The organism is Janthinobacterium sp. GW822-FHT07H10, from assembly GCF_058798675.1.
In genome coordinates, this window is the sequence record NZ_JBXAKS010000001.1 from 665792 (window position 1) to 723462 (window position 57671).

51 protein-coding genes and 1 pseudogene (2 of these 52 running past the window's edge) are annotated in these 57671 nt (G+C 58.7%); 19 read left to right on the plus strand and 33 right to left on the minus strand.

The genetic code is table 11. The features are described from left to right. On the plus strand, positions 1-250 hold the 3' end of the coding sequence (locus AC1RDJ_RS03035) for a methyl-accepting chemotaxis protein (protein ID WP_493026447.1). The gene continues 1436 nt to the left of window position 1, outside the view; only the last 250 of its 1686 coding nucleotides appear in the window; its start codon lies beyond the left edge, outside the window; the stop codon is at positions 248-250. On the opposite strand, the gene AC1RDJ_RS03040 is transcribed toward AC1RDJ_RS03035, so the two are convergent. Continuing rightward, positions 247-495, minus strand: coding sequence for an oxidoreductase-like domain-containing protein (locus tag AC1RDJ_RS03040; RefSeq protein ID WP_493026448.1), 249 nt, complete (start codon positions 493-495; stop codon positions 247-249). The two genes, AC1RDJ_RS03035 and AC1RDJ_RS03040, sit on opposite strands and share 4 nt — an antisense overlap. A 339-nt stretch (positions 496-834) precedes the next feature. On the opposite strand from AC1RDJ_RS03040, the gene AC1RDJ_RS03045 reads away from it, so the two are divergent. From AC1RDJ_RS03045 to pseI, 9 genes are all read left to right on the plus strand, one after another. Beyond that, positions 835-2388 carry a DEAD/DEAH box helicase gene (locus tag AC1RDJ_RS03045; RefSeq protein ID WP_071322152.1) on the plus strand — a complete coding sequence of 518 codons (1554 nt, stop codon included), beginning with the start codon at positions 835-837 and terminating at the stop codon, positions 2386-2388. Between the two features lie 1228 nt (positions 2389-3616). Further along, positions 3617-4627 (plus strand): UDP-N-acetylglucosamine 4,6-dehydratase (inverting), encoded by a 1011-nt coding sequence (gene pseB / locus AC1RDJ_RS03050; protein ID WP_071322153.1) that lies wholly within the window; start codon positions 3617-3619, stop codon positions 4625-4627. 9 nt (positions 4628-4636) lie between these two features. After that, positions 4637-5794: a UDP-4-amino-4,6-dideoxy-N-acetyl-beta-L-altrosamine transaminase gene (pseC, locus tag AC1RDJ_RS03055; protein ID WP_493026563.1), complete on the plus strand. Its 1158-nt coding sequence runs from the start codon at positions 4637-4639 to the stop codon at positions 5792-5794. Next, a complete protein-coding gene (locus AC1RDJ_RS03060; RefSeq protein ID WP_493026449.1) occupies positions 5791-6693 on the plus strand; it encodes an aldo/keto reductase in 903 nt (300 codons plus the stop codon). Before pseC ends, AC1RDJ_RS03060 begins: the two co-directional genes overlap by 4 nt. Then, positions 6690-7460 carry a cytidylyltransferase domain-containing protein gene (locus AC1RDJ_RS03065; RefSeq protein WP_071322156.1) on the plus strand — a complete coding sequence of 257 codons (771 nt, stop codon included), beginning with the start codon at positions 6690-6692 and terminating at the stop codon, positions 7458-7460. Before AC1RDJ_RS03060 ends, AC1RDJ_RS03065 begins: the two co-directional genes overlap by 4 nt. A gap of 9 nt (positions 7461-7469) precedes the next feature. Then, complete coding sequence (locus AC1RDJ_RS03070) at positions 7470-8759, plus strand: aminotransferase class III-fold pyridoxal phosphate-dependent enzyme (protein ID WP_071322157.1); 1290 nt, start codon at positions 7470-7472, stop codon at positions 8757-8759. Further along, positions 8756-9853, plus strand: coding sequence for a UDP-2,4-diacetamido-2,4,6-trideoxy-beta-L-altropyranose hydrolase (pseG, locus tag AC1RDJ_RS03075; RefSeq protein WP_493026450.1), 1098 nt, complete (start codon positions 8756-8758; stop codon positions 9851-9853). Before AC1RDJ_RS03070 ends, pseG begins: the two co-directional genes overlap by 4 nt. 5 nt (positions 9854-9858) lie before the next feature. Beyond that, positions 9859-10407, plus strand: coding sequence for a UDP-4-amino-4,6-dideoxy-N-acetyl-beta-L-altrosamine N-acetyltransferase (gene pseH, locus AC1RDJ_RS03080; protein WP_493026451.1), 549 nt, complete (start codon positions 9859-9861; stop codon positions 10405-10407). 5 nt (positions 10408-10412) lie between these two features. Continuing rightward, complete coding sequence (gene pseI / locus AC1RDJ_RS03085) at positions 10413-11456, plus strand: pseudaminic acid synthase (RefSeq protein ID WP_083411621.1); 1044 nt, start codon at positions 10413-10415, stop codon at positions 11454-11456. Between the two features lie 870 nt (positions 11457-12326). On the opposite strand, the gene AC1RDJ_RS03090 is transcribed toward pseI, so the two are convergent. The 17 genes from AC1RDJ_RS03090 to AC1RDJ_RS03170 form a co-directional block, all read right to left on the minus strand. Further along, a complete protein-coding gene (locus AC1RDJ_RS03090; protein WP_493026452.1) occupies positions 12327-13562 on the minus strand; it encodes a lipopolysaccharide biosynthesis protein in 1236 nt (411 codons plus the stop codon). 101 nt (positions 13563-13663) lie between these two features. Further along, the gene (locus AC1RDJ_RS03095) at positions 13664-15571 is read right to left on the minus strand and encodes a polysaccharide biosynthesis protein (protein WP_071322162.1); all 1908 of its coding nucleotides are present in this window, start codon (positions 15569-15571) and stop codon (positions 13664-13666) included. Between the two features lie 101 nt (positions 15572-15672). Then, positions 15673-16233 carry a sugar transferase gene (locus AC1RDJ_RS03100; protein ID WP_071322163.1) on the minus strand — a complete coding sequence of 187 codons (561 nt, stop codon included), beginning with the start codon at positions 16231-16233 and terminating at the stop codon, positions 15673-15675. A gap of 10 nt (positions 16234-16243) precedes the next feature. After that, positions 16244-17182, minus strand: a complete 939-nt coding sequence (locus tag AC1RDJ_RS03105) for a UDP-glucose 4-epimerase family protein (protein ID WP_071322164.1) — start codon at positions 17180-17182, stop codon at positions 16244-16246. Between the two features lie 377 nt (positions 17183-17559). Then, a complete protein-coding gene (locus AC1RDJ_RS03110) occupies positions 17560-19224 on the minus strand; it encodes a heparinase II/III family protein (RefSeq protein WP_493026453.1) in 1665 nt (554 codons plus the stop codon). Between the two features lie 52 nt (positions 19225-19276). After that, positions 19277-21400: a bi-domain-containing oxidoreductase gene (locus AC1RDJ_RS03115; protein ID WP_071322166.1), complete on the minus strand. Its 2124-nt coding sequence runs from the start codon at positions 21398-21400 to the stop codon at positions 19277-19279. Between the two features lie 25 nt (positions 21401-21425). After that, positions 21426-22220 carry an AglZ/HisF2 family acetamidino modification protein gene (locus tag AC1RDJ_RS03120; RefSeq protein WP_493026454.1) on the minus strand — a complete coding sequence of 265 codons (795 nt, stop codon included), beginning with the start codon at positions 22218-22220 and terminating at the stop codon, positions 21426-21428. Position 22221: 1 nt separating this feature from the next. Next, the gene (gene hisH, locus AC1RDJ_RS03125; protein ID WP_493026455.1) at positions 22222-22836 is read right to left on the minus strand and encodes an imidazole glycerol phosphate synthase subunit HisH; all 615 of its coding nucleotides are present in this window, start codon (positions 22834-22836) and stop codon (positions 22222-22224) included. After that, positions 22833-23981 carry an N-acetyl sugar amidotransferase gene (locus tag AC1RDJ_RS03130; RefSeq protein ID WP_083411622.1) on the minus strand — a complete coding sequence of 383 codons (1149 nt, stop codon included), beginning with the start codon at positions 23979-23981 and terminating at the stop codon, positions 22833-22835. Before AC1RDJ_RS03130 ends, hisH begins: the two co-directional genes overlap by 4 nt. Positions 23982-24024: 43 nt before the next feature. Beyond that, positions 24025-25059, minus strand: a complete 1035-nt coding sequence (locus AC1RDJ_RS03135) for an acyltransferase family protein (protein ID WP_083411623.1) — start codon at positions 25057-25059, stop codon at positions 24025-24027. Beyond that, positions 25056-26246: a hypothetical protein gene (locus AC1RDJ_RS03140; protein WP_493026456.1), complete on the minus strand. Its 1191-nt coding sequence runs from the start codon at positions 26244-26246 to the stop codon at positions 25056-25058. Before AC1RDJ_RS03140 ends, AC1RDJ_RS03135 begins: the two co-directional genes overlap by 4 nt. Further along, entirely contained in the window at positions 26197-27441 is a 1245-nt protein-coding gene (locus tag AC1RDJ_RS03145) for a hypothetical protein (protein ID WP_493026457.1), read from the minus strand. Before AC1RDJ_RS03145 ends, AC1RDJ_RS03140 begins: the two co-directional genes overlap by 50 nt. Positions 27442-27466: 25 nt before the next feature. Then, a complete protein-coding gene (locus AC1RDJ_RS03150) occupies positions 27467-28858 on the minus strand; it encodes a lipopolysaccharide biosynthesis protein (protein ID WP_493026458.1) in 1392 nt (463 codons plus the stop codon). Beyond that, a complete protein-coding gene (locus tag AC1RDJ_RS03155) occupies positions 28851-28976 on the minus strand; it encodes a hypothetical protein (protein ID WP_493026459.1) in 126 nt (41 codons plus the stop codon). Before AC1RDJ_RS03155 ends, AC1RDJ_RS03150 begins: the two co-directional genes overlap by 8 nt. Then, a complete protein-coding gene (locus AC1RDJ_RS03160) occupies positions 28973-29284 on the minus strand; it encodes a hypothetical protein (protein ID WP_493026460.1) in 312 nt (103 codons plus the stop codon). Before AC1RDJ_RS03160 ends, AC1RDJ_RS03155 begins: the two co-directional genes overlap by 4 nt. Beyond that, a complete protein-coding gene (locus tag AC1RDJ_RS03165) occupies positions 29271-29603 on the minus strand; it encodes a hypothetical protein (RefSeq protein WP_156894676.1) in 333 nt (110 codons plus the stop codon). The genes AC1RDJ_RS03160 and AC1RDJ_RS03165 overlap by 14 nt, the downstream gene beginning before the upstream one ends. Positions 29604-29877: 274 nt before the next feature. Further along, positions 29878-30051, minus strand: a complete 174-nt coding sequence (locus tag AC1RDJ_RS03170; protein ID WP_493026461.1) for a hypothetical protein — start codon at positions 30049-30051, stop codon at positions 29878-29880. Positions 30052-31376: 1325 nt separating this feature from the next. Here AC1RDJ_RS03170 and wecB point away from each other — a divergent pair. The 3 genes from wecB to AC1RDJ_RS03185 are packed head-to-tail and all read left to right on the plus strand — an operon-like array spanning position 31377 to position 35074. Next, positions 31377-32540 carry a non-hydrolyzing UDP-N-acetylglucosamine 2-epimerase gene (gene wecB, locus AC1RDJ_RS03175; RefSeq protein ID WP_493026462.1) on the plus strand — a complete coding sequence of 388 codons (1164 nt, stop codon included), beginning with the start codon at positions 31377-31379 and terminating at the stop codon, positions 32538-32540. A gap of 19 nt (positions 32541-32559) precedes the next feature. Next, entirely contained in the window at positions 32560-33831 is a 1272-nt protein-coding gene (gene wecC / locus AC1RDJ_RS03180; protein ID WP_493026463.1) for a UDP-N-acetyl-D-mannosamine dehydrogenase, read from the plus strand. A 58-nt stretch (positions 33832-33889) separates the two neighbouring features. Further along, positions 33890-35074: a glycosyltransferase family 4 protein gene (locus AC1RDJ_RS03185; RefSeq protein ID WP_071322176.1), complete on the plus strand. Its 1185-nt coding sequence runs from the start codon at positions 33890-33892 to the stop codon at positions 35072-35074. Positions 35075-35136: 62 nt separating this feature from the next. Here the strand turns inward: AC1RDJ_RS03185 and AC1RDJ_RS03190 are convergent, their stop codons facing one another. Next, complete coding sequence (locus AC1RDJ_RS03190; RefSeq protein WP_493026464.1) at positions 35137-36033, minus strand: sulfurtransferase; 897 nt, start codon at positions 36031-36033, stop codon at positions 35137-35139. 201 nt (positions 36034-36234) lie between these two features. Between AC1RDJ_RS03190 and dnaE the strand changes: the two genes are divergently transcribed. Beyond that, positions 36235-39783: a DNA polymerase III subunit alpha gene (gene dnaE / locus AC1RDJ_RS03195; protein WP_493026465.1), complete on the plus strand. Its 3549-nt coding sequence runs from the start codon at positions 36235-36237 to the stop codon at positions 39781-39783. Positions 39784-39849: 66 nt separating this feature from the next. Here the strand turns inward: dnaE and AC1RDJ_RS03200 are convergent, their stop codons facing one another. The 3 genes from AC1RDJ_RS03200 to AC1RDJ_RS03210 all read right to left on the minus strand — a co-directional run bounded on the left by AC1RDJ_RS03200 (position 39850) and on the right by AC1RDJ_RS03210 (position 42298). Beyond that, complete coding sequence (locus AC1RDJ_RS03200) at positions 39850-40080, minus strand: DUF6139 family protein (protein WP_071322179.1); 231 nt, start codon at positions 40078-40080, stop codon at positions 39850-39852. 182 nt (positions 40081-40262) lie between these two features. Further along, positions 40263-41252, minus strand: a complete 990-nt coding sequence (locus tag AC1RDJ_RS03205; protein WP_493026466.1) for a VirK/YbjX family protein — start codon at positions 41250-41252, stop codon at positions 40263-40265. 224 nt (positions 41253-41476) lie between these two features. Continuing rightward, on the minus strand, positions 41477-42298 hold the full coding sequence (locus tag AC1RDJ_RS03210; RefSeq protein ID WP_493026467.1) for a MipA/OmpV family protein: 822 nt from the start codon (positions 42296-42298) through the stop codon (positions 41477-41479). A 157-nt stretch (positions 42299-42455) separates the two neighbouring features. On the opposite strand from AC1RDJ_RS03210, the gene AC1RDJ_RS03215 reads away from it, so the two are divergent. Together AC1RDJ_RS03215 and AC1RDJ_RS03220 are read left to right on the plus strand one after the other, a co-directional pair. After that, entirely contained in the window at positions 42456-43142 is a 687-nt protein-coding gene (locus AC1RDJ_RS03215; protein ID WP_071322182.1) for a response regulator, read from the plus strand. Then, positions 43139-44530 carry a sensor histidine kinase gene (locus AC1RDJ_RS03220; RefSeq protein WP_083411628.1) on the plus strand — a complete coding sequence of 464 codons (1392 nt, stop codon included), beginning with the start codon at positions 43139-43141 and terminating at the stop codon, positions 44528-44530. The genes AC1RDJ_RS03215 and AC1RDJ_RS03220 overlap by 4 nt, the downstream gene beginning before the upstream one ends. A gap of 135 nt (positions 44531-44665) precedes the next feature. Here the strand turns inward: AC1RDJ_RS03220 and AC1RDJ_RS03225 are convergent, their stop codons facing one another. The 4 genes and pseudogenes from AC1RDJ_RS03225 to AC1RDJ_RS03240 form a co-directional block, all read right to left on the minus strand. Next, positions 44666-45766 (minus strand): glycosyltransferase family 9 protein, encoded by a 1101-nt coding sequence (locus tag AC1RDJ_RS03225; RefSeq protein WP_071322183.1) that lies wholly within the window; start codon positions 45764-45766, stop codon positions 44666-44668. A 35-nt stretch (positions 45767-45801) separates the two neighbouring features. Further along, entirely contained in the window at positions 45802-47535 is a 1734-nt protein-coding gene (gene msbA / locus AC1RDJ_RS03230; RefSeq protein WP_071322184.1) for a lipid A export permease/ATP-binding protein MsbA, read from the minus strand. Positions 47536-47585: 50 nt separating this feature from the next. Further along, on the minus strand, positions 47586-48797 hold the full coding sequence (locus AC1RDJ_RS03235; protein ID WP_071322185.1) for an O-antigen ligase family protein: 1212 nt from the start codon (positions 48795-48797) through the stop codon (positions 47586-47588). A 253-nt stretch (positions 48798-49050) separates the two neighbouring features. Beyond that, positions 49051-50289: pseudogene (locus AC1RDJ_RS03240) on the minus strand (malic enzyme-like NAD(P)-binding protein); the annotation flags it as partial. Positions 50290-50496: 207 nt separating this feature from the next. Between AC1RDJ_RS03240 and AC1RDJ_RS03245 the strand changes: the two are divergent. The 3 genes from AC1RDJ_RS03245 to AC1RDJ_RS03255 all read left to right on the plus strand — a co-directional run bounded on the left by AC1RDJ_RS03245 (position 50497) and on the right by AC1RDJ_RS03255 (position 52736). Then, positions 50497-51522, plus strand: coding sequence for a LacI family DNA-binding transcriptional regulator (locus tag AC1RDJ_RS03245; RefSeq protein WP_071322187.1), 1026 nt, complete (start codon positions 50497-50499; stop codon positions 51520-51522). A gap of 126 nt (positions 51523-51648) precedes the next feature. Then, complete coding sequence (locus tag AC1RDJ_RS03250) at positions 51649-52119, plus strand: hypothetical protein (protein ID WP_071322188.1); 471 nt, start codon at positions 51649-51651, stop codon at positions 52117-52119. A 77-nt stretch (positions 52120-52196) separates the two neighbouring features. Next, a complete protein-coding gene (locus AC1RDJ_RS03255; protein ID WP_289885076.1) occupies positions 52197-52736 on the plus strand; it encodes a hypothetical protein in 540 nt (179 codons plus the stop codon). A 4-nt stretch (positions 52737-52740) separates the two neighbouring features. On the opposite strand, the gene AC1RDJ_RS03260 is transcribed toward AC1RDJ_RS03255, so the two are convergent. The 7 genes from AC1RDJ_RS03260 to nadD all read right to left on the minus strand — a co-directional run. Then, positions 52741-53370, minus strand: a complete 630-nt coding sequence (locus tag AC1RDJ_RS03260) for a LysE family translocator (RefSeq protein WP_493026468.1) — start codon at positions 53368-53370, stop codon at positions 52741-52743. 79 nt (positions 53371-53449) lie between these two features. After that, entirely contained in the window at positions 53450-54232 is a 783-nt protein-coding gene (locus tag AC1RDJ_RS03265) for an AraC family transcriptional regulator (protein WP_493026469.1), read from the minus strand. Positions 54233-54234: 2 nt separating this feature from the next. Next, positions 54235-55698 (minus strand): ribonuclease G, encoded by a 1464-nt coding sequence (rng, locus tag AC1RDJ_RS03270; protein WP_071322192.1) that lies wholly within the window; start codon positions 55696-55698, stop codon positions 54235-54237. A 43-nt stretch (positions 55699-55741) separates the two neighbouring features. After that, positions 55742-56362, minus strand: coding sequence for a Maf family protein (locus AC1RDJ_RS03275; protein WP_071322193.1), 621 nt, complete (start codon positions 56360-56362; stop codon positions 55742-55744). Between the two features lie 7 nt (positions 56363-56369). Then, positions 56370-56840: a 23S rRNA (pseudouridine(1915)-N(3))-methyltransferase RlmH gene (gene rlmH, locus AC1RDJ_RS03280; protein ID WP_034747108.1), complete on the minus strand. Its 471-nt coding sequence runs from the start codon at positions 56838-56840 to the stop codon at positions 56370-56372. Between the two features lie 6 nt (positions 56841-56846). Next, a complete protein-coding gene (gene rsfS / locus AC1RDJ_RS03285; protein ID WP_493026470.1) occupies positions 56847-57536 on the minus strand; it encodes a ribosome silencing factor in 690 nt (229 codons plus the stop codon). After that, positions 57537-57671 carry the end of a nicotinate (nicotinamide) nucleotide adenylyltransferase gene (nadD, locus tag AC1RDJ_RS03290; RefSeq protein WP_071322195.1) on the minus strand. Its footprint extends 561 nt past the window's final position, so only the last 135 of its 696 coding nucleotides appear in the window; the start codon falls outside the window, past its right edge — the gene reads right to left on this strand; the stop codon is at positions 57537-57539. It abuts the gene before it with no gap.

A 57671-nucleotide genomic window follows, 5' to 3' on the forward strand; every position in this document is an offset into this window, starting at 1 on the left:
GGTCACGCAGCAAAATGCGGCGCTGGTGGAAGAGGCGGCCGCGGCGGCCGAGTCGATGCAGGAGCAGGCCGCCAGCTTGAGCGAGGTGGTCAGCATCTTCAAGCTCGATGCCGCCAGCGCCGTCGTACACGCGCCACGGCCAGCCTCGAAGCCGGCCGCCGTGGCAGTGCCGGCGCGGACGACAGCGGCGCCACGTCAACTGGCTACCGCGACGCGCAGCGCGCCGGCCGATGAGTGGGAAACCTTTTAAGGCAGGGCCGGCTTGCGGCGCTTGCTGACGGCTTTGGCGGGCGCTGCGGCAGCGGCGTTGGCCTGGCGCTGTTGCCATGCGCGCAGCGCGTCTTCGTAGGCGGCCAGGTCTTCCTGGTACATCTCCAGCACGCAAAAGGTGCAGCCGCTATGGCAGCACTCGTCATTGCCTGGCTTGATGGGCGGCTGCGGCTGGGGATCGTGGAGAGGGGAAGCGCTGGACATGGTGGCGGAAGTGGGCTGCAAGGGGCGTCAGGGCCGCATGATACGGTATTCAGGCGGGTGGTTGCTGGAACGTTTTTTGCTCAAAAATCACGGTTTCCGTGTACAGTTGCGCTGAATTAGGGTATCGTTTACAGCACTGATATTGTATCTTCTGCGCGCGATGTTCCGCCGGCGCAACCTCCGCCGCCATCGCAGCACACTTCCCCGACGCTCCCGCACTCGCCCTACAGCATGTCCCGGAGCATGGAGGTGCCGCAAGTACAATGATCCATGGCTTGCAAGACGGAGCTGCCCGTGCCCCGAAATGTTGTTTATTGAGAAAGCATGGCTTCCGCAGTGCGGAGGCACACCAGAAAATTTATGTCTGAAACCGAATCGACTCCTACGCCCAGCCCGGCGATCGCCAATGACGCGGCGCCTGCCGCCACAACGGCACCTGTAGCACCTCCTGCCCCCATTGCTGCCCCTACCGTGAGTTTTGCCGATTTTGGCCTGGCCCCGGAGATCCTGCGCGCGCTGACCGAGCAGGGCTACACCCATCCGACACCGATCCAGGAACAGGCGATCCCCGTGGTCCTGCAGGGCCGCGACGTGATGGGCGCCGCGCAGACGGGTACGGGCAAGACGGCCGGCTTTTCGCTGCCGATCATCCAGCTGCTGCTGGCCCATGCCAGCAGCAGCATGTCGCCCGCGCGTCATCCGGTGCGCGCGCTGATCCTGACGCCGACCCGCGAACTGGCGGTGCAGGTGGCGGAAAACGTCAAGGCTTACGCCAAGCACACGCCGCTGCGCTCGACCGTCGTCTTCGGCGGCATGGACATGAAGCCGCAAACCGTCATCCTGCGCGGTGGCGTGGAAATCGTCATCGCCACGCCGGGCCGCCTGCTTGACCATATCGAGCAAAAGAACATCAGCCTGAGCCAGGTGCAGATGCTGGTCATGGATGAGGCAGACCGCATGCTGGACATGGGTTTCTTGCCTGACTTGCAACGCATCATCAACTTGCTGCCAAAACAACGCCAGAACCTGATGTTTTCGGCCACGTTCTCGCCGGAAATCAAGAAGCTGGCCGCGACCTTCCTCAACGATCCCCTGACGATCGAAGTGGCGCGCAGCAACCAGACGGCCGACAAGGTCACGCAAGTGGTCTACAAGGTGCCGGAAGACCAGAAGCATGCGCTGGTAGCCCATCTGTTGCGCCAGCGCGACTTGAAGCAGGTCATCGTGTTTTCGAACACCAAGATCGGCGCCTCCCGTCTGGCCCGCGTGCTGGAGCAGGAAGGCATGAGCGCCACGGCGATTCATGGCGACAAGAGCCAGCAGGAGCGCATGGCGGCGCTGGAAGCGTTCAAGAAGGGCGAAATCGACGTGCTGGTCGCCACCGATGTGGCCGCGCGCGGCCTCGATATTTCCGATCTGCCTTGTGTCATCAACTTCGATTTGCCCTACAACGCCGAAGATTATGTGCACCGCATCGGCCGTACGGGACGTGCTGGCGCCTCGGGCGACGCCATTTCGATCTATTCGGACAAGGATGAGCGCCTGCTGACGGATATCGAAAAACTGATCAAGCAAAGCATCAAGCGCGGCGAGCTGGCCGGTTTCTCGCCCGCCCCTGCGCGCGGCAGCGATGGCGAACGCCGTCCGCCGCGCCGCAGCGAAGGCGGCGAGGGACGCCTTGCGCGTCCGGCCGATAGCCGTCATGGCAGTGAGAGCCGCGACAGCCGGCCGGCCGAACGTAGTGCCCGTCCTGCCTTTGGCCCCGGCGCCCGCCGCGAAAAGACCGATCCGTGGTTCCTCAAGCCGTATGAGCCTGCCAAGGCTGCTGCGCCGGCTGCCAGCAGCATGGCGCCGGTGGCGGCCAAGCCAAAGCAGAAGGTGGCGGCTTTGCTGGGTGGGTTGCTGAAGCAGTAACGTTTGCCAGCATCTGATGCCTGGGGCGGTGCCGTGCCGGGGAGCCGCCGCCGGCTTTTCCCCCGCAGCGTCTTGCTGGCTGAACGGGGCGCAATCGTATGTTATTGGCGTGGCGGGGCGTAGCCGTGATGATTGCGTTGCCGGGCAATGACGGGATCGCAGGCCGGCGAGCGCGGGCGTGTCGACATTGTTGTGTGGTAACGCACGGAAATTATTAATTTCATAATCGGCCTCCGCATAACCGGGCGTATGCAGGGGGCTGCTGGAGTCGCGTAGGGGAATTCTCTTCTGAAGCGCAGCGCATTGCGGCCCTGCTTGTCTGCCTGGCTGTCGGTGCGGCGGTTTGGACGGCCAGGCTTGTCGACGGCAATATGCGACAAATTGGCAGCCAGGGCCAGTATTATAGATACTGATATCGTCCACACTTATGCGCAATTGTGACAAGGTGTAAAACCATAAAATATGCTTCGGTAAGAGGCGCTGCACATATATCATGCAGGCATTAGAAGTCGCTGCTTGACGTGTCGGAGTATTTTGTGTTGTCGAGGATGTGCAGCCTTGCGGCACGGTTTGATGCACTAGCCTGGCTGCTATGCCGCCTGTGGTGCGGGCATGCAGGGCCCGGGTAATGGGCATGTTGCGTTTGCTTAATGTGCAACATCGTGGCGTGCATCGCGGGAGTGTCCGCACATCGCAGGGAATGCTGGGATGATTTTTGGATGTGTTGCTTGCAAAGAAATGCGGCCATGCTTGGCGCGTGAGGTGGGTGTTTTTTTGAAGAGTATTTCGTATTTTTAGCAAGCTAATAATGTTAAAATAGGGTGACTTTTTAAAAAGCAAACAAAAATATTTTTCATTGACATCATTCTGCGCATTTCAACTCCCCCTTGATTTTTCGCCATCATTGATCGCGCAATAATATGCTGGCTAGTTGATTGTCAGAAGTGACTGGCTGTTCTGATGGGGTTCTGAATTACCTTGAACTTGTACGGTTAACATCTTTGAGGCATGCCACCTAGGCATGTTAAATTGTTGCCCTAACCAGGCTAGGGTGGTTGCATGTCCGGCTGAGTCTCGGCCCATCTTTACCCTCTCTTCCTCTTGGTGAGCACAATGTGCTATCGGGTCGCTCTGGTGGATATGGTGCCGGCTTATTAAAGTATTGGCGCCTGTCGAAGCATGTTGCGTTTACTTAACTCGTTATTTTCATTTAATTAACAATATAAAAATGCTCTCAGATAAGTCTATTCTCATTACCGGCGGAACGGGTTCGTTCGGCAAGGCCTTTGTAAAAACCGTATTGGAGCGCTATCCGACCATCAAGCGCCTCGTGGTATTTTCCCGCGATGAATTGAAGCAGTTCGAAATGGCGCATGAGTTTTCGGATGAGAAGTACGCTGGCATCCGCTATTTCATTGGCGACATCCGCGACGAAGCCCGTTTGCGCCGTGCACTCGAAGGCATTGATATCGTGATTCATGCCGCTGCGCTGAAGCAAGTTCCAGCCGCAGAATACAATCCCTTCGAATGCATCAAGACAAATGTGCTGGGTGCGCAAAATCTGATCGAGGCTTGCCTGGATACCAAGGTGCAGCGTGTGGTGGCCCTGTCTACCGACAAAGCTGCAGCGCCGATCAATCTGTACGGTGCCACCAAGCTGTGCTCGGACAAATTGTTCGTGGCCGCCAACAATATCGTTGGCCATCGCGACCTGCGTTTCAGCGTGGTCCGTTACGGTAACGTGATGGGCAGCCGCGGCTCCGTGATCCCCTTCTTCCTTGAGCGTCGCGCGACGGGCGTCTTGCCGATTACCGATACGGCCATGACCCGTTTCAACATCAGCTTGCAAGAGGGCGTGGACATGGTTCTGTGGTCGCTGGAAAATGCATGGGGGGGCGAAGTGCTGGTGCCTAAGATCCCTTCCTACCGCATCACCGATGTTGCCGAAGCAATCGGTCCGGAATGCAGCTTCCCTGTCGTTGGCGTACGTCCAGGCGAAAAGATTCACGAAGAAATGATTACCTCCAGCGATAGTTTCAATACCGTTGACATGGGTCGCTACTACGCTATCTTGCCGATGGGCGCCAAGTATTCGACGCAAGAGTATTGCGATAAGATGGGGGCCAAACTGGTGCCGCCGGGTTTCTGTTACGACAGCGGCAGCAACACCGATTTCCTGACCAAAGAACAATTGCGCGAGTTAATCCAAGCTCACGTCGATCCTACTCACACTGCGTAAAACATGACAATGATTCCTTACGGCCGACAAGATATCTCCGAGGCCGACATTCAGGCTGTAGTCGATGTCTTGCGCTCCGACTTCCTGACGCAGGGGCCGGCAGTGCCGGCGTTTGAACAAGCGGTAGCGGCGTATTGCGATGTGTCCTACGCGGTGGCGGTCAACAGTGCGACCAGTGCCTTGCATATCGCGTGCATGGCACTGGGTGTCGGCCCGGGGGATCTGGTATGGACTAGTCCGAACACCTTCGTTGCCAGTGCCAATTGCGCCTTGTATTGTGGCGCCGATATCGACTTTGTCGACATCGATGCGCGTACCTACAATATGAGTGTCGAAGCGCTGGCGCACAAGTTGGCGCAGGCGAAGCTGGCTGGGCGCTTGCCGAAGGTGGTCATCCCCGTGCATTTGACGGGACAGCCTTGCGATATGGTGGCCATCCACGCCTTGGGCCAGGAATATGGCTTCAAGATTATCGAAGATGCGTCGCATGCCATCGGCGGCAAGTACCGCGGTGAGCCTATCGGCAATTGCCGCTACAGCGATATTGCTGTCTTCAGCTTCCACCCTGTAAAAATCATCACCAGCGCCGAAGGCGGCATGGCCACGACTCAAAGCGCGCAACTGGCGACCAGTATGCAGCAGCTGCGCAGCCATGGCATTACGCGCGATCCTGAGCAGATGACGCATGCGCCTGATGGTGCCTGGTATTACCAGCAGGTCACGCTCGGCTACAACTATCGCATGACGGATATGCAGGCGGCACTTGGCTTGAGCCAGATGGTGCGCCTCGATGATTTCGTGGCATATCGCCATGTCATGGCACGTCGCTATGATGCCTTGCTGGCTGAGTTGCCTGTCATTACGCCTTGGCAGCATCCGGATGGCTATTCTGGCTTGCACTTGTATGTCATTCGCCTGCGGACGGAGTGCTTGACGCAGACACACCGCGCCATCTTTGACGCCCTGCGCGCACAATCGATCGGGGTCAATCTGCATTACATTCCCGTGCATACCCAGCCTTACTATCAGGCAAAAGGCTTCAAGCCTGGGGATTTCCCGGAATCGGAGCTTTATTATGCGCAAGCCATCAGCCTGCCCATGTATGCCACCCTCACGGAAGAGCAGCAAGACCTCGTTATCGAGGCCTTGCGGAAAGCTCTGAAATGAAAATAGGATTGGGCGCGGTACAGTTTGGGCTCGATTATGGTATCGCTAATACGGCGGGCAAGGTAAGCGAAGCGCAAGTGGCGGCCATTCTGGCTGCTGCGACCCAGCTGCAATTGAGGCTGATCGACACAGCGGCATTGTATGGCGACAGCGAGGCCGTACTCGGACGCACGATGTTGCCTGCGGCGCCTTTCGATATCGTCACCAAGACGCCGCAGTTTGCCGGTGCGGAAATGGGGGCGGCGCAGGCGCAGCAACTGGAAGACAGCTTGCACGCCTCGTTGTGCAAGCTGCAAGTCCCCGCCGTATATGGCCTGCTGATCCATCGTGTCGACGACTTATTGTTGCCGGGTGGCGAAATACTGATGGCGCGCATGGCGCTGTTGAAGCAGCGCGGTCTTGTCAGCAAGATTGGCGTTTCCGTGTACACCGGACAGCAAATCGATGCCGTCCTGGAGCGTTTCCCGATCGATCTCATTCAACTGCCCGTCAATGTGCTGGACCAGCGCCTGCTGCACAGTGGCCATTTGCGCAAATTGAAACAGGCTGGTGTCGAAATACATGCCCGTTCCGTTTTCTTGCAAGGCTTGCTGTTGATGGCTCCCAAGGACTTGCCGGCCCATTTTGATGGCGTGCGAGAACACCTGGCCAGCTATCACCGCTTTATTGCCGGACAAGGTTTGACGCCGCTGCAAGCTGCGCTGGGCTTTGTGACGGGCCTGGAAGAAATCGACCGAGTGGTTTGTGGCGTTAATTCCAGCGCGCAATTGCAAGAAATATGCGCGGCAGCCGGACATGTGGCCGCAGGTGCGGCGCTTGCGGGCTATGACGTTTTTGCAATCAACGATGAAATGATCGTCAATCCTGCCTTGTGGCAGCAGGCAAAGGGGAAATCATGATATTGGCAATATTGCAAGCTCGTGTTTCCTCGTCACGGTTGCCAGGCAAGGTACTGAAGCCATTGCTGGGTGAGCCGATGCTGCTGCGTCAGATCGAACGCTTGCGTGATGTACGCCAGATCGATCAACTGCTGGTCGCAACCAGCCGTGAAACCTCGGATGATGCCATTGAGGCGTTGTGCCTGGCCAACGGCATTCCCTGCTTCAGGGGAGAGTTGAATGATGTGCTCGAGCGTTTTCATCAAGCGGCGCAAATGTTTGCTCCTGAGCATATCGTGCGCCTGACGGCCGATTGTCCGCTGACCGACCCGGCGCTGATCGATGATGTTATCGCGTTTTATCTGGCCGGTGATTACGACTACGTCAGCAATAGCGTCGTGGCCACGTATCCGGATGGACTCGATGTGGAAATTTTCCGTGCTGCTTGCCTGGAGGAGGCGTGGCGCGAGGCACGTCTGCCATCGCAGCGCGAGCATGTCACGCCATTTATTCACCAGCAAACTGAGCGTTACAAGGTAGGCGTGTACCGGAACGCCACGGATTTGTCGCACTTGCGCTGGACGGTGGATGAACCAAAAGATTTTGAACTGGTCTCCATGATTTATGAGGCACTGTACAGGGAAAATCAACGCTTTTCCATGCAGGACGTCCTGTCGCTTCTGGAGCAGCGCCCTGAACTAGCAAATTGGAACACCATGCATGTCCGTAACGAGGGATACCAGAAATCTCTCGATGCCGATATCGTACCGACTTCCCCCACACCATAGAGAACTAATATGTCTACACGCTATCAACGCTCTGAAGAGTTATTGGAACGCGCCCTTAAAACGATACCGCTGGGCTCGCAGACTTTCAGCAAGAGCAAAACCCAGTTTCCACTGGGTGTTTCGCCGTATTTCATTCAGCGTGGCAAGGGGAGCCATGTATGGGATGTGGATGGCAATGAATATATTGACTTCATCAGTAGCTTGGCGTCGATCACGCTCGGTTACAACGACGAAGACGTAACCAACGCGGTAAAGGCGCAACTGGATGAGGGCGTGATCTTCAGCCTGCCACATCAGATTGAAATGCAGGTTGCGGAAAAAATCTGCGAAATCGTTCCTTGCGCCGAGATGGTCCGTTTCGGCAAGAATGGTTCCGATGCCACTGCCGGTGCGATCCGCCTGGCGCGTGCGTATACCAACCGCGAACATGTCGCCGTATGCGGCTACCACGGCTGGCAGGACTGGTACATTGGTTCGACCGCGCGTAACCGCGGCGTTCCAGTAGCGACGCGCGAACTGACGCACTCTTTTGTCTATAACGACCTGGCGTCGCTGGAAAAGTTGTTTGCCGACTTCCCTGAGCAGATTTCGGCCGTGATCCTCGAGCCGATGAACGTGTATGAGCCGAAGGAAGGCTTCCTGGCTTCCGTCAAGGAGCTGGCCCACAAACATGGTGCCTTGCTCATTTTCGATGAAACCATCACCGGCTTCCGTTATGCCAATGGTGGCGCGCAAGAGCTGTTTGGCGTCACTCCCGATCTGGCAACGTTCGGCAAGGGCTTGGCGAACGGCTACCCAGTATCGGCCGTTGCAGGCCGTGCAGACGTGATGAAGCTGATGGAAGAAGTCTTCTTCTCATTCACCTTCGGCGGCGAAACGCTGTCCCTGGCGGCCGCCCTGGCCACACTGGAAAAACTGCAGCGTGAACCAGTCGTGGCGACGATCCAGAAGCAGGGGCAGAAGATTATTGATCGCCTCAATGCCATCATCATTGCCAATGAAGCGCAGCATATCATGAGCGTTGCAGGGCATCCGACCTGGAGTTTCGTGCTGATCAAGGATGCTGCCCCTTATACGCAATGGCACATCAAGACCTTGTTCATGCAAGAAATGTTGGCGCGTGGAATATTGACATTTGGTTCACACAATGTCAACTATAGCCACAGCGACAGCGATCTGCAGCAACTTTTCACTGCATATGAAGAGGTCGTTCCTATGCTGGTTCGCGCAGTAAAGGATGGCACGCTGGAAGGAATGTTGCGTTGCAAGCCACTTGAGCCGCTGTTCAAGGTACGATGAACAAATCTATCGTCATTCGCACAGATGCTTCTGTGCAAATGGGGAGTGGGCATGTCATGCGGTGCGCCACGCTTGCTGATGAACTCAGGGCTAATGGCGCCACCGTAACTTTTATTTGCCGAGATCTCCCTGGTAATTATATTGACTGGTTGTTGTCAAAAAAACATGATGTAATTCGATTGGCCTCCCCCGTCGTTAGCAATGGCGAAGGTGGCGATTATCCCCATCATTTACATTGGCTGGGTGTGTCATTGGAGCAGGAGATTGCCGAGGTCAACGGCGTGTTGTCGCAATACCCTGTATTCGACTGCATCATTGTTGATCATTACGCTCTTGAGTCGCAATGGGAGCGGCAGATTTCCAGATTTGCCAGAAAAATGATGGTGGTGGATGATCTTGCTGACCGCCAGCATGAGTGTGATATATTGCTGGACCAAAATTATTATCGCGATATGCAATCACGCTATGATGATCTGGTACCCGAATCATCTATGAAACTGCTGGGTCCTGGCTATGCTTTATTGCGTCCTGAATTTATACGGGCGCGCAATCATTTCAGGCTGCGTGATGGCACTGTACGGCGAATTCTTGTTTTTTTGGGCGGGGCAGATCCTGCCAATGAAACAAGCAAGGTCATTCACGCCCTGCGTATGCTGAAACGTACGGACCTCAAGGTGGATGTGGTCGTTGGTGCCAGTAATCCACATCGTTCCGGAATTCAGGCACTGTGTGAAGAAGATGAAAACTATCAATATCACTGCCAGATAGATAATATTGCAGAATTGATGCTTGCTGCTGATCTGGCGATCGGTGCGGGCGGTTCCACTTTGTGGGAGCGCGGTTACCTGGCTTTGCCGAGCCTGATTATTATTCTGGCAAAAAACCAAGAAATTGCCGCTCGAGATCTGGAAAACATCGGTGCGTTGAAAATAATTGGAGAATCTGGAAAAATATCCAGCCATCAAATTCATGAAGCCTTGAACGAATGCATTGATGAAAAAGATATGCTCTTGAGTATGTCGGAAATCAGCAATTCCTTGGTCGGTCACGGCGCCAAAAGAATTCAGGAAACCATCTTTACCACTTTTTGTTAAAAAATATGCCATCTTTTTCCGACTATAATTTAAGAAAAATCAGGGCCGCTGATTGTGAATTATTGCGCACATGGCGCAATAAGGATAATATCCGGGAAAATATGTATACGGACCATATTATTGGTGAGCTGGAACACAATAGATGGTTTGAAAAGGCATTGCTTGATACTGTTAATCATTACTTTGTTTTTGAGTATAAAGCAAGGCCAGTTGGTTTTGTTTCTTTTACCAAGGTGAATATTTCCGATCGTCGATCTGATTGGGCATTTTATCTTGGCGAGACAGATGTTCCCAAGGGTTCTGGTTCTGCAATGGAATATTTTGCATTAGTGCAAGCTTTTGACGTTTTAAAGTTCAGGAAGCTGTGTTGCGAGGTATTTTCCTTCAATGAATCGGTAATCAATTTACATAAAAAATTTAGCTTCCAGCAAGAAGGTTTTTTCAAGCAGCATACGAAAAAATCTGAATCATTTCAGGATGTCGTGGCGCTTGCCCTGTTCGATACGGAATGGGCTGCTAGTAAAGACGCTCTCTTCAACCGCTGTTTTCGGTGATAACTATGAAAATTAAAGATAGAAATATTGGCTTAGGTCACCCTCCATTCGTTATTGCCGAAATGTCGGGTAACCATAATCAGTCGCTGGAACGTGCACTCGAAATCGTCGAAGCTGCTGCCAGAACCGGTGCCCATGGTTTGAAGATACAGACTTATACGCCCGATACCATGACCTTGGATATCAACGAGCGGGAATTCCACATCAGCGATCCGAATAGTTTGTGGGCCGGCACGTCGTTGTACAAGCTGTATGGCGAAGCGTACACGCCCTGGGAATGGCACGCGCCTATCTTCAAGCGCGCGCGGGAACTGGGCATGATTCCGTTCAGCACACCGTTTGATGATACCGCGGTCGATTTCCTGGAAAGCCTGGAAATGGATTGCTACAAGATTGCATCGTTTGAAAACACTGATTTGCCGTTGATACGCCGCGTGGCGGCCACTGGCAAGCCGGTGATTATTTCCACCGGCATGGCGACGGTCGCTGAGCTCGACGAAACTGTGCGCGCGGCGCGCGAGGCCGGCTGCCGCGACTTGATCCTGCTCAAGTGTACCAGTACTTATCCGGCCACTGCCGCCAATACAAATATCCTGACGATTCCCCACCTGCGTGAACTGTTTGGCTGTGAAGTGGGTCTCTCCGATCACACCATGGGTGTGGGTGTCTCGGTAGCTAGCGTGGCGCTGGGCGCCAGCGTAGTGGAAAAACACTTTACGCTGAGCCGTGCTGATGGCGGCGTCGACAGCACGTTCTCGATGGAACCTGCTGAAATGGCGCAGCTGGTGGTGGAAACCGAGCGTGCCTGGCAAGCGTTGGGAAATGTCGCTTATGGTCCGACCGCGGCAGAGATGAAGTCCCTGCAGTATCGCCGCTCCCTGTATGTTTCGCAGGATGTTAAGGCAGGTGAGGTGTTGACGCGAGAAAACTTGCGCGCAATCCGTCCCGGCCTTGGCCTGCCGACCAAATTCATGGACGTTTTCTTGGGCAAGTGTGTGACCAGCGATGTGCCACGCGGCACGCCATTGTCCTGGGATCTGATAGGCTAGGTGGTCAACTTCATTTGATCATAAACCCGCTTTCCAGGTAACACGACGTCCACGGTTTCCATCGCCTGATTGCTTGAGCCTGCGTTTTCACATCATTATCCATCCGTGGAAATGCTGCTTGTACGGCGTCAGGTAGCTGTATTGCGTGGGCGCCAGCCCGGCGCTGCTGGCGAAGCGGGTTTGCCGGATCAATTCACCGACGCATCCCTTGAACCGTTGACCATACCGTTGGGTGATGGACGGTGTGGCGGCGACAAGCTGTGCTCGATGGCCGTGTTAACGCCACCTATCTCGCGAGGATGCTGCCGCTCGGTTTCTAGTCCTCGACCGTTAGTGTGCATGTTTGAGCGGCCGCCAGCAGGCAGGCCGGAATCGTCCTGCGGCGTTTTATCGCTGGGCCCTGCGTCCGTGCCTTCAATCCGCATGCGCGGCGCGGCCGACCTACAGCACATCAATATGTATCGCTGTCGCCTGCGCCGCTCGCCACACCGCTTTCATGGCGTGGCCGCACGCTAGCTGCCCAATTGCCGGGATGGCGCTGGGTACTCGACGCCGGGCGCATGCGCCCGCCAGAACCGTCTTGAGTGCAACGCTGGGAGGGTTCCCACCCTGGCGGTGGCATAGCCCTAAATTTACTATGGATTTCCCTGGTGACTGCACCGACTTGCGCGCCATCGCACCGGCCATGCTGATGCCGATGCGATGCTGCGTTTTTAGATTTTTTGCGTACCAAGGCTGCTGAATGGCGGAGGGGGAAATGGGCAGGCAGAACGCCGTCAGAGGATCATTGACGGCGTTTGTTGACCAGTCCGGCATTCCGGACTGGGCGGTTTCTCAGTCAATGAATACAATCCCGCTGAAGACGTATTCCTAGTCCGAAAATCGCGCGCGATTCACCGACCACCATTGCAGCGACAGCGCAATCAGGCAGGCGAGGAAGAAGCCAAGCAAGGCACTTGCCACCACTGCTGTAGACAGGCGGGTGGTACGGTTTTCCGGCAAGCTCGGGCCGGCGATGAAGCGGCTTTTTTCCAGGTACAGATTGATCGAGTTCTGATTGTCGACGGTAATCTTGTTGTACACCTCTTTGACGAGTTCGTCATTCAGGTCCTTGCTCTTGAATGCGCGTTCCTTGCTGGCTTCCAGTGCGCGTAGCACAGCTTCGCCGGATTTGTTGGCATCGAGTTGTGCCTTGGCGAGGTCGTAATAGTCACGCAATAGCAGATATTGTTGCTGTTCCCGTTTCGCCTGGTAAATGGCTTCTTCCGTTGTACTGGCTTCGATTTCGGTGGTCATCAATTGCGTCACGGGCGACAGATAACGTGAGTTTTCATCCGTCACCGTGACAACTTGAGATGCCGCCTGCGCATCGGCTTTCGGGTAGCGGGCGACTATGTGTCTGAGGTCGTTGATGCGCCGGCCGTATTCGGCCAGTTTCTGTTTACTGGCGATGATGTCATTGTCCAGTTTGGTGATTTTTGCGGTAATTTCCAAATGCTTGAAGCGCAGCGCATCGGTATAAATCAGGTAAACAATCGTATCCACGGTGTAGCGGCCCAGTAGGGCGACCGTACGTTGCGCTTCTTCCGGCGTACTGGCGTCGTAGTCGATGCGCAATCCGATCACATTGTTGCTATTCTCTTTCGGCTGCTCCATCAATTCTTTTGCATCGAGCTTTGTGAAAGGGAAAATTGGCTCGATGATGGAGTTCAATCCTTTTTCGCTGGTGATGGTGCCGCGCAACTTGCTGATGCCCGGGCTGTCGTTGAGCTTGGCTGCGTTCACAAAATCATCGAAGCGACCACGGCTGCCAAATGCTGCCGAGTAGCGCTTGTAGTCGCTCAGAACGATGCCGGGAGGGCCTTCCTTGCCGTCTTTGGCCCTTTTCTCTGTTTGCAAGGGGATAGGGCCACCAAATTGCAGAACTCCCTCACTCTTGTATTTGGCTAAATACAGTGTGCTACCCACACCCAGCGCAATGCTGGCCACAGTCACGCCGATAATAAGGCGGCGGGCACGCCATAGCGTGCTCAGCAGGTCGGTCAGGGAAATCAGATTTTCATCGCGTTCTGCATTTTGTTGGGTGAACTCTTCCTGCTTTTTCATGTGGTTTCTCAAATTATGTATAGATGGATGTATGTTCAAAGGAAGGCATGCCGGCTCTTACCCTGGGGCGGCGGGATGCCCTTCCATGGCTTTCGGCGCAATTAGGGCAATGCCGGCGCCTTGTTCTTTTCGGACCAGATCAAATCTTCAATTCCGCACTGCGGCGTGTATTCCTTCACCGCCTTCAGCAGCACCGTCCGCACCTCTTCATAGGCGAAGCGCTTGCAGGCATTATCGAGTTCGTGCAACAGTAGTTGCAATTCCGCGTGCGGTATTTCGGATTCCTGCGCGCGCATGATCAGCGGATGCTCGGTCCCTTCGACATTGTCGCCGATGAGCAGTTCTTCGTATAGTTTCTCGCCTGGGCGCAGACCGACATGTTCAATTTCGATGCCGTCCGGGGCCGACTTGCTCTTTACTTCCAGCCCGCTCAGATGCACCATGCGTTCGGCCAGATCCATGATTTTTACGGGGGCGCCCATATCGAGCACAAAGACGTCGCCGCCTTCGCCCATGGCGCCGGCCTGCAGCACCAGTTGCGCCGCCTCGGGAATCGTCATGAAATAGCGCGTGATTTCCGGGTGGGTCAGGGTGATGGGGCCTCCCGCCATGATTTGCTTGCGGAACAGCGGTACGACCGAGCCGGAAGAGCCCAGCACATTGCCAAAGCGCACCATGCAAAAGCGCGTCTTGCCGCGTTCTTGTGCAAAAGCCTGCAAAATCAGTTCAGCCAGGCGTTTCGTCGAGCCCATTACATTTGTCGGACGCACTGCCTTGTCGGTAGAAATCAGGACAAAGCATTTGACCCCCGTATCCATCGCCGCCTGCGCGATGCTCATCGTACCAAAAACGTTGTTGCGCACGCCTTCAATCGGGTTATATTCCACCAGTGGCACGTGCTTGTAGGCAGCGGCGTGGTAAACCGTTTCCACCGTAAAGGTGCGCATGATCATCGTGCATTTTTCCGTGTCCAGCACGGAGCCAAGGAAGGGCAGCAGTTCGAGATCCAGGCCATGCGTATGCTTGAGTCCCTTCAGTTCCTGCTTGATCGAATACAGCGCAAATTCAGACATTTCCAGCAGAATGAGCCTGGAGGGTTGCAGGCGGATGATCTGGCGGCACAGTTCGGAACCGATCGAGCCCCCAGCACCAGTCACCATCACCGACTTGCCGGTAATGCAGCTGGCAACCAGGTGCAGGTCCGGCGCCACCTGATCGCGGCCCAGCAAGTCCTCGATTTCAATGTCGCGGACATCCTGCAGGCGCTGCTCGCCACTGACAAGGCTTTCGACTGGCGGGGTTACCTTGATCTTCACCTTGAATACTTCGAGTTTGTCGAGAATGCGTTTTTTCTGGCTTTGCGTCAGGGACGGCATGGCGAGCAGGACTTCACTGATATTGCGCTTGGCGATCAGTTCGGCCAAGTCGGACGGCGCGTATACCTTGATCCCCGCCATGGTCGTGCCCCTGAGCTCTTTCATATCGTCGATAAAGGCCAACGGCTGATACTCATGTCCGGCGCGTAAGGCAGTTGCCAGCTGTGTGCCTGCCTTGCCTGCGCCATAGATGGCAACCCGGACGGCCTTGTGCTCTGCATTGGCCTGCAGCAGGAAGCCGCGTGCCAGGAACCTGCTTGCGACTACATAGGTGATGGCACTCACCCAGTAAATGCCGAAAACACCGCGGGAAAGGCCTTGCATATGCGTCAGGAATGCTCCCATGGCGACCAACAGCGCCACTGAAATCGTCACGCCCAATAAGATGACGTAAACGATTTTTTGATCAATGAAGCGTATGACGGCGCGATACAAACCAAGGCGGATAAAAATGGGGATCGAAATCAGCGGTGTCGCCAAGATAAGCCATAAATATTGGCGAAATAGATTGTAATCGACGACGTCATAGCGCAAAAGAATGGCAAGGGAGAATGTCAGCGGCAAAAGAAATAAATCCGCTGTTGCCGCTATCATTTGCTTGTGGAAACGCGATATATCAAGAAAGGATTTCATTTCACTATTGTATCGTGATGGTGTTGTTAAGCAGGGGTATTGTCATGCTGCCCCGCTCAGTAATATGGCAGCAAGGCGCACATCCAGGTGAGGCAAGTACCTTAGTGCGTTACGCCGTCTCTGCGCACGACCTTCAGGAAGGTCAGGAGAATAATCTTTATGTCGAAGAAAAGAGACTGCCGCTGCATATATTCGGCGTCAAGCTTTACTTTGTCCGGTATTGCCAATTCATCACGTCCACTGACCTGGGCCAAGCCTGTCAAGCCTGGCAGGATGGTGCTGACGCCATGCTGTGTGCGTAGTTCAATGAGGTCTTGCTGGTTAAACAGGGCTGGGCGGGGCCCCACGAAACTCATGTCGCCGCAGAGAATGCTCCACAATTGAGGCAATTCGTCGAGACTCGATTTGCGCAGGAATGGACCTGCCGGGGTCAGGAACTGTTTTGGGTCGGCTAGCAAATGCGTCGCCACGGCCGGGGTACCTGTGCGCATTGTACGGAATTTGGGCATACGGAAGATGCGATTATGCCGTCCGACCCGGTCGGACCAGTACAGCACCGGCCCCGGTGACGTCACTTTGACCAGTACCGCGACGAGGATAATCGGTGGCAGCAGTACGATGAGCGCGATCAGGGACAGAGTGAAATCGAAGAACTTTTTCATGTTGGAGCCGTTAATGGAGGGATAGAAAAGCGGAGGCAGTCTTGTGCACCGCTTCAGGCAGACTCACCGCCGGCAACCAGCCCAGGGTTTGCTTGGTGTGTGAAATGTCCACCTGCAGTGATTCCAGCAAGCGGCGTGCCTGCATCGATTGGCCCAGCAATGTGGCGGCGAATGTCAGGCATGACACCGGCACAGGAAGCAGCCAGGAGCGCTTGCCCATCGCCGTCGATAGCATCTTGAGCAATTGTCCGATGCTGACATCGCAGTCATCCGAAACCAGGAAGGTCTCACCCGCCGCCCTGGGGTGGGAACTGCAGAGTATGAGCAGGTCAACGAGATTGTCCAGGGCCACCATGCTGCGGCGGTTATGTACGGCTCCCAATGGCAGCGGCAAACCGGTCTTGGCCAGCCGCATCAAGCGATGAAAATTGGCGCGTACGCCAGGCCCGTACACCAGCGGCGGCCTGACGATGACGACTTCCATGCCACTTTGTCGGGAAAATTCTCTCAGCGCACATTCGGCTTCATGCTTGGACTGGCCATAAGGGTCTTGCGGCGCGGCGGTGTCTGACGCAGTGAAGGGCTTTGCCCCGGTTGACTCACCGTTCACTTTTACGCTGCTGACGAAGACAAATCGCTTGACGCCCTGTTGCGCGGCCTGTCGCGCGAGGTTCATTGTTGCTGCAACATTGATTTCCCGGTAAGCAGCTAATGCATCCGTGGCGCTTTCCTGCATGACGTGCACCCGGGCTGCCAAATGAATGACAACGGAACAAGATTCCAGTGCTTCCGCCCATTTCGTTGTCGCGCTCAAATCACCGATTGGGAATGTGGATGGTGTCAGTTTTGTCCGCGCGGCCGCGGAAAACGGGAGTTGGCGCCGCGCCAGTTCTGCGCACAGCGCGGCACCGACAAAACCATTGGCGCCAGTAATCAGTATTTTTTGCATTGTTATAATATAAAATTCTTGCGGTATTCTATGACGGCAATATGATTTATTCTGTTAAACCAACGTAAGTTTTGTATCTATTTGCAATAGCATCTCATCAGTACTGGCCATGCCGGGAGATCTATTGCATGCCGATGCGGCGGCAGAGCGGTACTTATGATGCGCATCGTGCATGTCTGTTTGACCGCTGCTGTTGAAAAATACGATGAACGCAAGCCATATATGTGGCATATGTGGCCAATGGCGTGCTTGCGTCAGAAAAGGACTCGCAGCATACCATGCAACGATGGCCGCCACTTCTGTTTCCCTGGCGTGCCACCTTTTTTCTGATATCGTTTTGCTACCGATGCAACGCCGCCTGGACCGGGGGGAGCTGCCTACGTTTCTGTCGCAGGGTGCCAGCGGATTGCGCTTGTCAGTGTTGCTCCAGTTAATCGCAACACCAGGCAGCTTGTCGGCCTGGCTTGTCCGAAACGCGGGTGCCAGGTGCTTTCCACGATCTTGAGCGTCCCTCCCGTGAGTCCAAAGTCGACCAGTTGGCCTTCCGGTAACTTCAACTGGCATTGCTGCTGCGAGTTCCCATCCATGACGCGGACATCGGGATGCAAGTGGAAGTGTGCTTCCGCCTGGCCGAAGGTGCCGCTTACCGTGTCGCTCAGTTCGAGCGAACCAGGCGAGATGCGCCAGCTGCGGGTATGCAGGTTTTTTCCGGGAAGACGATGATAGCCGTCATGCGCGCAAGAGACCGAGGTCGTGTCCTGGCCTGGCTTGATCTGCAAGGCTGTGGGGCGGGCACGGCGCGCCACGCGAAAGCCGCTCCACACTTCGGACGAATCCTGCCGGTCGACGCAGACCGTGTTGTGGGCGCTGGTGCCGCGCTGGCGCAGGCGCTCAGCCTCAAGGCCATATTCCGACGTGCCGGAATTGACGAAGACGCGCTGCCCAAATAAGGACAGTTCGAATGACAGGGTATCGGCGTGGGCATGGCCGGGCAGGTAATCCGGTCCAATTGGCCCTATATCGAGCAAGGCGACTGCCTTGTCTTGCTGGATGCGCAGGTAGCCGCTGTCGGCCAGGTGATGTACGCCGTCGGGTAGGGTAGAAATACAGGCGTGGCCAAGCCGTGACGCGTACTTTTCCAGTTCCGGGGTCGGCACGGCAATATCGAAGGCGGCGTCATTGAAGAAGCTGATCTGCCGGTCAGGATGGCTCATTGCCAGCAGCCAGACGTGCATGGGACCAGCCAGGGCGCGCCAGCCACCAGCCAGCGCGCGTGCACGTGCGTCGAGAGCCGCGCCGAACGCCTGCGTCACATTGTCCAGGTCGAGAATGTCTTCGAGCGCGAGCGCATGGTACATCGTGCTGCGTTCGAACTGGCCCCCATCGGGCAGGATCTGCTCGGGAATTTCGCTGGCAAGTATGCGCATTCCCGTTGCCAGCCATTGCGCTGCCTCGGGTCCCGAAAAAAAGAGCCCGGCAAAAATCAATGCCTTTGCGTTTGCAAACAGGTGGTTGCCTAATAGGTGGATCTCCAGGCGCTTCGATAACCAGCGCACCTGGGTCGCCAGGCTGTCAAGCTCGGCTTGCGACAGAGGCGTGCCGTTCAATGCCCATTTGATCCAGTTGATGACCCGCAGCGAGGTAGGGTAAGGCTCCCAGCCACTACCCTGCCCAGGCGGATTTTCGCGCATCCAGCGCACCAGCAAGCGGTGATGTTGCGCCGCGCGCGTGGCTGCATCACCGCTGTGCAGCGTGTCGAAATAGTGCAGGTTGTAGCGCCACAGCTTGCCCACCGCGGCATCGTCCCAGCCCTGCAGCGTATCCAGGTCATGTGTTTCATTCAGGAAGCAAAAGACCGCTTCCCCCGACAGGCTGGAGGCGCGCGCCGCCGGCAGCACCCATGTGCCTGACAGTGAGCGCAGTGGCGGTGCCGGACGCAGGTCGGCACTGACTGGCCTGTACTTGAACCAGATCCGGCCATAGAACTGAATGGGTTTCAGGTATCGTAAGGTGTGCCAGTACTTGAGCGCCACGCCGTTCATCGGGGCACCCGCACGCAGGCGGCGAATCCTTCGCCTGTTCCGCAGCGCTGGATCAGCATTGCGCAGCGGCGGCAAGCGCGATTGTCACCCGGCTCACTTCCATGACTTCGTCGTAGGGAATGGGGGATTTGCCGCTGTCTTGCATTGCCGAGACGAACGCCGCCGCGCACTGCTTTTGTCCCTTGTCCTGTCGCCAAAGGTTCATTTTGGAAAAACCAGGCCATCCGAATGCCGTCAGTTTGCGGAAGTTATCCAACTGCAATACTCGGCCGCTGGCGAAAATCTCGAGCCGTTCTTTCGGGAAGGCCTTGCTGCCATTGGCCAGGTAGTGAATGGTACCGATCGAACCGTCCGCGAAACCGAGCTGTATGGCGACCGTGTCAGCGGTGGCTGCTTGCATCTTGTGTACACGGTATTCGGTAATCGGTGACCCGGTCAGAAAACGTAGCAGATCGATGAAATGGCATCCTTCGCCAACGATACGGCCTCCGCCCACCTCGTTGTCCTGGGTCCAATGCTGTGCCGGAATGGCGCCTGCATTGACGGTCATGACGAACGTCTTCGGCTCGTGCATGCTGTTCAGCAAGGATTTGATCTTTTGAACATGTGGCGCGAAACGGCGGTTGAAACCGACCATGATCATGGCAGGATGGCCGGCCAGGGCCGTGGCGCGATAGGCCACATCGATCTGCTCCAGTTCTTCCGCGTGCAAGGCCAGGGGTTTTTCCACAAATACATGCTTGCCGGCAGCGAGTGCCTGGCAAACGAGCTTGGCATGGCTATCATGGCGGGTACTGATGACGACGCCGTGCACCTGCGGATCGACGAAGACAGAATCGGTATCGGTCGTGGTGGCATGGAAGCCGAATTTTCGCCCCGCGTGGACACCCGAGACGCCATTGTTCGACACGACCGTCTTCAGCGTTGCCGCAGCGCTCTTGAAGGCGGGAATCAGGACCGCGGTAGCATAGTTGCCCGATCCGATGAAGGCCAGGCCTGCCCCGCGAGCCCCTCCGTCTGCCAGTTCGACCGTACGCTGGCGCAGTACCGTGTCGGGAACGGCCTCGTCGGATGGATATTCGAGCAAGATGCCGAGCGCCGGAGCCGTGCCTGACAACAGGGCATATGCACTTTCCGCCTGGTCGATCGTGAAGCGATGCGAGATCAGCGCGTCAACGTTGAGCCTGCCATCGGCCAGCATGTCGAGCACGGCCTCGAAATTGCGTTGTTCTGTCCAGCGTACCAGGCCTACCGGATAGTCCTGGCCCTTTTCCTCGTAGTTCGGGTCATAGCGCCCCGGCCCATAGGAGCAGGAGACCTGGAAACTGAGTTCCTTTTCGTAGAAATCGGCGCGCGACAGTTCCAGTCCCGCGACACCGACCAGCACGATGCGTCCGCGCTTGCGCGACATCAGTGCCGCTTGATGTACCGGTTCGTTGCTGGTCGTCGAGGCAGTAATAAGTACGGCGTCGACGCCGCGTCCGCGCGAAAACGTATTGGCCGCGGCCAGGGGGTCCTCGCCGGCGCTCAGATCGACGACCTCGGCACCATATTGTTTGGCTAACTGCAGCTTGGCGGGATCGTAATCTATGCCCAGTACGCGGCAGCCATGTGCGCGCAGCAACTGCACTGTCATCAGACCGATCAAACCCAGGCCTGTCACTACGACCGCCTCACCGAGAGTTGGTTGTGTGAGGCGGATACCTTGCAGGCCGATCGACGCGAGCACGGTGAATGCGGCCTGTTCGTCGGAAACGCCTGGCGGAATCGTCGCGCACAGATTCATCGGTACGCTGACGACAGCTGCGTGCTTGCCGTTCGAGACGACCCGGTCGCCCAGCGAGATGCTTGTGACGCCCTGTCCGGTTTGCATCACGGTGCCGACATTGCAATAACCCAGCGGCAACGGCTGATCGAGCTTGTTGAATACGGCTTCGAGGGTCGGTGCCAGGCCGTCCGTTTTGATCTTGTCAAGTACCATGCGCACCTTGTCGGGCTGCTGGCGGGCCTTCTCGATCCAGCCCGCCTTGCCGAATTCGACCAGCATGCGTTCTGTGCCGACCGATACCAGCGTGCGCGATGAGCGTATCAAGACTGCGCCTTTGCCCACAGCAGGGCAGGGTACCTCGGCCACGGTAGTTGCGCCTGTTTTCAGGCTTTGCAAAATTTGTTTCACTTGTTACTCCATACCTCTGAGAGGGTTAAATAGCGCTATCGTTCCGTTGGCCCGCTTTCAGGACCAGCGCGTCCTTGTCTTGACGGTTGGGATAGTTGATCAGGACGGCGCGATACGTACCCTTGAAAACAAACAGGCTGCCGGCGGCGGCGCCGATAATATCGAAGCGGCGAATCAGCTCGCTCACGTCCTGCAGGCTGCCCGCGCCGCCCAGGGCGGTCATGGGCAGCGTGATCGCGGCCCGCACGGTGTCGATCAGGTCGACATCGTAGCCCTTCATCTGGCCATCGCGCTCGATCGAGTTGATGACGATTTCGCCGGCGCCAAGTGCCTGCATTTTCTTTGCCAGTTCGGCCGGGCCGAGGCCGCTGCCTCGGCTGCCATTGTGGATGAATACCTCGTATTTGCGGAATAGGCCGCTCTTCTTGACGTCCAGCACGACTACAACGCTCTGGCTGCCAACCTTCTCGGCGGCACGGGAAACGAGCTCCGGGTCGGTCAACGCTGCCGAGCTCAATGCGACCTTCTCGACGCCAAGACCGATGATCGTCTGTATCTGCTCGACCGTCTTGACGCCGCCGCCATAGCACAGGGGCATGCGGCATTCCGCCGCCAGCGACTTGATCAGTGCATAGTCGGGTTCGCGCTTGTGCACGGTGGCATCGATATCGATGACGATCAGCTCGTCAACTTCCTTCTCGTTGAAAATGCGCACGGCGTTAAGCGGGTCGCCGACATACTTTGGGCTGCCGAAGTTGACGGTCTTGACCAACCCGCCATTCTGGATCAGCAGGCAGGGAATAATTCGTGGTCGTAACATCTTACAGCTCCGCAAAATTCTGTAACAACTGGATGCCCCATTGGTGACTCTTTTCGGGGTGGAATTGCACGCCAAAGACGTTGCCGGAGTTGACGCTGCACGTGAAGGGGCCGTTATAGTCGGCCACCGCCAGCACGTCTTCTTGCTTGTGTGGGTAGAAATAATACGAATGCAAGAAATAGAAGCGTGCGTCCGTTTCGAGGTTCTTGAACAGGCTGTGGGGGCGCTGCGGCACGACGTCATTCCAGCCCATGTGCGGCAAATGGGTCTGGTGCACCATGTGCGTGTCGTCGAAGCGCTTGACATCGGCATCAATCCAGCCGAGGCCGGGCAAGCTGCCCTCGTCGCTGCGCGTGGCCAGCATCTGCATGCCGACGCAGATGCCGATGACATGGCTGTATTCGCCCTGCACCAGTTGGTCCAGGCACTCGCGCATGCCCGATTCCTGCAGGCGTGTCATCGCCCAATCGAAGGCGCCCACGCCGGGCAGGACGATTTTTTTCGCACCGCGCAGCTCGGCTGCGTTGGTGGCAATGGTAACCGGAATGCCGAGACGTTTGTAGATGTTGGCGACGGCCAGTACGTTACCCAGGCCATAGTCGACGATGGTGATCATCGCTTGCCGCCCAGCTCCAGGCCAAGGAATTTCATGACCTTGGCGCCAAACAGGTAAAAACTTTCCTGTGACTTATAGTCTTTATAGCTTTTATTGGGGGCATCCATGTAGCTTTGCAGTTCGGCAACGGTAATCCCCAGCTTGGTGGCCACGTATTCGAATTCCTGGCGCGCCACGTCCTCGCTCAAGGCGGGCTGTTTCAGGTTTTCCAGCGCCTGGGCGCGGGTCATCTGATTGGTCACGATCAGGCTTGCATACTGAACGCGGCGGGTATCGTAGCCGAATTTCTTTGGCAGCCAATAGCCCTCATAGAAGCGCGTGAAGCGCGATTCGAAGTGCTTTTGGGGGTACGGTTGCCAGTCGAATTTCTGCTTGAGCAATTCGACAGCCTCTTCCTTGATATACGGACCGAAGTTGAGCGGACGAACGATTTTGATCCCTTTGATGTAAGGCAGGTAAATCTTGTGGCGCAAAATGGAAGTTGTGGGGAAATTTTTCAGTGCTTTCTTGCCGAAGCGGCGGTGAATATCGTGCAGCTGGATGGAATCGGATTGGTAATACATCCATTCGATGGGATTGCGGATGCACTCGGTCGACAGGTTGGCCCCGGTCAGAATGTACTTGATGCCATGTTTTTCGGCGAACTTGTACATGGTCGCGAAGAAGGCGTAGTCCTGCGGGGTATCAATGTGCGAAACGCCCGATTTGAAGAAAGCGAGCTGCAGATCGCGCATTTCTTGCCAGTCGATTACTTCGGTGTACAGGTCGAGTTTCAGGCAGTCGACAATGCGTTCGATATTATTGACAGCTTCTTGCGAGTTCCAACCTGCATCGACGTGAAATACCAGTGGACGCAGGCCCAGCTTCTCTTTCGCGATATATGTCAGGTAGGAACTGTCGATACCACCGCTCATGCCAATGATGCAATCGAAATCCTTGCCTTTGCCGGCAACCTTGATGGCGGCGGCGAGCTTGTCCAGTTCTTGCTGACCACGGGCATCGGTGTGCCAGTTCGGGGCGATTTTTTCCTTGAAAGTGGTACAGTGGTCACAGACACCGTTCGCGTCAAAGGTAATCTTTGAGTCGGACGTGTCCATCACGCAATTGGTGCAAATTTGATAATTTAACGTGGCAGCGGACGACATAATCGTTCTTATTCCTAGAAGTTGATGTTGCAATTATATTGGCTTAGTACTTGTGTTTCAAAGCGGGGCGCTCGACGACATACCAGGAAAACATCGCGGCCACGATACTGAAGACGACCGTGGCGAAGACGTTGACACCAGCGGAAAACGCCCCGGTAAACAACAGCACATTAATGATCGGCATGTGGTAGAGATAGAGCCCGTAGGAAAAGTCCGTGTTGCGGATGACGGCAGTTATTTTAGCAGGCAGTGCCAGTTGTGCCGTGCCAAACTTGAGTAGCAGCGCGATGAGCAGCAGGACGGCAACCGGATTGATGCTGTTTTCGGCATTCCGTTCATAAGTGCCGATGAAGTTCATCGCCAGCAAGTAGGCGGGAAGCAGATACTTGTACTCAAGGCGTTTGATCCTGGCAATCCACTCCTCGTTGAGTGCGATAAAGCAGCCAAGCAGGAAGATATATAGCCAAGGGGCGAATGACACGTACAGCAATTTCATGTACATGACGTTCCAGTCCAGATGTTGCCGGAAGTAAACGTTGAGCGCCAGCGATAGCAGGAACACCAGTATCAGGAAGGCCTTGGCGCGCTGGGCGAGATAGTAGATCACGGGCATCAGCAGGTAAAACTGCAATTCAATGGAAACGGTCCACAGAGCGCCATTCAGGACTCCGACTCCGAAGCCGCGCATGAATTCAGGATTGTAAAACTGCAGTATCGTCATCTGGCCGACCAGCCACATGAAGAACGATGACAGGTTCAGCCCCGGGGTAGGCAGGTAGCCAAGAATAAACACGGTAGCGGTCGAAAGCAGGATGCACACCCATAGTGCGGGGTAGATGCGCAGCACGCGGTTCTTGAAGAACGCCAGCAGTCCTTTTCCTGTCGTGCGCTGATAGGAGGAACAAATCAGATAGCCGCTGAGGAAGAAGAATGTCGGGACGCCGGGGAATACCTTCAGAACCTCGACGGCATACCCGCTGATACCGAAATGATTCAACGCGTGCACGATCATGACCTGCATTGCGGCAAGCAAGCGGATCAGATTGAAATTATTGTGATGACGTGGCGGCGTATTCATGGACTGACGACCCTGTTCTTGAGCGGATATGGCAGAAATTTTCCGCTAAGCGCGAAAAAGAAGGCGAAAAAATAGAAATCAAAAATCGTCGGGAACAGTACGGGTTCCGTCGCGCAGCGAAACAGCACGATACACAGCATGCTTCCAGCAAACGCCTTCACCGAGGGCGGGAGGCGCTTGCGCACAAGGGCCAGCGGAAAGGCCGCCAGCGCAAGCAGGTAAAGCGCACCGAAAATATGATGGGCGCGCACAAAGGAATTATGCGGATTGCCATTGAAGTCGGACTCGATACTGGTGCCATCGTAGTCGGCGCCCGTCAATGCGCTCGCCCAGTCGATCTTGTTCATGTAATCGGTCAGGATGCGCTGGCGCGGTTCGTCGATCAGCCCCGAACCAATTTTTGTATTGGCTTCGACGAAGTCGACGATATGGTCGGCAAAGTAAATCGAGACCAGGAATACGGCACCCAGGCCCAGCGCGATGCTACGCAAACCGCGCAGGTCGCGTCGCCAGGAGACATACGACAATAAATTGATTGCCACGATGGCCGCCGAAGCGAGGATGGAGCCGCGACCGTAACCGATGATACAAATAAATAAGGTGAGCGAGGCGGTTACCAGGCTAGCCTGGCGGTGGCGCAGGAATTTTAGTGCGGAATAGGTCGCCTGCATCACGATGAGGTAGGAAGTAATGCCGTTGCTGCTGGAGTCGGGAATCAGATTTTCCAGTGGGAAATCACCGAGTCCTGTGACCGAGAGTGTGGCAAGCAGCACGGTTAACGCTATCACTAGCGAGTACTTGCATGCTGCCAGCAGCGCTTCCATATTCCTGCTCAGCACGAAGGCGGCAGCCATGGACAGCAGGGAGACGCCGTAGTGCATCGGGGCCGTCCAACTGCGCATCGTGCTTAACGGTAACATCAGCGTGAGAGTGCAGAGGAGCAGAAGCATCACCCAACGCTCGAGGTTGTTGGCCGTTCGAAACATATTGGCGTTGCGCAGCACGACGCACAGTGCAACGCCGATGTAGAGCCCAACCAGCCACTCGATGCGCAAGGCAAAGGCGGCGACCAGCAGTGTCAGGAAGGTGGTGTACGCGAAGTTTTTCGCGTGCGCGGTGGTGAAGATCATCGCTGCCTTATTTCGCCAGAAAATCCAGTAATTGCAGGTATCGCTCGTCGAAGGCATCAAAGGACTCTGCCGGTCGCTTGCTATCGATATTGCGCGCGAGCCAGGCGGTCAGGCTGGCTTCCGACTCCGAGATGAGTTCGACCAGACCGGTCTGTTTATAGTACGAGTAATAGTCACCATTGAATTCATCCCTCCGCAAATTCGGGTCGAGCAGTGCCGATTTGATGCCCACTTGCGCTGCCTCGATGCAGACAGAACTGTTCCATGACACGTGCAAGTCGATATCGCGCAAAACGACGGGCAGTGGCGCCTGCGTTGCCAGCTCCCATTCCGCGTAGCCGTGCAGCGACTGGTTGAAATATTTGATGAAGTTGGGGCCTTCGTGCGTGGCGAAGCCCTGAATCTGATTCGGGTGCAGGCGCAGCAACCAGCGGTAGGTTGACGCGGTCTTGCGGATGACCTGTTCCAGTTCCTCGCCGATGAAGCCGTTCGGTATATTGGTGCAACCCCATGAAAGGCTCACCATCACAGTCTTGCGTTCATCCCGCACGGTGCGCAGCTGGTAGTCGGCCGAGAGTTCCTGCACCAGGGCGTCGTCGGCGGCCGGACGTGTAAAGCGCGCCAGCCAGCGATTGCCGATGACATTGGTGGTGACACCCTTCGGCGTGGCCCATTCGCGGATGACGTCGGCGCTTCCTTCGTCCCAGCACAGGAAGGCATTCGGCAGGTATTCGATCGGATCGGTGGCACGGAACGAGGCGCCATACCATGGATGGGTTTTCGCAATGACGCCGTGCTGGACGTCGGCCACCCACACGCCGCGCTTGTGGCAGGCCACGCACAGTTCCCGCGACGGCTGGATGCCAAAGACTTTTTTTGCCTTGGTCTGGTCGAGAATATCGCCCCAGATCCGTTCTTCCATCGCCGAATACGGGTAGGCTGCGCGCGTCAGCCGCGACATCAGGCGTTTGAGCACCAGGGCGCGGGCAAAGGCACCGTCCGGCGAATATACGCGTGCATAGCTCAACTCGCCTTTCACGGAGGAAATGATGCGTGCCACGCTGATGCAGGCGATCCCGCGCCGGTCCAGGTCGTCCTCCATGGTATCGATCAATGGCGAATAGTATTTGCCCTTGTACAGGAGGCTGCGGTCGTTATCGTGTGCGATGGTCAGTACCGGCACTTCGTCATAGCGAATTTTTTCTATCTTGAAACAATCAAGAATTATTTTTTTGATAATTGCGTAGTCCATGCTTAATCAATCTAAAGTAACTGGTTCAAGGAGCGTGGCCGAGCTGGCTGGCAATTAGCGTACAGCCGCCGAGCATCAATGTCGCCAACGCCGGTCCTTGCCATAACAGGCGAACCTGCCATAACTGGCGGGCATGGAGAAATACGCCGATCGAGCGCAGCAGCATCATCGCGAAAAATCCGGCGTAGACGCCAAGCACGCCGAGCGTTGCCATCAGCCCAGCCCAGGCGATCAGGCCAGCGACGCTGGTTGCCAATGTTATATTCATCAGTTGATGGCCCTTGCCGTGCACCAGATAATAGTTCTGGATGTGCCACCACGGGATCGACACGGCGTAGGCGGCGAAGAGGAAAAACATTTCCAGTTCAAGATGCTGGTAGGGGCGCAGGGAGGGCCCGACGGCCTGCATCAGCAGCGGCAGAATGACCAGCACGGCACCGCCGAACAGGCCGAGCGCCAGACCTTGCAAACGGTAAAAATGCTGGTTCCTGGCTTCGACTTCGCTAATCGTCAATTCATGCACCAACTGGAAGAAGCGCGGACTCCAGACTTGATTGAGCGAGGTTGCCACCAATTGCATGATCGACGAGATGGAGTAGGCGAAGGTGAACCGGGCCACGTCATTGGGGTTGAAAAAGTATTGTACGAGGTAGGTATTGCCATAGCCGCTCAGCCATCCGAGCAGGACAATCAGGATGAAGGGGGCGATGCGCGCCAGGATCAGTCTGACGTCGCCGCTCCGGCGTGCAAAACCATAGGATGGTACTTTTTTCCACGCCAGCGCAAGCAGCGACAATAGCAGTCCCAGCGCGGTACCTGCAAAAAAAGCGGGTACTGTGCGCATTGCCGCGAAAGCGAGAAAACCGGCCAGCAGGCCGGCCAGTGCCGGTAGCGAATTCAGGCACAGGGATGCCAGATGTTTTTCTTCTAGGCGCGTGAGCAAGGCTTGCAGGGTAAAAAATGCGGTGATGATGCCTGTTGCGGCGACCAGCAGCAGTTCCGTCCATGACGCTGGCGTGCTGGATACGATGAGGCGGTAGCCGAGCACGGTCAATGCGGTCGAGAGTACCGCCAGTAGCACGAATACCGTGTTGGCGGCGCTGAACAGGCTGGTTCGTGCTTCCCCGCTGGGGCGGTCCTTCAGCATACCGACGACGGACTCGATGATCCCTGCGATGGCGAATGCCGTAATACCCGTTTGCAGCGCATAAAACAGGCCAAATTGTGCGTAGGCGTCTACCGGCAGCGAGTGGGCCAGCCACAGGAATAGAAGCAATCCCAGGCCTTTTTGCACGCCAGCACTGCCGGCGTAGGCGATGGCAAAGACAGCGCGCGAATTGAGGGCGGGCAGGCGAAGGAGTGCAGTGCGTGCACGCTCCTTCAATGGGGCTTGCGAACCAGTGCGTGGGTCACTCATGTCGGGACTGTGCACCGATGGCGGGCAGTTCTGTCGCGGCAATGGGCGCGGACAATTGCAGATTTGCGTTCAAGGCGGGGGCAAGACGCAGCTGGGCGTCGGTGTCGAAAGTGATCATGAATTTGCAACCGAGATGCGCGGGTTCGACAAAGCCACTGGCAATGACAGGGGCATCGCTACACTTGATCCCATGGCGCACGACAGCAGCGCCGATCTGCTGCGCCAGCGCGGCCCGGAAACGGTATCGGTGGCGACTTGCTGGAATTTGGCCGCGTCGGTACCGGCCCGGACGGCCGGGTAGGCAAGGTTCATTGCCCATTTCAAGTTGCGCCCATGGCTTGCGGCGATACTGGCGATGAAATACGTCGGATCGCCCATGCCGATGGTCTTGTTATTGGTTTTCAATTCCGAATTAAGGCGCAGCATTTTCGTATTCCTTACAAACGCTATAAATCTTTGTTGGTAAAACAGGCATCGGCATGCCCATGGTTGCTTCGAACTTTGCTACGTCAATCCCGCATGTCTTCTGGGCAGCAGCCAGCGGGCGCCTATTGACGCTGCGGCGGCACATGTTGGCTCCAGGCAGGTTCAATTGCGGTGCCAACGTGACGGTGGCATCGGCTTTTGACAAGCGATTTCTGCTGTCAATGTTGAATACGCCGTGTAATGGGCGCGCGAGCACCTGTTCGATGAGCGCAAGCAACGTCCCGAGGGGCAGGGAGCCCGACAGGAGGTCATCGAACACGGCGATGGATTCGCCTTGGCGCAGGGGAAGCACGAGCCAGTTGCTAAAGCAGCGGCGGTCCGGGCCCTGGCTGGCATCGAGGATTTTCGTGCGAAAATCGCATGCGGCACGTTTGCAGCGGCCAGTTCGCCTGCGTATTTTGAACTGCCGTAGCGCAGCGACAGCACCCTTCGATCTTCCCGGTACGGACCGGAAGCATTGTACACTTTATCGCTGCAAATATGGATGGGACGGACGTGCCGATTTGTGTCGCGCATCCCTGCGGCGGCAGGCATCAGTTGCATTGCACCAAATTTTGCGTCGCGGCGCGCAGGAGGGCGGCCTGGCACCCTGCGCCAGCAAGATTCAGCGGATGGCTTGCCGTGTCTGTTGATGCGGCGACGTTGGGCACCTTTCTGTCGGTGCGGGTATCGATCATCTTCATCACGCCATTGACATTCGTTTTCATGCAAGCGATTTATATGCATTTTTTGAAACAATTGCGATGGCGCATTGCATGCGCCGCATAATCGACGCCATACAAAATCCGGTACAGTCTTCATGGGCGCGCACAGCGTTGATGGAGAAGTGCATGCCTGGATTGTCTTGAAAATGTTTTCCCATTTGTCATTGTTTCATTTCAGCACAGAATTAAATAATGATTTTCTTTGGATTATATTTGGTGAATGTCATTACATAAATTCATTGTCAAAGAGGCTAGTCTTGCTCGTCACTGAAGTGGTGAATTTATAAACATATTTGCTATGCCATTAAGTTATTCAAGTCCAGCAATATTGCAGGCAATGTTTCCGGTGCGAAGATTGCAGGGGGAATATTGGCCTGCGGTCATCGCGTTCGCATCGGAAAGTCATTTCACATGCTTAAAAAAGGTGCTCAGATTGCCAGGTTGCGCGGCCGCCTTGTCGCTGTCCTTTGCAGGCAGCAGTCACGGGAAATGGCATGTCGTGAATGGGGCTGATATCAAGATGGCTTGGCTGAAACAGCAGTACGGCTGGCAACTGCGATGCGCACCGTGGCAAGAACATCGCACACTTGATATGGTCCGCACATAGAGCCAGGTGGCGTGCACAATCTTATTGCATTAAATGTAATAATTTCACGTTGGCAATTTTCCTTTGCTGGTGGTGTCGGGATATAGCGCGGGTAGTGCCAACTTCAGGTCGAATATGCTGGAGAAATGTGTACCGCAATACTATTGCACACAGGAATGGCGCCTATCTTTTTCTGATATGTTACGCGAAATTATAGCAAGAATGAAGCACTTTCCCGGTTTCCATTTGGCGTAAAGTCAACCTTTTCTTGATATTATTTTCGCCATGCAATTTATTGCCTTTAATGCATTGCATCGGAAAGGTGAAGTCCGATTACCTTCTGCCGCGGCGGTATGTGCCGGCAAGTTGGCTGTTCGCGGCAGGAAATCGGCTACCAAGTTTCAAATCTCAATTGATTATTCGCGAAGTAAACGGGTATCATCCCAGACTCATGATTGTGAGAGTGCCAATTGGTCCGTCTCGCATGTATGTGATTCGGGCGAAAACGCTTGCCCGCCGCAGACCGGCAACATGGCCGGGAGAGTATGTATATGGCATGCGGTGTCCCGTCCTTGCAGGGCGTGGACCGGAGAGGTCGCCCAGGTGCGGCGGCGTCGGTAGTTCATTTTCCTGTATCGTATCGTTCCATCCTCCGGTATACGGGATACCGGCGGTTGTTGACGCTGCATTTTTTAGACGGTTTGACAAGGCTGAGGCTGACATGCTCCAGTCGGGAGATGCAATGAAGAAACAATTGAAAGTACTGACTGTATTCGGCACCCGTCCCGAAGCGATAAAAATGTCGCCTTTGGTGCGCCAGCTGGCCCTGCACGCGGATATCGACAGCAAAGTGTGCGTCACGGCGCAGCATCGGCAAATGCTCGATCAGGTACTTGATCTGTTCGATATCACGCCCGATTTTGACCTTGATATCATGCGCCCGGACCAGAATCTGTATACGGTCACGACCGATATTTTGCAGAATATCGCCGAGGTATTTGCCGAATTCCGTCCAGACTATGTGCTGGTGCACGGCGATACATCAACGACATTCTGCGCCTCGCTGGCGGCGTTTTACCAGCGCATCCCAGTCGGTCACGTCGAGGCTGGGTTGCGTACGGGTAACCTGTATTCGCCCTGGCCCGAGGAGGCCAACCGACGCCTGACCAGCGTGCTCGCCGAGTTGCATTTTGCCCCGACCAAGGAAGCGAGCGCCAACCTGCTGAAGGAAAACGTCGATGCCGCCCGCATTGTCGTTACCGGCAACACGGTCATCGACGCCCTTGTCATGGTACGCGACAAGTTGCGTGCTTCGCCGCAGCTGTACCAAGAGCAGGCTGAACGATTCCCTTTCCTGCGCGAGGGCGCGCGCGTCGTACTCGTGACCGGCCATCGCCGGGAGAATTTCGGCGGCGGTTTCGAACGTATCTGCGTTGCGTTGCAACGCCTGGCACAGCAATTCCCGGAAGTCGATTTCGTCTACCCCGTGCATTTGAATCCGCATGTCCAGGAACCCGTCAAGCGATTATTGAGCGGCGTCTCGAATGTGCATTTGATTGCTCCACAGGAGTACCTGCCCTTCGTCTTCCTGATGATACGTTCCTACCTGATATTGACCGATTCCGGCGGTATTCAGGAAGAGGCGCCGTCGCTGGGCAAGCCTGTGCTGGTCATGCGCGACACCACCGAGCGGCCCGAAGCGCTGGCGGCGGGCACGGTGCGCCTGGTCGGCACCGATGTGGAGCGCATCGTCGCCAACGTCACCGAGCTGCTCAGCGATGAAGATGCATACCGGGCGATGAGTTTTGCCCATAATCCTTACGGCGATGGCATGGCGAGCGTGCACATCATTGACGCGCTTCTGGCCCACCACACGCAGCAGGCGGCCAAGCCGGCGGTACTTTAAATTCAACAGGAACTATCAAGTGAATCAAAAAAAAATCAATACTATTTCAGTGGTCGGCTTGGGTTACATCGGTCTGCCGACGGCAGCCATGTTTGCGTCGCGAGGTGTCAAGGTAATCGGCGTCGACATCAGTCAGCACGCAGTGGATACCATCAATGCCGGCAAGATTCATATTGTTGAGCCTGAACTGGATATGCTGGTGCACGCTGCCGTCACCGAGGGATACTTGCGTGCAACTACCCGCCCGGAAGCCGCCGATGCCTTCCTCATCGCGGTACCTACGCCGTTCAAGGGTGTGCATGAGCCTGACCTGAGTTATGTGCGGGCCGCAGCCGAATCGATCGCGCCGGTGCTGAAAAAGGGCAACATCATTATTCTCGAGTCGACCTCTCCGGTTGGTACGACCGAACAAATGCTGCAATGGATGCAGCTTGCGCGTCCTGACCTGCGCTTCCCGCTCAGTGCGGCGGACCATGACGTCGATGTGCACGTGGCATATTGCCCAGAGCGCGTACTTCCCGGTAATGTGGTGCATGAGCTGGTGGACAATGACCGTATCATCGGCGGCATGACAGAGCGTTGCGCCGCAATGGCTGCCGATGTGTATCGCGTCTTCGTGCGGGGCGAGTTGCTGCATACCAATGTCCGCACTGCCGAAATGAGCAAGTTGGCTGAAAATGCCTTCCGCGACGTGAATATTGCTTTCGCCAATGAGCTTTCTCTGATCAGCGATAAGCTCGACATTAATGTCTGGGAACTGATATCCCTGGCCAATCGCCATCCGCGCGTCAATATTCTGCAACCGGGCTGCGGTGTGGGAGGGCATTGTATTGCCGTCGATCCATGGTTCATCGTCGACAAGACACCGGAGCAGGCACGTTTGATCCGTAGCGCCCGCGAGGTCAACGATCATAAGCCGGAATGGGTGCTGGCGCAGGTACAGCAGGCGGTTGACGCGCTGGTGGCGACGGGACGGCCTGAATCGACACTGACGGTCGCCATGCTTGGCTTGGCATTCAAGCCAAACATCGATGACTTGCGTGAAAGTCCAGCGTTGAGCATCGCGGAAAAATTCGGTGCGTCAACCGGCGCCCGCTTGTTGTTGGTGGAGCCGAATATCGAGGCCCTGGGTGGTCCGCTTGCGCAGCACGCGCTCGTCTCCGTCGAAGATGCGCTTGCCCAGGCCGATATCCTGGTGTTGTTGGTGCGCCACAGCGACTTCAAGGGAATTAACGACAAGCTGGCGCCTGGCGCGACGCTGCTGGACATCGTCGGCAACTCCTACGCCTAAGCATAGTGCGGATGGAGTCGCTACCAGGCTCCATTGGCGTAGAACAGAGGGAAGAGGAATGAGAGTTTTGCTGTTGAGTTTTTATTACACGCCCGATCTGTGTCCAGGTTCGTTTCGTGCCGCGTCCCTGGCGGATGCCCTGCTGGCAACCTTGCCGGCAGGTTCGCATGTCGATGTGATTACGACCATGCCCAATCGCTACAGCAAATTTTCGGCCGTGGCGCCGGAAGTTGAAGAGCACGCCGGCTTGACGATTCGGCGCATTGGCCTGCCTGCACACCAAAGCGGCATGCTGGACCAGTCGAAAGCTTTCCTTGCCTTTGCCCGCAGCGCAATCAAGCTGGCCAAATCAGCCGAGTATGATCTGGTCTGCGCGACTTCGTCGCGCCTGATGACGGCCGTGCTGGGAGCCTGGATCGCGAGGAATCGTTGCGCTGCGCTATACCTTGATATTCGCGACATCTTCGTCGACACCATCAAGGATGTGTTGCCCAAGCGTCTGGCAGGGATCGCCAAGCCGGTATTTTCCCTGTTGGAGAAGTGGACGATCCGTCGTGCGGACAAGGTCAATCTGATTTCCGCAGGGTTCGCCGACTATTTCTCAAGCCGTTATCCCGATCAGAAATTCTCGTATTTTACGAACGGGATTGACGATGAATTCCTGTATATCGGAATGGGCGACAGAGCCGTTTCCACTCCGGTGGCGCCACTTATTTCGATCGTTTACGCTGGCAATGTCGGCGAAGGGCAGGGCTTGCATCTGATCTTGCCCGCGCTGGCCAGGCGCTTGCGCGGACGCGCGCGGTTTACCGTGATCGGCGATGGCGGGCGGCGGGCGGCGCTGGAGAGTGCATTGAGCGAGGCTGGCAGCGACAACGTTTCCTTCCTGCCGCCGATGAAGCGGCAGGAATTGATCGCGGCATACCAGGCCGCGGATGTCCTGTTTGTGCATTTGAACGATTACGATGCGTTCAAGAAGGTATTGCCATCGAAATTGTTCGAGTACGGGGCCAGCGGGAAGCCGGTATTGGCGGGGGTGGATGGCTATGCAGCGAAATTTGTTGCTGAGGAAATACCGAATGCAGCGGTTTTTTATCCCTGCGATGCAGATGCCGCGGTCGCGGCCTTTGATCGTCTCGTGATCCAGGATACGCGCCGTGAACAATTCGTGGCCAAGTTTTCTCGCATGAACATTGCCAGGGAGATGGCCGGCGATATCATCGCCTCCTGCCGGCAGCCCTGAGTCCAGGCAGTGGTTGCCGCGCGCGAGGTGCTTCCTGCCCCGCGCGTGGCAGCCCTGAAGATTTAATGGTTGTTGTTGTCAAAGCAATGCGGGCATGACACTTCATACACATATTCCGGCGCCAGCTGCTGGCGCGGCGTGACGACGGCGCGGCAGACAAAACACTGCACTGTTTCCGTCGGTTCCAGTTTCGGGTTCAGGGCCGTGCGGTAGTCGAAGACGAAGCAGTCGCCCGTGTAGTGCTCGCCGCCCACTTCCTCGAAATATTTCAAGATGCCGCCGTCGAGCTGGTACACGCTGTCGTAGCCGATTTCCTTCATGTGGATGGCGGCTTTTTCGCAGCGGATGCCGCCCGTGCAGAAGGTGACGACGGTCTTGCCTTCCAGCTCATCCTTGTGCGCGGCGGCCACGGCCGGGAATTCCGTAAACTTGTCGATGCGATAATCAAGCGTATTGTTGAAGGTGCCCACGTCCACTTCAAACGCGTTGCGCGTTTCCATCATGACCACGGGTTTGCCCGCATCGTCGACGCCGGCGTCGAGCCAGCGCTTGAGCGTGTGCGCGTCGACGGACGGCGCACGGCCCAGTTCCGGCTTGATCAGCGGCATGCGCATGGTGATGATTTCTTTTTTCAGCTTGACCAGCATGCGTTTGTGCGATTGCTCGTTCGACAGGCTTTCCTTCCATTCCAGGTCCGCCAGGCGGGCGTCGCTGCGCACCCAGGCCAGAAAGGTATCGATATGCTCGCGCGTGCCCGACAGGAACATGTTGATGCCTTCCGGCGTCAGCAGGATCGTGCCCTTCAGTTCCAGCGCCAGGCATTGCGCCTGATACAGCGGGCGCATGGCTTCCGTATCGTCCAGCGTAATGAATTTATACGCGGCAATATTGACAAAAGTGATGGCGGGCGTAGCGGCCAGCGGACTGGCGGCGGTGGAAACAGCGGTAGAGACTTGCATGATGGCGATCGGGTTAGACTGAACAGCCGATATTATAAGCCCGGCGGGCCGGGCGGGATACCCGGCATGTGGCGTTGTGCCATGGCAGCCGGCCGTGCATGGCTGGAATTTCTTGTCCGCGGCCCGGGCCAGCATCGCCGGTCGGAGGCCGCGACGCGGTAGAATAGACCCCATTGAATTTTGCACGAAACGGTACACAGGATGGAAATGGTAATGCAAGAGGCCGGCGCTCCGGCCGTGACACCGCAAGCTGCGCAAGGGCCCGCATTTGTCCACTTGCGCGTGCACTCGGAGTATTCGATCGTCGACGGCCTGGTGCGCATCGACGACGTGGTGAAGGCGGCCGCGAAGGACAAGCAGGTGGCGCTGGCCGTCACCGACCTGTCCAACCTGTTTGGCATGGTCAAGTTCTACAAGGAAGCGCGCGGCAAGGGCATCAAGCCCATCGTTGGTGTCGACGTGTGGATCACGAATGACGACAACCGCGAAAAACCGTCGCGCCTGTTGTTGCTGGCGAAGAACCGCATGGGCTATCTGCAGCTGTGCGAACTGCTGTCGACGGCCTGGCTGACGAACCAGTACAAGGGTCGCGCCGAGCTGCGCATCGAGTGGTTGCAGGCGCTGGCGACGAATACCTATGAGCTGTACCCGGGCGAAAGCGCGGCGAATGGCTTGATCGTGCTGTCGGGCGCGCATTTCGGCGACGTCGGCATCGCCATCGAGAATGGCAACCTGGCCCTGGCCGAGCGCAATGCGCAGCGCTGGGCCGAGATTTTCCCTGGCCACTTCTATGTCGAGATCCAGCGCGGCGGCCAGGCCAACCAGGAGGCGCAGGTGCGCCATGCGGTGGCGCTGGCGGCCAAGCTGGGCTTGCCCGTGGTCGCCACGCATCCCGTGCAATTTATTTCCCCAGAGGAATTTATTGCCCACGAAGCCAGGACCTGTATCGCCGAAGGCGAGATGCTGGCCAACGCCAAGCGCGTCAAGCGTTTTAACGACAGCCAGCGCTTCCTGTCGCAGGCGGACATGGCGGAACTGTTCGCCGACTTGCCTGCCGCGCTGGCCAATTCCGTGGAAATCGCCAAGCGCTGCAACCTGACCCTGACCCTGGGCAAGCCGCAACTGCCGAATTTCCCTACGCCGGACGGCATGACGATCGACCAGTTCCTCGTCGCCGAATCGCAGGCGGGCCTGGAAAAGCGCCTGATCCAGCTGTATCCCGATCCCGAACGCCGCGAAAAGGAGCGCCCGCGCTACGAGTCGCGGCTGAAATTCGAGACGGACACGATTTGCAACATGAAGTTCCCTGGCTACTTCCTGATCGTGGCCGAGTTTATCCAGTGGGCCAAGGAAAACGGCGTGCCCGTCGGCCCGGGCCGCGGTTCGGGCGCCGGTTCGCTGGTGGCGTATTCGCTGCTCATTACCGACCTCGATCCGCTGCAATACAACCTGCTGTTCGAGCGCTTCCTGAATCCCGAACGCGTCTCGATGCCCGACTTCGATATTGACTTTTGCCAGGAAGGGCGCGACCGCGTCATTCAGCACGTCAAGGATTTGTACGGCAAGGAAGCCGTCTCGCAGATCGCCACCTTCGGTACCATGGCGGCCAAGGGCGCGATCCGCGACGTGGGTCGCGTGATGGACTTCGGCTACAACTTCTGCGACGGCATTTCCAAGCTGATTCCGTTCAAGCCGGGCAAGCCCGTGTCGATCGCCGACGCCATCGAGGAAGAGCCGCTGCTCAAGGAGCGCCTGGAAAACGAGGAAGAGGTCAAGCAGTTGCTGGACCTGGCGCAGCAGGTCGAAGGCATCACGCGCAATATCGGCATGCACGCGGGGGGCGTCTTGATCGCCCCGGGCAAGCTGACGGATTTCTGCCCGCTGTACACGCAGGGCGGCGACTCGGGCGTCGTGTCGCAGTACGACAAGGATGACGTGGAAGCCGTCGGCCTCGTGAAGTTCGACTTCCTGGGTCTGACGACCCTCACCATTCTCGACCGCGCCGTACGCTACATCAAGCAGCTCGATCCGGCGCAGGCGAACTTCGACCTGGCGACCTTGCCGCTGAACGACAAGCCGTCCTACGACTTGCTGACCAAGGCCAAGACCGTGGCCGTGTTCCAGCTGGAGTCGCGCGGCATGCAGGGCATGCTGAAAGACGCGCGTCCCGACCGCTTCGAAGACATTATCGCGCTGGTGGCGCTGTACCGTCCTGGCCCGATGGACCTGATTCCCGACTTCTGCAAGCGCAAGCACGGCGAACGCTTCGATTATCCCGACCCGCGTACGGAATCGATTCTGTCCGAAACCTACGGCATCATGGTGTATCAGGAGCAGGTGATGCAGATGGCGCAGATCGTCGGCGGCTACTCGCTGGGCGGCGCCGACATGCTGCGCCGCGCCATGGGCAAGAAGAAGGCCGAAGAGATGGCCGAGCACCGCGAAATCTTCCGCGCGGGGGCGGCCAAGGACGGTTTGACGGCGGAAAAGGCCGACGAGATTTTCGACTTGATGGAAAAGTTCGCCGGCTACGGTTTCAACAAATCGCACGCCGCCGCCTACGCCCTGCTGTCCTACCACACGGCGTACCTGAAAGCGCACCACACGGCCGCCTTCATGGCAGCTAACTTGTCGCTGGCGATGGACGACACGGACAAGATCAAGATCCTGGTGGAAGATGCGCTGGAAATCTGCAAGCTGACCTTGTTGCCGCCAGACATCAACGAATCCGATTACCGCTTCACGCCGAGCGGCGCGGCGCCGTCCGTCAGCGGCAAGAAGGTCACGCAGATCCGCTACGGCCTGGGTGCCGTCAAGGGCTCGGGCCAGAACGCCATCGAAGCCATCATCGCCGCACGCGAAGCGGGCGGGCCGTTCACCAGCCTGTTCGACTTCTGCAAGCGCGTGGACAAGAAGCAGATCAACCGCCGCACCATCGAATCCCTGATCCGCAGCGGCGCCTTCGACTGCCTGAAGGTCGACCGCGCCATCCTGCTGGCGTCCGTGGCCTTCGCCATGGAATGCGCCGACCAGGCGGCCAAGGCAGCCAACCAGGTGAGCCTGTTTGGCGGCGACGACAGCGACATGGTGGCGCCGCCCGAGTACGTCAAGGTGCCCGTGTGGACGGACAAGCAGCGCCTGACGGAAGAAAAGATCGCCCTCGGTTTCTACCTGTCCGGCCATCTGTTCGATTCATATGCGCCCGAGGCGCGCCGTTTTGCCCGCACGAAATTGTCGGAGCTGTCGCCGTCGCGCGAGCCGCGCATGATGGCCGGCGTCATCACGGGCTTGCGCACGCAGATGACGCAGCGCGGCAAGATCCTCATCGTCACGCTCGACGACAAGAGCGGCACGGTGGAAGTGACCGTGTATGGCGAATTGTTCGATGCCAACCGGAAAATCTTCAAGGAAGATGAATTCCTCGCCGTCGTCGGCAAGGTGTCGGAAGACCGTTTCTCGGGCGGCTTGCGCATTACGGCCGAGAGCGCCTTCGACATCATCGCCGCGCGCGTGCAGTATGGCCGTCAGCTGGGTCTGGTATTGCCGGCCACGCTGGATGCCAAGCGCATCCGCGACGTGATCATGCCGCACCGCGCCGAGACGGGCCTGCCGATCGCCGCGCGGGTCAGCCCGCAAGGCGTCAGCTGCGTGCTGCAGTTTGGCGAGGAGTGGAAGGTGGCGCCCTCGGACGAGTTGCAGACGGCGCTCGAGCAGATGCTCGGCGCGCAAGAGGTAGCGGTCGAATACTGACCGGTAGCAGCGCAAGGCAACGACCAAAGCCAAACCGGATGCGAATCGGGTTTGGCTTTTTTACATTTACATGTCTTTCAGGCCGGTGATCGCATAGCCCTTGGCGGCGATTTGCTGGTGCGGCTGTTCGATATGGTAGTTGGGCAAGGCCTGGGCATCGTCGTCCACTTCGCTGGCGCGCACTTCCAGTTGCCAGTCGGTATTGGTCACTTCTTCCGGAATGATCTTTCCTTCTGGCACCGCGAGGTAGGAAAAAATGCCGTCGTGTTCGGCCCGGCGGTAGATGTCTACGCGCATGACTTGCCTCCTTGTAAGCGTTGGGGGGGCCGGCGCACCGGATGTGCATACCGATAGTGCTAGCGTAACAGGATTGTGGCGCAGACGGGTTGTAGGCGTGTGCCGCAGGGGATGGCGTCGGGTAGCACCGGCGATGCAGTGACGCGGGGGCGGGGCGTCTTGCGATGGGGCGGAGCGTGGAATCAGGTGATGCTGGAAACGTAGTCGTCGTCGAAATCGGCAAGCTGCCGCGCGTCGTTGGCTGTTGCCGGCAGGCGGGCCATGGCGGCCTGAGCCGGGCAGCGATGGGTGTCGAGGCCGCTGCGCAGGCTGGCGATCATGGCCAGTGTCAGGGCGTGGCGCTTGCGTGCTTCCGAGCGCTTCTTCGAAGGAAGATCTTCCATGACGGGCATGGGCAGGTTTTCGCATGGCAACTCGAAATCGCCGTCGCTGCGGGCTTGCGCACCCAGTTCTTGCCATAGCGCATTGTAGTCGGCGAACAAACGTCCTTTCTTGGCGGAATGGTGCACGGCGCGGTTGTTGTTGCCTACGAGAATCATGTTGCGGCAGCCATGTTCGTGTCCCAGCTGGCGCACCAGGCGCACCATCAGGGCCTTGGGGCGCATGCCGTGCAGGTCGCGCGTGGCTTCGCGTACACGGTGCAAGCCTTCCGCGCCGCGCGGACCCTGGAGGCAGCCGATACCCACTGCCATGCTGGCGCGTGAGCCGAAGAAGGTAAACGCGACCGAGTAGATTACGTCATCGCCATGCGCCAGTTGCAAGACCATTTCGCCTTCGCGGTCCATCGGTTGCAGCGCACACAGTTGCAGATGATAGGGGGCGCCGGATTTTCCCGGCACCGTCCCCAGCCGTACCGGCGCGCGCGCCGCCTGCGCCATCAGCTTGCCCCAGCCTTGCTGCAGGATGAAGTGATAGTGTTCGACCAGCAAGGCGACGCGCTGGCGGCAAGACAGGTTCTTGCTCAGGTAGTGGCGATAGACCTTGTGCATCAGGCGCGGATAGGCTTGCAGCAACTCGCCGAAGACAGGGTGGGAGTTGAGCAGTTGCAGCCAGAGGCGTGTCTGGCGCTGCTGCAAGCGCGCGCGCAGTTGCAGCTTGAGCATCTCGCGTACGCGGGAGATACCGGGGGGCATGTTGGAGAGACCAGCATGCAGGGTAATGGCTTGTGTCATCAGGCACTTTCCATGGTGAATGATGTGGACGGTGCTGGCGCTAAAGGCGCTATGCGAACGATTTAGATGTTGCGCGCACGGATGATGCAACTGGTGCGCGTGGGCATGGAAGAGATGGCTACAGGAAAGAATCCGTGCCACCGTCCCCATGCCCCGGTCCGTGTGGATGGGCGAAACGGCGCGCCAGCCTTTCTTCTGGCAGCCGTTTTCGGGGAGCGCCAAGTCTAGTAGCGGTACGTGACATACACGGCGCCGATCGGCGCCGTCTTGCGTTTCACGATGGGGCTCTTGGCCGCGTCGCCCAGGCGGTGTTCGACACCGACCAAGGTATTGATGCCCCAGCGCGCATCGAAGCGGTGTTCCCAGTTCACGGTGGCCTGCGCTTCATAGAAGCCGCCTTTTGGGGTGTATTGCTTGAACGAGGTATTGGCCGCCTGGGCCGCCGTCACGCCATACATGGTCTGCACGTACTTGCGCTCGCCCCAGCCCAGCTGTCCGCCGACGCTCACGCTGTCTTGCTGCACGCCCTTGGCGTCGGCGCGGTCGTAAATCTGGCCCGTGGCGCCGAAATGCACATTCGCGCCGTTTTCGCGGTTCGACAGGGGAACATCGCTCGTGACGCTCAGCGACAGGCCCGGCAGGGGGGAGTAGCCGGCGCTCAGCAAGGCGCTGGCGTTGCCTTTGACTTCGCCCATGCCTTTCAGGTAATCGCTGCCGCCCCAGCCATTGACGCCCTTGCGCTTGTGGTCTTCGCGGTTGCCGCGGTAGCCGAGCGCGGCGCTGTAGCTGAAGGGGCCGGCCTGGCCGCCATAGCCGATGCCGCGCGAGGTGCTGATGAAAAGGCCATTGGCCATGGCGTAGTCGAGAATGATCAGCGGCGAGGCCGACAGCTTGTCGGAGCCGGAGTAGCTGGAAACGGCGGCAACCCCGCCACCGATGGTGAAGACATTTTGGGAAGCCGGTTCGGCGGCCGAGGCGGCCAGTGGGTTCAAGCTCAGGCCGCAGGCCAGGGCCAGCGAAGTCAACAGGGTAGTAGGAGCGTGCATGGAGTTTTCCGTCAGGTGGAGAACCGAGTCCGGAGTGGCTCGATTGACAGCGAGTAGTATCGGTCTGTGCCATGAAGGAAAAATGAGCCCCATATGAAGATTGGATGAAGATTTGTTCTTTAACCATTCTTCAGCTTGCGGTGGTCTAATAGCGCTTATGAAAATACTGCTGATAGAAGACGACATGGACCTGGGCAACGGCGTGCGCATCGCCCTGCGCGACCAGGGCATGCAGGTGGTCTGGGTGCGCAGCCTGGAAGACGCGGCGCGCAGCATCGAACACGACAGTTGTGAGCTGGTGCTGCTGGACCTGGGCCTGCCGGACGGCGATGGCCTCGATTTGCTGGCCCGCTTGCGCGCGGCGCGCCTGCCGGTGCTGATCCTCAGTGCCCGCGATACGCTGGAACAGCGCCTGCGGGGCCTGGACGGCGGCGCCGACGATTACCTGGTCAAGCCGTTCGTGCTGGCCGAGCTGCTGTCGCGCGTGCGCGCGCTGGCGCGCCGCAGCTATGGCTTCGACGGCGACACCATCGAATTGCGCGGCCTGCTGCTGCAAGTGCCCACGCGCCGCGTCAGCGTGCATGGCCGGCCCGTGGAGCTGACGGCCAGCGAATATGCCTTGCTGAAAACCTTGCTGATGCGCGCCAACCGCGTCATCACGCGCCGCGTGCTGGAAGAGCATATCCTGCCGGGCGGCCTGGCCAATGCCAGCAATACCCTGGATGTGCATATGGGCAACTTGCGCCGCAAGATAGGCGAAGGTTATATCCGTACCGTGCGCGGCGTCGGCTATGTCATCGACCAGCAGGGCGAGTCGCCCGCGCAGCCGGGCACCGGTGCATGATGGGCCGTTTCTGGGCCATGCTGCGCCGGCCCACGCTGGTGCGCCGCCTGATGGTCGCGCAAATGCTGATGCTGAGCGTGCTGTGGAGCCTGGCCGTGGCCTATGTACTGTTCGAGGGCGCCGGCGAGGCCAGCAATGTGAGCCGCGGGGTCTTGCACGCCATTATCAGCGTGGCCGACAACCTGGCCGAGCAGCCCGCGCGCCAGCAGCAAAGCTTGCGCGCGATCGACGAGGCGCTGCGCGAGGAGTTTGAGATGGGGCAAGTGCCGGAAGTGGCGCCGCGCATCCTGGTCTGGCGCAATGGCGAACTGGTCTATAAATCGCCCGATGCGCCCAGCGGCATCCGCAGCGCCGGTCCCGAGCAGATGGAGGTGGTGTACATCAAGGGCCAGGCCTGGCGCAGCCGCAGCCTGGTCGAGGGGACGACGCGCGTGACCGTGCTGGAAGTGGGCGGAGCCTGGCAGTTTTTTATCACGATCAATTCGCACGGCTATTATCTGTTGCCGCTGTTAATCAGCCTGCCTTTCCTGCTGCTGCCGGCCTGGCTGTCGATCCGGCTGGCCATGCGGCCATGGCGCAAGGTGGCGCAGGAGGTGGCGGCGCGCGGGCCGCAGGATTTGCGTCCGCTGACCTTCAAGCCGCCGCATGGCGAACTGGCCGCGCTGGTCGACAATATCAATGCGCTGTTGCAGCGCGTGGGCACCAGCGCCGCGCGTGAACGCAGCTTCATCGCCGATGCCACGCATGAGCTGCGCACGCCGCTGGCTGCCATGCGCGTGAATGTCGAGGCCTTGCAGGGACAGGCCAGCGACCCGCGCCAGCAGGAGTTGCTCGATGGTATCTTGAACAGCGGTAACCGGGCTGCGCGCCTGGTGGGACAGTTGCTGCAACTGACGCGCAGCGAGGTGCAGGCGGAAGCGGGAGAGCAGCGTCGGCCCCAGGCGCTCGACGTCCTGCTGCAGGACCGCCTGGCTGCCCTGTCCGGCCTGGCGCAGGCGGGCGGAATCGAACTGGAGCTGCAGGCCAGCGTGTCGCTGCGCGTGCCCGGCCAGCGCGAGAGCCTCGTCTCGCTGATCGACAACCTGGTGGAAAACGCCATCAAGTACAGTCCGCGCGGTACCAGCGTGACCGTGTCGCTGCATGCCGAGCGGGGCCAGGCCGTGCTGCACGTGGCCGACCAGGGGCCCGGCATCGCGCCGGCCCTGTACGAGCGCGTCTTCGATCGTTTCTTCCGCGCGCCGCAGCAGGCGCAGCCAGGCAGCGGCCTGGGCTTGTCCATCGTCGCCTCGGTGGTGCAGCAGCATGGCGGCACGATCCAGCTGCACCGCGCCAGCGGCGGCCAGGGCTTGCTGGTGGAAGTGCGCTTGCCGCTGGCGTCCGACGCTTAGTGCCGGGACTCGCGCCAGCCATGACAGGAAGGGGCGTTTGCGCCTCTTTGCGTGTGTGGCGCGGGGATGCTCAGGATCCGGCCAAAGCCGGTCTGGTGCGTATCAGTAAATTGCCCACCGCATAGCGTTGCCTGCTCAGGCGATCGCTTTCAAGACCTGATCGACTGAAATTGCCTTGACCCAGTCGCTGCGCCGCGCCACCGTCAGCACGGTGCTGTTGGCGCTGTCGAATGGCGCCCATTCCGGATTCTTCTTGCGCATCAGCGCCACCACGGGCACATGCACGGCATTCGCCAGGTGCATGATGGACGTTTCCACTGAAATAATCAGGTCGCATTGCGCCAGCATCGCCGGCAGCTGGAAGAAGTTGTCGACGGCGCTGAAGGCCTGCGTGCGCGCCAGTTCGCGCGCCTGCACGACGGCATGTACCTTGGCCAGATCCTGCGGCATGGCATTGATCAGGAAACAGGCATTGGCCCATTTCGGCTGCTGTTGCATGCGGGTAATGAGTTCGGCAATGCGTTCCAGCGGCCAGCCGCGCTTGTGCGACTTGGCAAACGGGTTCAGCAGCACAAGCGGCCCCTGGCGCGGGGCAAAGCCCCAATCGCCAAGCTGGGCTTGCGCCTGCTGCAAGGCGATGTCGGGGATGTGCACGAAGGGATAGCGCTCCGCCACGGGAATGTCGAGTCCCGTCAGTTGATGGAACCAGTCCGCATACACGCTGCTGATATGGTGTTCGCCCGCGTCCTGGCCCGCATAGGATGACAGCACGGCGTCGATCTTGCGATAGGCCAGGTAATGCCAGAGGCGCAGCGGGCTGAACGGTTTGCGCGTACCAATGACCAGGCCATCCGTGGTAATCATGCGTGCCAGGTCCGCATACAGTTGCGGACGGATGTGCGCCAGCGAGACGACAATCGGATAGTGCTCCGCCTGTGCCTCGCGCAGCGATTCGTCGTAGAGTGCCGGGCTGTAGGTCTTGCGGTAAACCTTGGTGAAGAAGCCGGACTGTTCGACCCAGTCGTACAGCGAGTAGGTGCGCAGGCTTTCCCATTGTTTGGCATCGGCCGTGCGCCGCACTTCATCGACCCACAGATGGATCTGGATGTGCGGATAGGCCGCGGCAAAGGCGCGAAAGCCATTTTGCAGATAGGTGAAGTCCCCCAGCGCCAGGTGGGCGATGAAGAGAATTTTGTCCGACTTTTGTAGAAGTTCGGCGGGAATCAAGGGCGTCATGTATCAGTACGATTTCAGGTATTCATTCGATGGTGTCAAACCACTTGCTGGGAAAATTGCAGGCGATGCAGATTGGCATACGCACCGTTGGCATCCAATAATTGCTGGTGACTGCCGGTTTCCATTATTTTCCCATGCGACAATACCACGATACGGTCCGCACGTTCAATTGTTGATAAACGATGAGCAATAACCAGGGTGGTTCTGCCCTGCATCAGGTGCTCCAGCGCCGCCTGCACGGCGCGCTCCGCTTCCGTATCCAGGGCCGAGGTGGCCTCGTCGAGGATCAGGATGGGCGCATCCTTGTAGATGGCGCGGGCGATGGCCACGCGCTGGCGCTGGCCGCCGGACAGGCGCGAGCCATTGTCGCCCAGGCGCGTTTCCAGGCCCTCGGGCAAACCGTCGATGACATCCGACAGGAAGGCTGCCGCTGCCGCCGCTTCGACGCGCTGCCGGTCCGGCGCCGCGTCGCCATAGGCGATATTGGCGGCCAGCGTATCGTCGAACAGCACCACGTTCTGGCTGACCATGGCGATCTGGCTGCGCAGGCTGGTCAGGGCGATGTCATCGATATTCTGACCATCGAGCAAGATCTGCCCGCTGCTGGCCGAGTAAAAGCCTGGTAACAGACTCACCAGCGTCGATTTGCCGCCGCCGGACATGCCGACAAAGGCCACCGTCTGTCCCGGAGCGATGTTCAAATTGATGTGCTGCAAGGCGAGTTCCCGATGGCCTGGATAGGCAAAGCTGACATCGTTGAAATCGATGCGCCCGCTGCAGCGGCCAGCCAGCGGCTTGCCGCCCGTGCGTTCCGGCGTCTTGTCGATCAGCAGGAAGACTTCTTCCGCGGCGGCCATGCCGCGCTGCAGGGGACCATTGACTTCGGCCAGTTGTTTCAAGGGCGTCAGCAGCATCAGCATGGCCGTGATGAAGGAAACAAAGCCGCCCACCGTGATCTGCCCCTGTTCCGACTGGAACAAGGCCATCACGATCACGAGGGCCACGGCGGCGGCCGTGATGACCTGGGTGATGGGCACGGTGGCGGAAAAAGTGGTGGTCATGCGCATGCTGTAGCGGCGCAATTGCTCGGCGCGTTCCTCGAAGCGCGCCTTCTCGTAGTTCTGGCCGCCGAAAATCTTGATGACTTGCTGCGCGCGCGTAGTCTCTTCGATGACCTGGGTCAGTTCGGCGTTGACCGCCAGCGTATCGCGGTTGAGTTTTTTCAGCCGCTTGCCCGTGGTGCGCACGACGATGGTCAGGAGGGGCAGCAGCACCAGGGTGACCAGGGTCAGTACCCAGTTCAGGTAGAGCAGCCAAGCCAGCAGGCCCAGCACGGTCAGCGAGGAACGCACGATCGACGTAAACACCTTGGTCACCATTTCGATGATCTGCTGTACCTCGAACATGATGGAATTGATGACTTTGCCGACCGTATGCGTGTTGTAAAAGTCGATGGGCAGGTTGAGCATGCTGGCAAACATCCTGCGCCGCAATTCATTGAGGATGCGCGTGGAGACATAGCTCATCAGGTAGCTGCTGGCAAAGGTGGACACGCCACGAATGAAAAAGATGCCGATCACGATCAGCGGCACCAGCCAGTAGGAAAACTCGACCTTGCCGCCGAAGCCATTGTCGAGTAACAGCTTGAGCGCATACGGCAACAGCGGCTCGGTGGCTGCCGTGACGACCATCGCCAGCAGGGCCAGGGCCAGGTGTTTTTTATAAGGCGCGTGTAGCGCAGTGAGGCGCTTCAGGTCGGGCGTGAGCATCGGTGTGATTCCTGGCAGGCAAGGCAAAAATAGTCAAGTGGAATACGAACTCAGGCAGTGCGCTCTTGATGGCGCAGCATGGACCACAGTATCACCATCGGGAAGACGAGCATGATGATGCCAATGTTCAAGGTTAGCGAGCTCGTCGTCAGGCCAAAAATCATGTAGCAGGTAAACAGTATCACGCCTGCCAGCGCATATGGCTGGGCTGGAGCGGCACCGTGGCGCAGGGGGCGGGCAAACAGGGCCAGCGGCACGAGGAATAGCATCAGCAGGGCTAGCACGCCAATGATGCCGCGTTTGACCAGGGTATCCAGATATTCGTTGTGGGCATTGGTGTAGTTTTTGATGCCCTTGTCCATTTTACCCTCGTCTGCCAGTTGTTGCTTCGCCGCCAGATAGCCGCTGCGCCCCATGCCGAGCCAGATATTGTTGCCTGACAAGGCCCATGCCGTGCGCCACATTTCCATGCGCTGGCCGACAGACGTGGTCACATTGTCGCTGTCCTGAAACTGTTTTATTTCGTTAACCGCCAGCGCTACGCGTTCCGGTACGCGGGATTTCGGCAGGGTGTAGGCGATTGTGGAAACCATCAGGAGTGCCGCCATCAGGGCGGCCAGGTAGCGTGCGCCCCGGCCCTTCGAGTAATAGTACAAAAAAAGACAACCGCAGACTGGCAACACCAGCCAGCCTCCGCGGCTGACGCTGATGATGGAGCCGACGATGCCAGCCAGGCCGCCGGCCAGCAGCAATATGCTCCACGCCAGGTGGCGACGCTGGGCGCGGGCCCAGCCCAGGCCGCATAGGGATAGCATGCCAAGCAGTATGCTGACATTGCCATAGTGAATGGCGTTGCTGGTTGCCGCTTGCGGGCGATACATCTCGAGCACGAGGATTTGCCAGGAAGCCAGAACGGCACCGCTGATGGCGCCGATGGCAATGCCACTCCACCACGCTGCGGGACGGGGAGGGTAGGCGAGCAGTAACAGTAGCACCGGGGCGGCCAGCAGCGCGCGCAGCGGCATGTCGAGTTCGCGTGTCGGATCGGCGTGGTACAGCATATTGGCTGTAAAAATGAAGAAGTACAGCAGCAAGGTGCCCAGCATCAGATAATCCCGGCGTTGCAGATTCAGGCGAGGACGTTTCCAGAGCAGGTAGGTGCTGGCAAGCAGGAGAACCAAGGCGCCGAGTGAATATCCACTGGTGACAGCCAGCGCCAATGCCGAAAAAAGAAATACACAAACAGAAGTCAGGCCGAGCATGAATATCCTTGTTAACGCACGTCGTCGCCAATGTGGCAACTGTAGCAACATAAAGTAGACGTCATTGTAATCGAAGGTTCATGCAAAAATGCCCTGCAGTAATTTGCTTGTTGATAACTGTTTGGGCGGTGCCAAGGGGGAAACGAGAAAAACCATGGTTTTCAGCCATGGTTTTTTTGTAAGCAATGGTAACTTGCTGTTATTTTGACAAGGCAGGAAGGCCCTGCTTCGCGGATCAGGCGCCCGCAGGTACGCGGGTGGCCACGCCGGTGGCGATCGCCGCTTGCGACACGGCTGGTGCTACCCAGCTGCGCAGGCGTTCGTCGAATGGCGATGGGATCAGCTGCAGCGGCGTCAGGGCGCTGGTGGTGTGGCCCGGCAGCGGTTCCTTCGCCAGCGCGGCGATGGCGCGCACGCAGGCCAGCTTCATCTCTTCGTTGATGGTGGTGGCGCCGACGTCGAGCGCACCGCGGAAGATGTAGGGGAAGCACAGCACGTTGTTGATCTGGTTCGGATAATCCGAGCGGCCGGTGGCGACGATGGCGTCGTCGCGCACGGCATGCACTTTTTCCGGGGCGATTTCCGGATGCGGATTGGCCAGGGCGAAGATCAACGGCTTGGCGGCCATCGATTCGACCATCTGCGCGCTGACGACGCCGCCTTTCGAGACGCCGATGAAGATGTCGGCGCCGACCATGGCGTCGGCCAGGTCGCGGTCGCTGGTGTCATTCGCGTAGCGCGCCTTGTTCTCCTCCATGCTGGCGTCACGGCCCGGGTAGATCACGCCCTGGCTGTCGCACACTTTCAGCAGCGACTTGTTCAGGCCCAGCGAGACGAGCAGGTCCAGGCAGGCGATCGAGGCGGCGCCCGCGCCCGAGACGGCCACTTTCACGTTGCCGATATCCTTGCCGACCAGTTCCAGGCCGTTCAGGATGCCGGCCGCGACGATGATGGCCGTACCGTGCTGGTCGTCGTGGAAGACGGGGATGTTCATGCGCTTGCGCAATTGCTGCTCGATGTAGAAGCAGTCGGGCGCCTTGATGTCTTCCAGGTTGATGCCGCCGAAGGTCGGCTCCATGCGCACCACGGTGTCGATGAACAGGTCGGGATCGTTCTCGGCCAGCTCGATGTCGAACACGTCGACGTCGGCGAACTGCTTGAACAGGCAGGCCTTGCCTTCCATCACGGGCTTGCTGGCCAGCGGGCCGATATCGCCCAGGCCCAGCACGGCCGTGCCGTTGGTGATCACGGCCACCAGGTTGCTGCGCGAGGTGTAGGTGCCGGCCGTGCGTGGATCTTCCACGATGGCTTCGCAGGCAAAGGCCACGCCCGGCGAGTACGCCAGGGTCAGGGCGCGGGCGTCGCCCAGCGGTTTTGTTGGCGTCACGGAAATCTTGCCTGCGCGCGGTTGTGCGTGATAGGCGAGGGCGGCTTCTTTCAGGTTGAAGGTTTCGCCGTTCTGCTCGGCGTGCTTGCTGTGGGAAGTAGACATAAGAATTCTGGGAGGGGCATCGGTGGCCCGAGTGGTAAGTCCGAGCCATGGTATGCAAGCGTTTGCACGCTGTCAAGGCTCTATTTGTGACAAACGCATGAAAAGCGCTTTGGCAGCAGCTTCATTTTTAATGCAAGCGTTTGCTCGGTTTTTGACGTCATGGGGGATTTCTGCGATAAAATCACCGTATTGCGATCCGGGAAGCCCATGACAAACAAGAACCCCACCTTAAGCGACGTAGCGCGGGCCAGCGGCGTGCATTTCTCCACCGTCTCGCGCGTGATGAACCCGGAAACGCGGCAAATGGTCAGCGCGGAGGTGGCCGCGCGCGTGCTGGCCGAAGCGGGGCGGCTCGGCTACCGGCCGAACCGGGCCGCCTCGACCCTCGTCACGCGCAAGTCGCGCATCATCGGCGTGGTCTTGCCTGATATAACTAACGCTGTTTTTCCACCGATTTTGCTGGGCATCGAGGAAGGCTTGCGCAAGCACGGCTACCTGGCCATCGTCGCCAACGTGGGGGCCGACGAAGAAGAGCAATTGTTCGTCATCAACCGCCTGCTGGGGCAGCAGGTTGACGGCCTGATCCTCGCCACGGCGCGCCGCCACGATCCCGTCATCAAGATGTGCATCGACCAGAACGTGCCCGTCGTCACCGTCAACCGCAGCGACGAAACGGGCGTCGCTTCGTGCGTCGTCAGCGACGACGTCGTCGGCATGCGCCTGGCCGTCGAGCACTTGCTGGCGCTGGGCCACCGCCATATCGCGCATATTGCCGGTCCGGAAAACCTGTCCACGGGCCATGTGCGCCGCCTGGGCTTCCTGGCCGCCATCCAGGCCAGCGAACTCGATCCATCGCAGGCGTTTGTCTTCGAGAGCAGCGGCTATTCGCGCGAATGCGGCAAGGCGGCCCTGCTGGAACTGCTGCGCCAGTCGCCGCAAACGACGGCCGTGGTGGCCGGCAGCGACCTGGTGGCCATCGGCTGCTACGATGCCATCATGGAGCTCGGTTTAAGTTGCCCTGAGGACATTTCCGTGGTGGGGCACAACGACATGCCGTACATGGACATGATCCGCCCGCCCTTGACCACCATCCGCATCCGCCACCACGGCATCGGCACGGAGGCGGCCCGCCTGATCCTGCAGACCATCGACTCGCCCGACGCTTCCGTGCTCGACGTGCGCCTGAAGCCGGAACTGGTGGTGCGCGAGTCGACGGCGCCGCCGCGCGCCTGAGCTTGCCGCTTGTTGCCCTTCTTTTGCCGGAGTATGTTTAAATCTTGATATTGATAATGATCAAGACAAGGCCATGCAGACGACATACAGGCGACCACGGCGGCAAGCACGGCAGGGGAGCCGCTGATGCCGAAGAATTTCGGCATGCCCGGCAACGCCTGGCGCTATGCGCTGGGCAGCGACTATGGCTATTGCTCGCCCTTGCTTGAAGGCATAGAGTTTGAAAACGAGTGGGTGACGATACGCGAATCGGCGATCCGCATCCGCGCCGGCTACGCCTGGGATGGCTGTTCGCCCTGCATCAGCGTGCTTGGCCTGTTTTATGTGGGCACGCCCGATGGTGCGCAGCACCTGGGCTTGCCGGCGACCTATCATGCCAGCCTCGTGCATGACGTGCTGTGCCAGTGGCGCGCCGACATCGCCGTCACCCGCGCGCAGTCGATCGCCATTTTCCACCAGTTGCTCAAGGAGGTGCGCTTCCCCCTGGCGGGACTGTATGCGGGCGCCGTCTTCCTGTTCGGGCCGCGGCGTGACTTCATGCCGCCCGGTGCGCGCGCCGCCGCCGCGCCGTCCCGCACCCGCCAGGCGCAACATTAAAGCGGCGCTGACGCCGCCGTCGGCGCGTCATGATGTTAAACTGGCGCCCCTCATCGTTTCTCTTGCCCTCTACCGCCATGACTAAAACCACCACGCCTTCCCCCAAACGCCGCGAAGAGGGCGTCGCCAAGCTGACCGTCAATCCCTTCCTCGACGCCGAGTTTTACGCGCGCATGCGCGACTACACGGAACGCGACGCGGCCATCATCAAGGAACTCAAGGCGATCGCCGAGATCCGCGCCGGCAACAAGCAGCCTGATCCCCGCCTGGCGCCGTCGCTGGCCGCCTTGCGCGACACCGTCAAGAAAGGCCTGACCTTCGGCGACATGCTCGAGCGCATGGCGGCCGGCAAGGAAAAAGGCTTGTGGGAGCCGTGGATGACGACCTTCGGCATCGAGATCCGCGCCGTCAACTACGGCGCCGGCCCGCGCAACGCCTGCCTGGTGCTGGACCTGGCCGCCAACGCTCCCGCGCACGCCATGTTCGCCAAGGCCGGCATCCAGAACTGGCGCAGCCTGGCCGCCGACGACTGCTCCGTCGTGCGTTCGGAAAAAGCCACGGAAACCACGCCGTTGAAAGTGTACGCCGTGTTTTACCTGGATCCGCTACCGGCCTGATCCGTCAGACACTGCTGCTGGCGACATTTACCAGCAGCAGCACCGCCAGCACGATCAGCACGGCGCCCGATAGGCGTTCCAGGCTCGGCAGGGCGCGCGCAAAGCGCTGCCGCAGCGCGCCATTGCCGATGGCCAGCGCCACCGCCATGTCCCACGCCAGCACCGCACACACCATCCACACGCCATACAGCGCGACCGAGCCGCTGCCCGTTTGCCGGCTGGCGACGACGGACGCCAGACTCGCGTAGAACAGCGCATTCTTCGGATTCAGGATGGCAGACAGGAAACCCATGCCCAGGCCGTTGCGCCAGTGCGCCTTGCCGGGCGTGGCGGCCGGCGCTGCCGTCAGCGTCGTGGCGCCCGCATGGCGCAGGAATAGCCCGCCGAGGTACAGCAGATAAGCGCAGCCCGCCAATTGCACGGCGATAAACAGGGGACTGCCCGGATGCAGCACGGCGACGCCGCCAAACGCCGCCACGATGAACACGCCATTGGCCAGTGCGATGCCGATGCACGCTGGCATGGCACCGCGCCAGCCGTGCGCCAGCGCGCTGCGGGCGACGAGGAAAAAATCGGGCCCCGGCGACAGCAGCGCGAGGAAGTGGGCGGCGGCGATAAGGAGAAAATCCTGCATGAAACGCGACTCCGGCAATGGCGATGCGCGAGTATGCGGGGGGATGCTCCGGTGTGTATTGAAGAAAATTGCAGGCGCTTCAGCCGCGATAGCGTCCCGGCGTGATGCCGGCATGCGCCTTGAAGACGCGCTGCAGGTGGCTCTGGTCGGCAAACCCCAGCTCGCAGGCGATGTCGGCCAGGGCGCTGCCCGCCTGCAAGCCGCTGCGCGCGCGGTTGACGCCCAGGTTCAGCTGGTACGCATGCGGCGTCATGCCGGTGGCGGCGCGGAAGGCACGGATCAGCTGGTAGCGGCTCATGCCGGCCAGTTCGGCCAGTTGCGCCAGGCTGGCCAGCGGTTGAGACTGCAGCTGCTGCACTACCGGGCGTAGTTGCATCGGGATGCGGGCAGCGTGCGAGGGGAGGGGGATTGCCCCGCTGGCGTCGGCACAGGCGTGTAGCAAGGCCAGCAGGGCCTCTTGCTTGGCGGCCGGGGATGCGGGCGAGAACAGCAGCGCATTCACGGCGCAGAACTGCGCATACAGGGCAGGTTCGTGCAGCACGCTGGCGCTGCTTGCATCGAGCCGCGGCACGTGGGTATGCAGCCACTGCGCGTCGAGGTGCAGCATCTGGTAGCTCCAGTGGGTGTCGGGCAGGGGATTGCAGGCGTGCACGCAGCCGGCCGGCACCAGCACCAGGCTGCCATTGCCAAGCGCGACCTCGCCGTCCTTGCTGCCCGTAAAGATGCTGCCGCCCGCGTCGACGGCGCCGATGGAGTACGTGGGATGGCTGTGCGGCTTGTAGCATGCGCGGCTGCGACAGGCGCGCCGGCTTTCCACATGGGGCAGGGCCGGGTCGCGCCAGAAGGTGGTGTTGCCTGGCATGCCTACATCAGAATCACGTCGTATTGCTCCTGGTGGTAGGCGTTTTCCACCTGCAGCGAGATTTTCTTGCCGATGAAGTCGCCGAGCATGGCCAGGTGCTGCGATTCTTCTTCCAAAAACAGATCGACGACTTCCTGCGAGGCGAGGATGCGGAATTCGCGCGGGTTGAACTGTTTTGCCTCGCGCAGCAGTTCGCGCAGGATTTCATAGCAGATCGTGCGCGAGGTTTTGACTTGTCCCTTGCCGGCGCAGGCCGGGCATGGCTCGCACAGGATGTGCGCCAGCGACTCGCGCGTGCGCTTGCGCGTCATTTCCACCAGGCCCAGCGGCGAGAAATTGCTCACCGAGACTTTGGTGCGGTCGCGCGACAGGGTGCGTTTCAGCTCGGCCAGCACGGCGTTGCGGTGCTCGGCATTGTCCATGTCGATGAAGTCGAGGATGATGATGCCGCCCAGGTTACGCAGGCGCAGCTGGCGCGCGATGGCGTGCGCCGCTTCCAGGTTGGTCTTGAAAATCGTGTCGGCGAAATTGCGCCCGCCGACGAAGCCGCCCGTGTTGACGTCGATGGTGGTCATCGCTTCCGTCTGGTCGACGATCAGGTAGCCGCCCGATTTCAGGTCGACGCGGCGGCCCAGCGCGCGCAGGATTTCCTCCTCCACGCCGTACAGGTCGAACAGGGGGCGTTCGCCCGTGTAGTGCTGCAATCGCGTCAGTTCGCTGGGCGTGTAGATTTCCGCGAATTCGCGCAATTTCACGTAGTTTTCGCGCGAATCGACCTGGATGGTGGCCGTTTCGTCGCCGACGAAGTCGCGCAGCACGCGCTGCGCCAGGTTCAAGTCCTGGTGCAGCAGGCTGGTGGCCGGGCGCGTACGGGCGCCGTGCGTGATCGTGGCCCAGGTTTTTCTCAGGTAGTCGACGTCCGCCTTCAGGTCGGCGTCGGAGGCGTCTTCGGCCATGGTGCGCACGATGTAGCCGCCTTTTTCGTCGGGCGGGAGCAGGCTTTGCAGGCGCACGCGCAGCTGTTCGCGCTCCGCTTCCTTTTCGATTTTCTGCGAAATGCCGATGTGCTTGTCTTGCGGCAGGTACACCAGCATGCGCCCGGCGATGGAAATCTGCGTCGACAGGCGCGCGCCCTTGGTGCCGATCGGATCCTTGATCACCTGCACCGTCAGCACCTGGCCGTCAAAGAGGATTTTTTCGATGGGCGCGGGTGTGGCGTTCTGGCCGTCGTGGCCGCGCGCTTCCCAGATGTCGGCCACGTGCAGAAACGCCGCGCGTTCCAGGCCGATGTCGATGAAGGCCGACTGCATGCCCGGCAACACCCGCACCACTTTGCCGGAATACACATTGCCGGCCAGGCCGCGCGTGAGCGTGCGCTCGATGTGCAATTCCTGCACGGCGCCCTGGAGGATGAGGGCGACGCGGGTTTCTTGCGGCGTGATATTGATCAGGATGTCTTCGTTCATGTAGGCGCGGGAGTGGAGGCAACGAATGACATCATACCTGTCTTCAGGGCAGGGGCAAACCTGCTAGTCTCAGCAACTGTGCGGTTTCGTACAGGGGCAGGCCCATGATGCCGGAATGGCTGCCTTCGATATGCTCGACGAACAGCGCGGCGCTGCCCTGGATGCCGTAGGCGCCGGCCTTGTCGTACGGTTCCGGCGTGGCGCAATAGGCGGCGATCGAGGCGGGCGAGAGCACGCCGAAGCGTACCTGCGACACTTGCGTGCGCTGCTCGGCGAAATCCTTGTAGTGGACGGCGATCGAGGTCAGCACCTGATGCGTGCGGCCCGACAGCTGCTCCAGCATGGCCACGGCCTCAAGGCGGTCGGCCGGCTTGCCGAGGATGACGCCGTCGATGGTGACGGTGGTGTCGGCGGCCAGCACGGGGCGCGCGATCAGGTGGCGGCGGCGCACGAGGTCCCACGCGAAGGCGGCTTTTTCATTCGCCACGCGCGCCACGTAATCGAGCGCCGACTCGCCGGCGAGGACTTCCTCGGTGACGTCGGCGCCGCGCGGGCCATCGCTGCGCAGCAGCAGCAATTCGAAATCGATGCCGATCTGGCGCAGCAATTCGCGCCGGCGCGGACTTTTGGACGCCAGATAGATCTTGTTGTCAGCCGGTTTCATGGAGTGGTCAGACGCGGTGATAGGGATGGTTTTGCGTGATCGACCAGGCGCGGTACAGCTGCTCGGCGAGGATGACGCGCACCACGCCATGCGGCAGGGTCATGCTGGAGATGCGCAGCATGCCTTCGGCACGTGCCTTGAGTTGCGGATCGAGGCCGTCGGCACCGCCGATCAAAAAGGCGGTGTCGCGGCCATCCTGCTGCCAGGCCATCAATTGCTGCGACAGGCCGACGCTGGTCAGGTCCTTGCCGCGTTCGTCGAGGGCGATGATGCGCACGCCCTTGGGCAGGACGGCTTCGATGCGTTCGCGTTCCAGCGCCATCGCCGTGGCGGCGGTCTTGCTGCCGGAACGTTCCACCGGCTTGATTTCCTTCAGCACGATGCGCAGTTCCGGCGGCATGCGCTTCGCGTATTCCGCGAAGCCCGTCTCTATCCAGGCCGGCATTTTATGGCCGACCGCAGCGATGATGAGCTGCATCGAGGCTTACGCTTCGACTTTTTTGATACGCTTGATCACGGTTTTTGCCGGTGCCGCATCGGCTGCCGGTTTGGCCGCGCGTGGGGCGCGCACTTTTTTCTCCGGCAGCGCTTTCAATGCCTTGACTGCAGCCGCTTCGGTCTTGGTTGGCGCGACTTTCACGGTCTTGCCGACGGCCTTGGAGGTGGTGGCTTTCTTCGCCGGGGCTTTCTTGGCGGCGGTGGTGGCCGCGGCTTTCTTGGCAGGCGCCTTTTTCTCGATCACGGGCGTCGCTTCCACATTGGCCTTGCTTGCCGCCAGATGGCCGCTGACCTTCTTCGGTTCGTCGCCGGCGGCTTTTTTCGGCGCGCGCTTGGCGGCGCCGAGCTTGACCGGCGTGTCGCCCCAGATTTCTTCAAGGCGGTAGTAGGCGCGGATAGGCGCTTGCATGATGTGGACGATCATGTCGCCCAGATCGACCAGCACCCATTCACCGGTGTCCTCGCCTTCCATGCCGATGATGTCGCCGCCGGCGTCCTTGACCTTGTTGCGTACCGAGGCGGCCAGCGCCTTGGTTTGACGGTTCGAGGTACCGGAGACGATCGCGATGCGGTCGAACAGGCTGGTCAGGTGACTCGTTTCGAAGACGGCGATGTCTTGGCCTTTGACGTCTTCAAGGGCGTCAACAACGAGGGTTTGCAGTTTTTTGATGTCCATTTAGCTTTTGTATAAATTATGTTGTTCAATATAGTCTAGCACTAGCGGAGAAACAAGCGAGTTTGCCCGGTTCCCCCGTTGTAATGCCGCACGTATTTCGGTGGCGGAGATATCCACCGCGAAGTCCTGTGCCAG

What these genes read in the sequence shown, in the direction of transcription:
- AC1RDJ_RS03045 (WP_071322152.1), top strand. Translation starts at nt 835, where the DNA reads ATGTCTGAAACCGAATCGACTCCTACGCCCAGCCCGGCGATCGCCAAT.
- pseB (WP_071322153.1), top strand. Translation starts at nt 3,617, where the DNA reads ATGCTCTCAGATAAGTCTATTCTCATTACCGGCGGAACGGGTTCGTTC.
- pseC (WP_493026563.1), top strand. Translation starts at nt 4,637, where the DNA reads ATGATTCCTTACGGCCGACAAGATATCTCCGAGGCCGACATTCAGGCT.
- AC1RDJ_RS03060 (WP_493026449.1), top strand. Translation starts at nt 5,791, where the DNA reads ATGAAAATAGGATTGGGCGCGGTACAGTTTGGGCTCGATTATGGTATC.
- AC1RDJ_RS03065 (WP_071322156.1), top strand. Translation starts at nt 6,690, where the DNA reads ATGATATTGGCAATATTGCAAGCTCGTGTTTCCTCGTCACGGTTGCCA.
- AC1RDJ_RS03070 (WP_071322157.1), top strand. Translation starts at nt 7,470, where the DNA reads ATGTCTACACGCTATCAACGCTCTGAAGAGTTATTGGAACGCGCCCTT.
- pseG (WP_493026450.1), top strand. Translation starts at nt 8,756, where the DNA reads ATGAACAAATCTATCGTCATTCGCACAGATGCTTCTGTGCAAATGGGG.
- pseH (WP_493026451.1), top strand. Translation starts at nt 9,859, where the DNA reads ATGCCATCTTTTTCCGACTATAATTTAAGAAAAATCAGGGCCGCTGAT.
- pseI (WP_083411621.1), top strand. Translation starts at nt 10,413, where the DNA reads ATGAAAATTAAAGATAGAAATATTGGCTTAGGTCACCCTCCATTCGTT.
- AC1RDJ_RS03090 (WP_493026452.1), bottom strand. Translation starts at nt 13,562, where the DNA reads ATGAAAAAGCAGGAAGAGTTCACCCAACAAAATGCAGAACGCGATGAA.
- AC1RDJ_RS03095 (WP_071322162.1), bottom strand. Translation starts at nt 15,571, where the DNA reads ATGAAATCCTTTCTTGATATATCGCGTTTCCACAAGCAAATGATAGCG.
- AC1RDJ_RS03100 (WP_071322163.1), bottom strand. Translation starts at nt 16,233, where the DNA reads ATGAAAAAGTTCTTCGATTTCACTCTGTCCCTGATCGCGCTCATCGTA.
- AC1RDJ_RS03105 (WP_071322164.1), bottom strand. Translation starts at nt 17,182, where the DNA reads ATGCAAAAAATACTGATTACTGGCGCCAATGGTTTTGTCGGTGCCGCG.
- AC1RDJ_RS03110 (WP_493026453.1), bottom strand. Translation starts at nt 19,224, where the DNA reads ATGAACGGCGTGGCGCTCAAGTACTGGCACACCTTACGATACCTGAAA.
- AC1RDJ_RS03120 (WP_493026454.1), bottom strand. Translation starts at nt 22,220, where the DNA reads ATGTTACGACCACGAATTATTCCCTGCCTGCTGATCCAGAATGGCGGG.
- hisH (WP_493026455.1), bottom strand. Translation starts at nt 22,836, where the DNA reads ATGATCACCATCGTCGACTATGGCCTGGGTAACGTACTGGCCGTCGCC.
- AC1RDJ_RS03130 (WP_083411622.1), bottom strand. Translation starts at nt 23,981, where the DNA reads ATGTCGTCCGCTGCCACGTTAAATTATCAAATTTGCACCAATTGCGTG.
- AC1RDJ_RS03135 (WP_083411623.1), bottom strand. Translation starts at nt 25,059, where the DNA reads ATGAATACGCCGCCACGTCATCACAATAATTTCAATCTGATCCGCTTG.
- AC1RDJ_RS03140 (WP_493026456.1), bottom strand. Translation starts at nt 26,246, where the DNA reads ATGCCTTCGACGAGCGATACCTGCAATTACTGGATTTTCTGGCGAAAT.
- AC1RDJ_RS03145 (WP_493026457.1), bottom strand. Translation starts at nt 27,441, where the DNA reads ATGGACTACGCAATTATCAAAAAAATAATTCTTGATTGTTTCAAGATA.
- AC1RDJ_RS03150 (WP_493026458.1), bottom strand. Translation starts at nt 28,858, where the DNA reads ATGAGTGACCCACGCACTGGTTCGCAAGCCCCATTGAAGGAGCGTGCA.
- AC1RDJ_RS03155 (WP_493026459.1), bottom strand. Translation starts at nt 28,976, where the DNA reads ATGATCACTTTCGACACCGACGCCCAGCTGCGTCTTGCCCCCGCCTTG.
- AC1RDJ_RS03160 (WP_493026460.1), bottom strand. Translation starts at nt 29,284, where the DNA reads ATGCTGCGCCTTAATTCGGAATTGAAAACCAATAACAAGACCATCGGC.
- AC1RDJ_RS03170 (WP_493026461.1), bottom strand. Translation starts at nt 30,051, where the DNA reads ATGAAAACGAATGTCAATGGCGTGATGAAGATGATCGATACCCGCACC.
- wecB (WP_493026462.1), top strand. Translation starts at nt 31,377, where the DNA reads ATGAAGAAACAATTGAAAGTACTGACTGTATTCGGCACCCGTCCCGAA.
- AC1RDJ_RS03185 (WP_071322176.1), top strand. Translation starts at nt 33,890, where the DNA reads ATGAGAGTTTTGCTGTTGAGTTTTTATTACACGCCCGATCTGTGTCCA.
- AC1RDJ_RS03190 (WP_493026464.1), bottom strand. Translation starts at nt 36,033, where the DNA reads ATGCAAGTCTCTACCGCTGTTTCCACCGCCGCCAGTCCGCTGGCCGCT.
- dnaE (WP_493026465.1), top strand. Translation starts at nt 36,235, where the DNA reads ATGGAAATGGTAATGCAAGAGGCCGGCGCTCCGGCCGTGACACCGCAA.
- AC1RDJ_RS03200 (WP_071322179.1), bottom strand. Translation starts at nt 40,080, where the DNA reads ATGCGCGTAGACATCTACCGCCGGGCCGAACACGACGGCATTTTTTCC.
- AC1RDJ_RS03205 (WP_493026466.1), bottom strand. Translation starts at nt 41,252, where the DNA reads ATGACACAAGCCATTACCCTGCATGCTGGTCTCTCCAACATGCCCCCC.
- AC1RDJ_RS03210 (WP_493026467.1), bottom strand. Translation starts at nt 42,298, where the DNA reads ATGCACGCTCCTACTACCCTGTTGACTTCGCTGGCCCTGGCCTGCGGC.
- AC1RDJ_RS03215 (WP_071322182.1), top strand. Translation starts at nt 42,456, where the DNA reads ATGAAAATACTGCTGATAGAAGACGACATGGACCTGGGCAACGGCGTG.
- AC1RDJ_RS03220 (WP_083411628.1), top strand. Translation starts at nt 43,139, where the DNA reads ATGATGGGCCGTTTCTGGGCCATGCTGCGCCGGCCCACGCTGGTGCGC.
- AC1RDJ_RS03225 (WP_071322183.1), bottom strand. Translation starts at nt 45,766, where the DNA reads ATGACGCCCTTGATTCCCGCCGAACTTCTACAAAAGTCGGACAAAATT.
- msbA (WP_071322184.1), bottom strand. Translation starts at nt 47,535, where the DNA reads ATGCTCACGCCCGACCTGAAGCGCCTCACTGCGCTACACGCGCCTTAT.
- AC1RDJ_RS03235 (WP_071322185.1), bottom strand. Translation starts at nt 48,797, where the DNA reads ATGCTCGGCCTGACTTCTGTTTGTGTATTTCTTTTTTCGGCATTGGCG.
- AC1RDJ_RS03245 (WP_071322187.1), top strand. Translation starts at nt 50,497, where the DNA reads ATGACAAACAAGAACCCCACCTTAAGCGACGTAGCGCGGGCCAGCGGC.
- AC1RDJ_RS03250 (WP_071322188.1), top strand. Translation starts at nt 51,649, where the DNA reads ATGCCGAAGAATTTCGGCATGCCCGGCAACGCCTGGCGCTATGCGCTG.
- AC1RDJ_RS03255 (WP_289885076.1), top strand. Translation starts at nt 52,197, where the DNA reads ATGACTAAAACCACCACGCCTTCCCCCAAACGCCGCGAAGAGGGCGTC.
- AC1RDJ_RS03260 (WP_493026468.1), bottom strand. Translation starts at nt 53,370, where the DNA reads ATGCAGGATTTTCTCCTTATCGCCGCCGCCCACTTCCTCGCGCTGCTG.
- AC1RDJ_RS03265 (WP_493026469.1), bottom strand. Translation starts at nt 54,232, where the DNA reads ATGCCAGGCAACACCACCTTCTGGCGCGACCCGGCCCTGCCCCATGTG.
- rng (WP_071322192.1), bottom strand. Translation starts at nt 55,698, where the DNA reads ATGAACGAAGACATCCTGATCAATATCACGCCGCAAGAAACCCGCGTC.
- AC1RDJ_RS03275 (WP_071322193.1), bottom strand. Translation starts at nt 56,362, where the DNA reads ATGAAACCGGCTGACAACAAGATCTATCTGGCGTCCAAAAGTCCGCGC.
- rlmH (WP_034747108.1), bottom strand. Translation starts at nt 56,840, where the DNA reads ATGCAGCTCATCATCGCTGCGGTCGGCCATAAAATGCCGGCCTGGATA.
- rsfS (WP_493026470.1), bottom strand. Translation starts at nt 57,536, where the DNA reads ATGGACATCAAAAAACTGCAAACCCTCGTTGTTGACGCCCTTGAAGAC.